42 protein-coding genes, 5 pseudogenes and 1 riboswitch (1 of these 48 running past the window's edge) are annotated in these 57,671 nt (G+C 46.1%); of the genes and pseudogenes, 21 read left to right on the top strand and 26 right to left on the bottom strand.

The features are described from left to right. Positions 1-2,167, bottom strand: partial view of a transglycosylase domain-containing protein gene (locus D908_RS07400; protein WP_005525207.1) — the 5' portion only. 890 nt of this gene lie to the left of the window's left edge; only the first 2,167 of its 3,057 coding nucleotides appear in the window; the start codon lies at positions 2,165-2,167; the stop codon falls past the left edge of the window. A gap of 381 nt (positions 2,168-2,548) precedes the next feature. Between D908_RS07400 and D908_RS07405 the strand changes: the two genes are divergently transcribed. The 4 genes from D908_RS07405 to D908_RS07420 all read left to right on the top strand — a co-directional run bounded on the left by D908_RS07405 (position 2,549) and on the right by D908_RS07420 (position 6,506). Beyond that, complete coding sequence (locus D908_RS07405; RefSeq protein ID WP_005525206.1) at positions 2,549-3,250, top strand: response regulator; 702 nt, start codon at positions 2,549-2,551, stop codon at positions 3,248-3,250. Between the two features lie 25 nt (positions 3,251-3,275). Next, on the top strand, positions 3,276-4,577 hold the full coding sequence (gene carS, locus D908_RS07410) for a histidine kinase CarS (RefSeq protein WP_005525204.1): 1,302 nt from the start codon (positions 3,276-3,278) through the stop codon (positions 4,575-4,577). A 155-nt stretch (positions 4,578-4,732) separates the two neighbouring features. After that, complete coding sequence (gene ompV, locus D908_RS07415; RefSeq protein WP_005525202.1) at positions 4,733-5,506, top strand: outer membrane protein OmpV; 774 nt, start codon at positions 4,733-4,735, stop codon at positions 5,504-5,506. Positions 5,507-5,585: 79 nt separating this feature from the next. Further along, a complete protein-coding gene (locus D908_RS07420) occupies positions 5,586-6,506 on the top strand; it encodes a VirK/YbjX family protein (RefSeq protein WP_005525200.1) in 921 nt (306 codons plus the stop codon). 29 nt (positions 6,507-6,535) lie between these two features. On the opposite strand, the gene D908_RS07425 is transcribed toward D908_RS07420, so the two are convergent. From D908_RS07425 to D908_RS07435, 3 genes are read right to left on the bottom strand one after another with little or no spacing between them, the layout of a single operon-like run. Continuing rightward, positions 6,536-7,012: a response regulator gene (locus tag D908_RS07425; RefSeq protein ID WP_005525198.1), complete on the bottom strand. Its 477-nt coding sequence runs from the start codon at positions 7,010-7,012 to the stop codon at positions 6,536-6,538. Continuing rightward, positions 6,981-8,330 carry an ATP-binding protein gene (locus D908_RS07430; protein ID WP_001086023.1) on the bottom strand — a complete coding sequence of 450 codons (1,350 nt, stop codon included), beginning with the start codon at positions 8,328-8,330 and terminating at the stop codon, positions 6,981-6,983. The genes D908_RS07425 and D908_RS07430 overlap by 32 nt, the downstream gene beginning before the upstream one ends. 8 nt (positions 8,331-8,338) lie before the next feature. Then, positions 8,339-9,751, bottom strand: a complete 1,413-nt coding sequence (locus D908_RS07435) for an SLC13 family permease (protein ID WP_005525195.1) — start codon at positions 9,749-9,751, stop codon at positions 8,339-8,341. A gap of 389 nt (positions 9,752-10,140) precedes the next feature. Between D908_RS07435 and D908_RS07440 the strand changes: the two genes are divergently transcribed. The 3 genes from D908_RS07440 (at position 10,141) to D908_RS07450 (ending at position 14,114) form a co-directional block, all read left to right on the top strand. After that, positions 10,141-11,772 (top strand): methyl-accepting chemotaxis protein, encoded by a 1,632-nt coding sequence (locus D908_RS07440; protein WP_005525193.1) that lies wholly within the window; start codon positions 10,141-10,143, stop codon positions 11,770-11,772. 70 nt (positions 11,773-11,842) lie between these two features. Then, positions 11,843-13,066, top strand: coding sequence for an alanine racemase (gene alr, locus D908_RS07445; protein WP_005525191.1), 1,224 nt, complete (start codon positions 11,843-11,845; stop codon positions 13,064-13,066). 169 nt (positions 13,067-13,235) lie between these two features. Continuing rightward, the gene (locus D908_RS07450) at positions 13,236-14,114 is read left to right on the top strand and encodes an EamA family transporter (RefSeq protein ID WP_001144062.1); all 879 of its coding nucleotides are present in this window, start codon (positions 13,236-13,238) and stop codon (positions 14,112-14,114) included. A gap of 76 nt (positions 14,115-14,190) precedes the next feature. Here the strand turns inward: D908_RS07450 and D908_RS07455 are convergent, their stop codons facing one another. From D908_RS07455 to D908_RS07485, 8 genes and pseudogenes are all read right to left on the bottom strand, one after another. Continuing rightward, on the bottom strand, positions 14,191-14,664 hold the full coding sequence (locus D908_RS07455; RefSeq protein WP_000121071.1) for a DUF2947 domain-containing protein: 474 nt from the start codon (positions 14,662-14,664) through the stop codon (positions 14,191-14,193). Between the two features lie 9 nt (positions 14,665-14,673). Continuing rightward, positions 14,674-15,265, bottom strand: a pseudogene (locus tag D908_RS0119565) (HD domain-containing protein). 2 nt (positions 15,266-15,267) lie between these two features. Next, positions 15,268-15,843: a ribosomal protein S5-alanine N-acetyltransferase gene (gene rimJ, locus D908_RS07460; protein ID WP_001013343.1), complete on the bottom strand. Its 576-nt coding sequence runs from the start codon at positions 15,841-15,843 to the stop codon at positions 15,268-15,270. After that, positions 15,843-17,384 (bottom strand): transcriptional regulator TyrR, encoded by a 1,542-nt coding sequence (gene tyrR / locus D908_RS07465; protein ID WP_001235502.1) that lies wholly within the window; start codon positions 17,382-17,384, stop codon positions 15,843-15,845. Before tyrR ends, rimJ begins: the two co-directional genes overlap by 1 nt. Positions 17,385-17,497: 113 nt before the next feature. Then, complete coding sequence (locus tag D908_RS07470; RefSeq protein ID WP_005525189.1) at positions 17,498-18,514, bottom strand: YcjF family protein; 1,017 nt, start codon at positions 18,512-18,514, stop codon at positions 17,498-17,500. Beyond that, a complete protein-coding gene (locus D908_RS07475) occupies positions 18,511-19,884 on the bottom strand; it encodes a YcjX family GTP-binding protein (protein ID WP_005525187.1) in 1,374 nt (457 codons plus the stop codon). The genes D908_RS07470 and D908_RS07475 overlap by 4 nt, the downstream gene beginning before the upstream one ends. A gap of 223 nt (positions 19,885-20,107) precedes the next feature. After that, positions 20,108-20,293, bottom strand: coding sequence for a hypothetical protein (locus D908_RS07480; protein ID WP_005525185.1), 186 nt, complete (start codon positions 20,291-20,293; stop codon positions 20,108-20,110). A gap of 117 nt (positions 20,294-20,410) precedes the next feature. Continuing rightward, the gene (locus tag D908_RS07485) at positions 20,411-21,928 is read right to left on the bottom strand and encodes a fumarate hydratase (protein WP_000216107.1); all 1,518 of its coding nucleotides are present in this window, start codon (positions 21,926-21,928) and stop codon (positions 20,411-20,413) included. A gap of 175 nt (positions 21,929-22,103) precedes the next feature. Here D908_RS07485 and pabB point away from each other — a divergent pair, with 175 nt between their 5' ends. From pabB to D908_RS07500, 4 genes and pseudogenes are all read left to right on the top strand, one after another. Further along, the gene (gene pabB, locus D908_RS07490) at positions 22,104-23,480 is read left to right on the top strand and encodes an aminodeoxychorismate synthase component 1 (protein ID WP_005525183.1); all 1,377 of its coding nucleotides are present in this window, start codon (positions 22,104-22,106) and stop codon (positions 23,478-23,480) included. 160 nt (positions 23,481-23,640) lie between these two features. Beyond that, positions 23,641-24,254 (top strand): annotated as a pseudogene (locus tag D908_RS0119560) (CoA pyrophosphatase). Positions 24,255-24,552: 298 nt separating this feature from the next. Then, positions 24,553-25,806 carry an aromatic amino acid transport family protein gene (locus D908_RS07495; protein ID WP_001098613.1) on the top strand — a complete coding sequence of 418 codons (1,254 nt, stop codon included), beginning with the start codon at positions 24,553-24,555 and terminating at the stop codon, positions 25,804-25,806. A 92-nt stretch (positions 25,807-25,898) separates the two neighbouring features. Beyond that, positions 25,899-27,260 carry an L-serine ammonia-lyase gene (locus D908_RS07500; protein WP_000626424.1) on the top strand — a complete coding sequence of 454 codons (1,362 nt, stop codon included), beginning with the start codon at positions 25,899-25,901 and terminating at the stop codon, positions 27,258-27,260. A 107-nt stretch (positions 27,261-27,367) separates the two neighbouring features. Here the strand turns inward: D908_RS07500 and queD are convergent, their stop codons facing one another. Beyond that, the gene (queD, locus tag D908_RS07505) at positions 27,368-27,730 is read right to left on the bottom strand and encodes a 6-carboxytetrahydropterin synthase QueD (RefSeq protein WP_000845980.1); all 363 of its coding nucleotides are present in this window, start codon (positions 27,728-27,730) and stop codon (positions 27,368-27,370) included. 232 nt (positions 27,731-27,962) lie between these two features. On the opposite strand from queD, the gene D908_RS07510 reads away from it, so the two are divergent. Together D908_RS07510 and asnS are read left to right on the top strand one after the other, a co-directional pair. After that, positions 27,963-29,594, top strand: coding sequence for a methyl-accepting chemotaxis protein (locus tag D908_RS07510; RefSeq protein ID WP_005525179.1), 1,632 nt, complete (start codon positions 27,963-27,965; stop codon positions 29,592-29,594). Positions 29,595-29,739: 145 nt separating this feature from the next. Continuing rightward, complete coding sequence (asnS, locus tag D908_RS07515; RefSeq protein ID WP_000220375.1) at positions 29,740-31,140, top strand: asparagine--tRNA ligase; 1,401 nt, start codon at positions 29,740-29,742, stop codon at positions 31,138-31,140. 62 nt (positions 31,141-31,202) lie between these two features. On the opposite strand, the gene thiD is transcribed toward asnS, so the two are convergent. Both thiD and D908_RS07525 read right to left on the bottom strand, forming a co-directional pair. Continuing rightward, a complete protein-coding gene (gene thiD, locus D908_RS07520) occupies positions 31,203-32,042 on the bottom strand; it encodes a bifunctional hydroxymethylpyrimidine kinase/phosphomethylpyrimidine kinase (RefSeq protein WP_005525177.1) in 840 nt (279 codons plus the stop codon). A gap of 60 nt (positions 32,043-32,102) precedes the next feature. Beyond that, a riboswitch (TPP riboswitch) is annotated at positions 32,103-32,225 on the bottom strand. 34 nt (positions 32,226-32,259) lie between these two features. Then, positions 32,260-32,877: a sugar O-acetyltransferase gene (locus D908_RS07525; protein WP_005525175.1), complete on the bottom strand. Its 618-nt coding sequence runs from the start codon at positions 32,875-32,877 to the stop codon at positions 32,260-32,262. Positions 32,878-33,164: 287 nt separating this feature from the next. Here D908_RS07525 and D908_RS07530 point away from each other — a divergent pair, with 287 nt between their 5' ends. From D908_RS07530 to D908_RS07545, 4 genes and pseudogenes are all read left to right on the top strand, one after another. Beyond that, complete coding sequence (locus tag D908_RS07530) at positions 33,165-34,616, top strand: HD domain-containing phosphohydrolase (RefSeq protein WP_032467634.1); 1,452 nt, start codon at positions 33,165-33,167, stop codon at positions 34,614-34,616. A 332-nt stretch (positions 34,617-34,948) separates the two neighbouring features. Further along, positions 34,949-36,139, top strand: a complete 1,191-nt coding sequence (locus D908_RS07535) for an amino acid aminotransferase (protein ID WP_000462152.1) — start codon at positions 34,949-34,951, stop codon at positions 36,137-36,139. Positions 36,140-36,341: 202 nt separating this feature from the next. After that, entirely contained in the window at positions 36,342-38,231 is a 1,890-nt protein-coding gene (locus tag D908_RS07540) for a CBS domain-containing protein (RefSeq protein WP_005525172.1), read from the top strand. A gap of 5 nt (positions 38,232-38,236) precedes the next feature. Continuing rightward, a pseudogene (locus D908_RS07545) lies at positions 38,237-38,939 on the top strand (3'-5' exonuclease). A gap of 65 nt (positions 38,940-39,004) precedes the next feature. Here D908_RS07545 and D908_RS07550 read toward each other — a convergent pair. Next, a complete protein-coding gene (locus D908_RS07550) occupies positions 39,005-40,888 on the bottom strand; it encodes a methyl-accepting chemotaxis protein (protein WP_005525168.1) in 1,884 nt (627 codons plus the stop codon). A 405-nt stretch (positions 40,889-41,293) separates the two neighbouring features. Here D908_RS07550 and D908_RS07555 point away from each other — a divergent pair, with 405 nt between their 5' ends. Further along, positions 41,294-42,931, top strand: coding sequence for a glucan biosynthesis protein G (locus tag D908_RS07555; protein ID WP_000621890.1), 1,638 nt, complete (start codon positions 41,294-41,296; stop codon positions 42,929-42,931). Positions 42,932-42,949: 18 nt separating this feature from the next. Further along, entirely contained in the window at positions 42,950-45,103 is a 2,154-nt protein-coding gene (gene mdoH, locus D908_RS07560) for a glucans biosynthesis glucosyltransferase MdoH (protein WP_005525167.1), read from the top strand. Positions 45,104-45,160: 57 nt separating this feature from the next. Here the strand turns inward: mdoH and D908_RS07565 are convergent, their stop codons facing one another. From D908_RS07565 to D908_RS07590, 6 genes are all read right to left on the bottom strand, one after another. Further along, positions 45,161-46,177 (bottom strand): LacI family DNA-binding transcriptional regulator, encoded by a 1,017-nt coding sequence (locus D908_RS07565; protein ID WP_000101060.1) that lies wholly within the window; start codon positions 46,175-46,177, stop codon positions 45,161-45,163. A gap of 125 nt (positions 46,178-46,302) precedes the next feature. After that, a complete protein-coding gene (chbG, locus tag D908_RS07570; RefSeq protein ID WP_005525166.1) occupies positions 46,303-47,061 on the bottom strand; it encodes a chitin disaccharide deacetylase in 759 nt (252 codons plus the stop codon). A 22-nt stretch (positions 47,062-47,083) separates the two neighbouring features. After that, positions 47,084-48,406, bottom strand: a complete 1,323-nt coding sequence (locus D908_RS07575; protein WP_005525165.1) for a 6-phospho-beta-glucosidase — start codon at positions 48,404-48,406, stop codon at positions 47,084-47,086. A gap of 10 nt (positions 48,407-48,416) precedes the next feature. Beyond that, positions 48,417-48,725: a PTS lactose/cellobiose transporter subunit IIA gene (locus tag D908_RS07580; RefSeq protein ID WP_000434490.1), complete on the bottom strand. Its 309-nt coding sequence runs from the start codon at positions 48,723-48,725 to the stop codon at positions 48,417-48,419. 51 nt (positions 48,726-48,776) lie between these two features. Further along, a complete protein-coding gene (locus D908_RS07585; RefSeq protein ID WP_032467633.1) occupies positions 48,777-50,108 on the bottom strand; it encodes a PTS sugar transporter subunit IIC in 1,332 nt (443 codons plus the stop codon). 93 nt (positions 50,109-50,201) lie between these two features. Beyond that, entirely contained in the window at positions 50,202-50,507 is a 306-nt protein-coding gene (locus tag D908_RS07590; RefSeq protein WP_005525156.1) for a PTS sugar transporter subunit IIB, read from the bottom strand. A 256-nt stretch (positions 50,508-50,763) separates the two neighbouring features. Here D908_RS07590 and cod point away from each other — a divergent pair, with 256 nt between their 5' ends. Further along, positions 50,764-52,047, top strand: a complete 1,284-nt coding sequence (gene cod, locus D908_RS07595) for a chitin oligosaccharide deacetylase (protein WP_000769197.1) — start codon at positions 50,764-50,766, stop codon at positions 52,045-52,047. A gap of 123 nt (positions 52,048-52,170) precedes the next feature. Here the strand turns inward: cod and D908_RS0119555 are convergent. Beyond that, a pseudogene (locus D908_RS0119555) lies at positions 52,171-53,776 on the bottom strand (BCCT family transporter). A 375-nt stretch (positions 53,777-54,151) separates the two neighbouring features. Between D908_RS0119555 and D908_RS07600 the strand changes: the two are divergent. Then, positions 54,152-54,628 carry a MarR family winged helix-turn-helix transcriptional regulator gene (locus D908_RS07600; protein ID WP_000410821.1) on the top strand — a complete coding sequence of 159 codons (477 nt, stop codon included), beginning with the start codon at positions 54,152-54,154 and terminating at the stop codon, positions 54,626-54,628. 2 nt (positions 54,629-54,630) lie between these two features. Here the strand turns inward: D908_RS07600 and D908_RS07605 are convergent, their stop codons facing one another. The 3 genes and pseudogenes from D908_RS07605 to D908_RS07615 form a co-directional block, all read right to left on the bottom strand. Next, positions 54,631-55,269 (bottom strand): response regulator transcription factor, encoded by a 639-nt coding sequence (locus tag D908_RS07605; protein WP_000360440.1) that lies wholly within the window; start codon positions 55,267-55,269, stop codon positions 54,631-54,633. After that, positions 55,262-56,617, bottom strand: a complete 1,356-nt coding sequence (locus tag D908_RS07610) for a cache domain-containing protein (protein ID WP_005525153.1) — start codon at positions 56,615-56,617, stop codon at positions 55,262-55,264. The genes D908_RS07605 and D908_RS07610 overlap by 8 nt, the downstream gene beginning before the upstream one ends. Positions 56,618-56,723: 106 nt before the next feature. Further along, positions 56,724-57,671: pseudogene (locus D908_RS07615) on the bottom strand (TRAP transporter large permease); the annotation flags it as partial.

Here is a 57,671-nt window from a genome sequence, read left to right as displayed (position 1 = left end):
TGAGTTTACTGCGAGTGGCGGCAGGCAGTTTGTCATCCATAAACACCATAAATTCACTGAGTGAGGCTTCTGGCAGCAAGTAGCGATGAACCGCAGCCAACCGATCTGAACTCGGCTTTAAACCTTCCAAGAGTGTGGCTAAGCGTTCATCCGTCGTTTTGTCTTTATATTTGCGCCAGAAACGAAGTAGGTAGGCTCTGCCCTCTTTATCTGCAAATTGGCGCAAATATTCTTTACGGCGTGGGTCGTGATCATCACGCAACAACTGCGCGCGATACCCTTCACTGTATAAGGTGTAACGCTCAATATCCTTCATGACTCGCACGAAAGGCAGGTTGATCGATTCACGCAACGCGTCACGTAAAGTCGGAACACGATCATCATCTTCTTTACGGAAGTTGTTAAAGGTGTGCAGACCACCACCGGTAAAGAAACGTTCGTTCGGATCCGCCGAATATTCTCTATCCAGTGCCGCTTCGAGCATGGTCGATAGATCGCGTTGCGGGCTAACCAGCAACCAGTTGATAGACCATTGACTCAACGCATCTTGTGCTTCCGCCGCATGCCTGCGTAATTCAGTAACTGAGAGATCGTGATATTTATCGTGCAGTTTTGCGATGATCTCTAGATAGTTGGTTAATACTCGCAGTTTCGCAGTCGAACCCAACTCTAATTTACTGCCCTCGTTAAGGTCGAACGGTTGGTTGGTGTTGTCAGTTTGTACACGAACTTTGAACCCTTCGTCCGTACGTTCAAAAAGCGTGAAGCTGTAACGTACGTCAGCGGTTTTTTCTGCGGCCAGTAAGCGATAACCAAGAATGCCCATTTCTGCGGCAAACTCAGGATTAGCCAATTTCTGCAAATAACGAGTCACTGAATTTTGCAGTTCAAAGTTGAGTGTGGTTGATGCACTGAGATCCATTCGATCCAAGTCATACAAACTCACGCCAAGTTGACGGCTCAAATGAGTGCGGGCGGCCAGCAGACCTTTATTGGTGTTCACGCGAGTCATGGCTGGCTGACGGACAAAGTCACGGAACTGCAAATTCGCGCTCAGTGCCGCATTCATCAGTGATTGTGAGATCATCTTCTCACGATAAAAGAGTCGGATATGGCTATCGGTCAATGTATTCAGGTCGTCACGTCCAACCATCGCTAGATAGTATGACGGACGGCGATGAGCAATCATCAGAGCAACAACCTGACGCAATGCTAAACCTTGCTCAGCCAGATCCGTTGAATGATTTAGTCGCGAATCAAGCAGTTGACTAACGCGATCTGGGTCTGCAGCAAACCACACCCACAGACCATCACCTAAGCCATGCACTTCGCCATAGCCTGGAGCCGCCGATAGAGGTACAGAGTTCAAATATGCCCAAACCACCAGCTTACGCGCTTCTAATGTATTTGGCCCCAATCGATAGGCACGCACACTAGCCGACACCATCTGGCGGATCTTCTCTTGTGGGCTATATGTCAGGCCATCTTCTGAGTGGCGATACTTTTCAACTTGAGTGGCTAACGTACTGCCCCCAGCAGATTGACCATCCAGATCCAAAGCTTTACCCACTTGGGTTAAAGCTGCTTTAAAAAAGCGTGGCCAGTCAACAGCAGGGTTAATCAGTGGATTCTTATCACTCAACAAATCACGGTTTTCAATAAACAACAGTGACTGAACGATTAAATCTGGGATCGCATTGAATTCAGGATAGTGATAACCGGGATAACGGAACTGATAAACAGACTCAGCGCGGCAATCCATAAGAGTTAACCCAGCTTGCACCTTCTCTGTGTACGGTACAAACAGACCCGATTGCGCATAACGGTAGAGTTCATCTGAAAAACGTACTTGCTGACGAATGGTAAACCCACGCTGCAATAAGCGTTCTTGAATACCGGGTAAGGCCACATAGCCTAAGCGTTGATCGAAAGGACCGTAACTGGGGAAAGTGATTTTATCACTCGCTCCCGGCTCAAGGTGATAGTTTAAACCCACAGCGTAGCGGCTGATTTCACGAGACTGTAGTGTTGAGGTTTCCATTTCATGAAACAATGCTGCGCCACCTGCTGCGCCAAGGATCAGCACGGTATAAAGCCAGAACCGGGATTTGGTTTTTGCGCGTCGACGTTTTTTTAATACGCGCCGAGGAATAGAATCAGATGCCACTTAATTGAATCCGTTTAATCACTGAGAGTGTAGCCACATAGCAACAAGAAGAACTCATCGTTAATCGATGAAAATTGTTTAGAAGTGTAAAGAAGTTACTGAGTTTAGCGAACAGCATTTTCTTATCTGATTAAAATCGTCCCCGATGTATTTTCAAGACCATCAGCACACTATGCATGCCGCACATCATTGCATAATGCCGATCGAGTGAACAGTCCCTAAGGAAAGAAAAATTCTCAACTGACCACTGTTACTGTGCTTCATTAGTTAACCATTCGATTTTCTGACAAAAACAAACAGAAATATTCGTTTTACTGATGTCCTTTTCAGTTAGTATTGGTCGCTTGTTCCTTGATAGATCGATAATAAATACGAGGTCCTATGTCTAACCAACCCAGTCTCTACATAATCGAAGACGATAGTAAACTTCGCGAAATGTTGGCCGAGTACATGACCAATCAAGGTTTCCAAGTGACTACCTTTGCTACTGGCGAAACCGCTCCCGAAGAAATTCTACTCAACCAACCTGATCTCGTGCTGTTGGATCTCATGCTGCCGGGTGAAAATGGCCTGACAATTTGTAGACAGATCCGCGCCCAATTTCTCGGTAAAATTTTAATGCTTACTGCCAGTGATGATGATTTTGACCACGTGGCTGCGCTTGAAATGGGTGCTGACGACTTCGTCAACAAACCCATTAAACCACGCGTTTTGTTGGCAAGAATCCGCATGCTCCTGCGCCGAGAAGAACGAGTAACAAGCGCCGAACCAATGCATTTATTGCAATTTGGTGGCCTGCAACTCAACCAGAGCCGGCGCAGCTGTGAATTAGAAGATGAAGTGATTAATTTGTCCGACAGCGAGTTCGATTTACTGTGGCTACTCGCCTCCTCTGCCGATCAAGTGGTATCCCGCGAGTTTTTGACAAAAGCTTTGCGTGGCATTGAGTACGACGGATTGGATCGTACGGTGGACAACAAAATCGTTACTCTGCGGAAAAAGTTGCGCGACGACTCAAGCACTCCCAAACGCATCATTACTGTACGCGGTAAGGGCTATTTATTTGTGCCTGACACTTGGTAAGCCCAAGTTGATTTAAAGGAAACCTATGCGCCGTATTTACATCGAGTCATTCGTCTCGCTGATCGTGCTGTTTTTTAGCGGTTTGGTCAGTTACAACTTTATTGTGTATGAGTTAGACACAGATTATGACTATGTGCTGGAAGATTATCAGGCGGAAGCACTACATACTTTGCTAACACAGATTGCTCATTTAGACGGTCAGCAAGCTGCGAATGAAGCACTGTATGACTATGCAAAGCATATTCACAAGACTCTCTCTCAACGACCATTTGCTGAACTACCGCAAGAAGTACAAGATCATTTCTCCAATGCGAATCAACATTCACCCATTTTTCACGATGATGACCGTAATTTATGGCTACGACTTGAAGCTAATAACAACATTTATTTGCTCCAGCCAGACGGTGAATCACTTGTTTATCAGGCGATAGATCGTGCTGATAACCTATTGTTGGTATTTATGCTGGGCAGTTTTGCCCTCTATTGTATGCTTTTGATTTGGTTTCTGAGTCGTCGCCTACGTGAATTAGAGAAAGTCACACACGATTTTGCAAACGGTAACTTGCAAGCCAGAGCCAGTACTAAAAGCAGCAAAAGTGTGGGCAAACTTAACCACAGTTTTAACTTGATGGCAGATAAAATCTCGCACCTCATCCTCAGTAATAAAGCGCTGACAAATGCGATTGCCCATGATTTACGTACCCCCATCTTTCGGATTCAGTGGCAAGCTGAAGTGTTGGCTGAAAGCCCTTTAAGTGACAAACAGCACCAACAAATTGCCAGTATTATTGAAGATACCGAAGAGATGGAGACCATGGTCGATGAGCTGTTGTACTACGCCAAACTTGAGCACCCGGAAAGTGAAATTCAGAGCCAGTGCTTAGATGGAAATGAGTGGTTGGCTCATTTCGTCAATGAACAAACCCACAAAAGCTCTTTGCAAATTCAATACATCCCTTCTTCAAAATCTTTGATGCTGGATGTTGATCCGCAACTGCTCACACGGGCACTGACTAACCTCATCCGTAATGCTGAGATATACGCGGGCGATCGCCTGATGATTGAAACCAATGTAACCGACAATCAGTTCTGTATTGCGGTGCATGACAACGGCCCAGGTATAGATGAGCAACATTGGCCACACATTTTTGATGCCTTCTACAGTACCGATTCCTCACGTAACAAAGCTCAATCAGGTTTTGGCTTGGGACTGGCGATTGTCAAACAGATCATGATTCGTCACCACGGTGAAGTAACACTTTCCAAAAGCCCGTTAGGCGGTGCTTGTTTTTCACTTTGGTTACCGCTGGCGCAAAATGCGGATTAGTTCCTCCAGTTTTAAATAGAGTTAGGTATTCTTTGCTTATTGCAAGTGTGCCTGACAAAAGTTAGACATTCCCATACAAACTATTGATATTGTCATCACAAACGATTTTGTACAGTGTTCATATCCAAACATAAGACATGAAACGGAATGACATCATGAACAAAATCGCACTTCTTATCACAACATCTTTAATCGCGGGTCACGCCTTTGCAGCACAGACTTATATCCGTAACGGCAATATCTATACCCACGAAGGGCAATGGGTAGTGGAAGCGGGTGGTTTTGGCAGTAGTGACCTACTGAAAGACCAAGACAAATCTTACGGTGCTCTGCTCAACTTTGGTTACCACGGTGAAGATTTCAACGCTGACTTGGCAGGCATTAACTACCGCTTCTTTGGTCAAACCGGAGATATCCTCAACCTAAGCACCTACTTGACTGGCAGCGGCTTGTCTTATGACCAAGATTCAGCGAAAAGCGTTAAAGGAATGGATAAGCGTAACGCCACCGTTGATCTGGGTGTGAACGCCGATATCGCTCTTGGTGACGGCACTGTCTCAACCTACTTCCAACACGACATTTTCAACGAGCATAAAGGCTATAAAACCGGGGTTAACTACTTCCATATCGTCGAAATGGGTAGTGTTGACTTCGTCCCTTTTGCTGGCGTTAGTTACCAAAACTCGGACTACAACAACTACTACTTCGGCGTGAAAGATAAAGAGGCTACTGCACAGCGTAAAGCCTATCGTGCGGGCGGCGATTTCTCCTACAACCTAGGTTACAAACTGGTCTACCCGATTAACGATCGTTGGGAAGTGACGCAAACCAGTACTTACACACGTTTAGGTTCTGACATCGCTCACTCACCCATTGTAGAAAGTGCTAACCAATGGTTAGTTGGCGCAACAGTCGCCTACCACTTCTAACTCACCTAAAGACAGGGGCTTAAGCTCCTGTCTGATTTACTTCGCTTGACTGCCCCCTCGATATCAAAACGGCTTTGATATGATTTCACGTATTAAATATTTAAAAACCTTATCAGCCCTCGCGGCTGAAATTTATCCCGATGTCCGCGGGGTAAAGAAACTCCGTTATAACGCTCGTTTCTGTTTGTGGGGAGCCTTGATGCCAAGCAACTTGTTACGCATTCAAAGCTTACTCTCTCAACCGTCTTTTCATACGGTTCGCCAACACTACCCACGCACATTGGAAAAACCGCTCAAACCTTATGTCTGTGTCAAATGGTCGGCACAAGAGCGAGCGCAACATCTAATCGAACATTTTTCTTTTCTAGAGAAACGACACGCTCAACTGTTACCCATTATTTATCGCCCGCAAGGCTGGTATCTCTGCAAACATGAACTCTTTTCAATACAACTGTGCCATGGTCCTGAACGCGAAGGTTCCTTAGCACTGGTTTTGATGAGCCATGATCACCAACCACTGTTTACCCTCGCGTTCAATATCAGTGGTGAAGCCGAGCCAGTCATTCACATCGGAGCGCTTCAAGGCCCAGGGCCTAATGTTGAACATCGTCAGGAGACGATTCGTCACCTAACTCACCAACTGCACGGTTTACGTCCTAAGGCTTTGATTATGGAAGTACTATTGATCTTGGCGCGTTATTGGGGAGTGGAAAAAGTTTATGGCGTAACCAATCATGGACATGTTTATCAAGCCCTGCGTTACATCGGCTCAAAACGTAATTCAGTACGTTTTCAATATGCTGAGTTATGGCAAGAAATGGGCGGTGAAGAGGTAAACCCTTATTGGCATATTTTACCTATATATCCACCTCGTAAGGATCCGCTCAGTTTGTCTAAAACCAAACGTCGCCTTTACACCAAACGTTATGCTTGGCTGACGGAGCTTGAACAATCAATCCAAGAGACTCTAAAGCCTTGGGATAGCGCCATTTGTCACTAGGCGTATCCCTGAACAACCCTTTCCTGACTTTAACCATGCAGTCGGGAAAGTACGATGGCATTATCGAGCTCGCTTTGCCACTCGGTGTAATCCAACCGACGATCAAACACATAGTGCGTTACCAAACTGCGAACAGAGTCGACTAGTGTTTTGGCATTCCATGGTTTTTCAAAATAATGATGAATCCCCGCAGTATTAATCGCATTAATGGTATCTGTGTGTGTGGCTTGACCTGTGAGCAGCACTTTTTTGGTGTTAACAAAGCGGGGATCGGCACTGATTTCACTCAGCAACTCAACACCACTTTTTCCCGGCATGACATGATCGGAGATTACCACGGCAATGAGCTCTCCCTGTGCATCAAGATCATCCATCAGATCCAAGGCTTCATCCGCAGATTCACAGTCTTCAATATTAATCCAACGGCTCAGCGGTTCTAAATCCTGTAACACGGCACTTAGTACTTCGCGTTGGTCATCCACGCAAATGATATTCAGCTTCTCCATGGTATCCCTCAACTGGTAATTTGATCCTAAAAATGGTTTTGTCCTGATCGCTTTTTACCGCAACCGTTCCGCCATAACCCGATACAATACGTTTAACAATGGCTAACCCCAGCCCAAGCCCGAATGAAAGACCCTCTTTCTTAGTAGTAAAGCTTGGCTGGAAAATTTTTCTGCGCGTAGCTTCGGTAATTTCCGGGCCATTATTCGCCACAGTGATGTAAAGCCTCTGACGGCGACAACGAGTGTGAATATCAATTGTCGGCTCCGCGGTTTGCACCATGGCATCACACGCGTTTTTGATTAAGTTGATCCACACCTGTACCCATTCCGTTTGCGAGCCTTGAATGATGGGTAAAGTGCCTGGCCTCATCCGCACAGAGACTCGACGCAAATCACTTTGCAATAAAGCCAACGCGCGGTTGATGGTACTGTTCAAATCCACTTCTTCATCCAAACAAATATCCGCACGGCCAAGCTGCTTGACCGATTTCACGATGCCGACAGAATGTTTTGCGGCCAACCTTAAATCATGCAAATCACGCCCCATCTGCCAGTAACGAATCGCCAAGTGGGGATTTCTAAGCCAATGGGCTGAAAGTTCATTGGCTGGCACTGCTCTTGCCAACTCTCGCGCAATGTTTTTCGGCAATTGATACTGCTTTTCAAACAAGGCTCCACGCTCGCGCGCTTCACTGGATGAGACTTTTTGCCCGAAGAGCAATCCAAAGTCGAAAAACTGACTCGCTTCTGGGTGTACTTCTTCCAGTAATTCCATAAACAGCGATTCGAGCCGTTCCGTTTTACTGCTCACCACCCCAATTGCATTATTCAATTCATGCGCAATTCCCGCCGCAAGCTGACCGAGCGTAGTCATTTGCTCGGCAGAATGGAGCCGTTCTAATGCACGTTCTTTTGCTACCGCTTCTTGAGTGGCGCGGCGTTGTCGCTGTGATAATTCAGCAACAATTACAGGCATAAACTGTGTACTGAGCGAGCCATACTGCTCAATATCATGCACAGGTGTATCGCGATCAATCCACGCCAGTTCCACTTCACTATCGGCAATCACCGTCGACGATGCCATCCAAGAACCAGAAAAAAAACTGTGTACACCAATAAACGCGCCCTGAGAGGCAGAAAATACCTTAATTCTGCGCTCACCTTTTTCGGCAAAAAAGCCCGAAACATGGCCACTGCGAAGGTAGTACAGCCGATCGTTATAACCGTTTTGTGCCAGCAAGATTGACCCTGCTGGCAACGTAATACAACGATCAGGATGGTTAAAATAGCGTTCAATTACTGCCGCTAACTTGGCCATAACGTTCCTTAATGCCCCACCATATTCAGGATCCACACCATAACAAAGCTCATCAGCACGCCAAGGATCCCTAATATCACACCCACTTTCGCCATTTGCTGACTTTGCACATTACCCGTTGCATGCGCTAACGCATTAGGTGGAGTACTGATAGGCAAAGACATACCTAACGAAGCAGCGAAGGTGACGACTAAAATCAGTGTCACTTCGCCACCTAACGGGGTCAGCGAAGTCATTGAAGCACCTAATGCCGCCATAATCGGCATCAGTAAGTTAGCGGTCGCGGTGTGCGACATAAAATTCGCCATTAACAAACAGAGAATCGCCGCCCCCAAAATCACCACATAAGGTGAATATTGATCAAACGGAATACTATGTACGACTAATTCCGCCAGCCCTGTTTTGTCTAACGCCAAACCTAAAGCAATACCGCCAGACACTAACCAAAGCACATCCCAAGAGATCATTTTTAAATCTTCTTTGCCAATAATCCCAGTCACTGAAAATACAGCGACAGGAATTAACGCAACGGAATAAGAGTTCATGCCATGCAGTGATCCCATCATCCACAATAAAATAGTTGCAGCAAAAGTGATGTAAACAATGATCGCTTTTGGTGTTTTCAAAAACTTACCTTTGATCGTCAATTCAATGGTCTTTTGTTCTGCTCGGTACATAAATTCAATTAATAACCAAGCGAGTGCCATTAAAATAACCACAAAAGGGATTCCGAACGCCATCCATTCTGCAAACGTAATTAAGTTATCCCCGACTAAATATTTCAGCGCGATAGCATTGGGCGGTGTGCCAATCGGCGTTCCTATTCCACCGATATTGGCAGCAACGGGAATACAGAGCGCAAAAGCCACTCGTCCGGGGTCTTTCGGGCCAAATACGGCAATCACGGGGGTCAAAATAGATAACATCATGGCTGTTGTTGCAGTATTCGACATAAACATTGAGAAAACTGCTGTAATCATCATCAAACCCAGCATGACGTATTTGGGGTTATTGCCAAATGGCTTAAGTAATACGCGGGCTAAGTTCACATCTAGGCGGTATTTGGTTGCGGCCATCGCAAGAAAAAAGCCACCTAAAAACAACATGATAATTGGGTTAGCAAAGGTCGCCATGATTTCGGTAGATTTGAGTAACGCACCAAACTCTGTCGTACCTTCACCCAATCTAAACAGAATGAAACCTTTATCCGACAGCATCAGCACTTCCAGCACAATGATCACAACCGAGGTTGAGTAAATGGGAATCGGCTCAAAAACCCATAACAATGCAGCCAAGAGAAAAATGGCGATAACCCGTTGCTGAATCACGGTCAACCCATCAAATGGAAATGCTGTCGTTGGCAGCATCAACACCAATAATGGGATCAACAACGGAATAATATATTTAAGATAAGGGCGCATCATGTTCACTCTTCCTGAGAATTGATTTTGTGTTTGGCGAGGAGAATGCACGCTATCAGAGCGGCAATAGGTATTATTGATGCGTAAAAAAGAAATGTTTGGTGTTAGATCAATGATTAAAGTTTATTAACTGAGTAATACACAAAAGTGAGTCACAGTTAACAAATAGTTCATTGTTCAATGAGCTAGCCAATATGAGTAGAAACAAAAATATAAATTTATCTGCGATTTCTGCAGCATTTGCTAACTTTATCTATAAGAGTCGTCAACTGACAATTGAAATGATAGTATGCCTCAGTTTTGAGACGTACTTAACTTTGTCGCAGATGCAGATAAGGATGTTGTGAGTCACGCGACTATGAATGAAATCAATCAAAGGTAAAACATTCATGTTTCTAAAAAATTTGTCGATAGGCAAAAAAATTGCAGTCTCTTTTTCGGTCATTGCAGTAATTAGCCTAGGATTCGCCATTTATCTCATTTCAGAACTGGACCGAATCCAATCTGAATTACTCAATTATACCGACGATACCCTACCGGCAATGGAAAACGTCGATGCAATAAAAGACAAAATGTCCTACTGGCGTCGAACCCAATTTGCCGTATTGCCTCTTAATGATGCCGCCCAAGTCAAACAGACCATTGAACGCAATAACCGTGTTCAAGCCGAGATCAATGACTCATTGATCGCTTACGGAAAAACCGTTTGGCCTGGGGAAGAAGAACAAACCTTCAAGCGCCTGATGAGCAATTGGAACTCCTACATCGCGGTCACAGACAAATTTAACCAAACCCTTTTGACCCAAGGAGCCGACCAAGCTTACCCCATTCTGGCGAACTCGCTATCGACTTTTGAAGCCCTAGAAAGTGATTTCACGTTGCTGATTGGTATTCTTCACCAAGCGATGGACAACAACAAAATTCAGATTTTAGATTCGGTTAAAACGCTCAATTCCACGTCTATCGCCAGCAACCTTGCCATCTTGGTTATCATGGTGATCATGACGCTCGTGTTAACCAGAATGATTTGTGGTCCTTTGATGATTGTTATGAAGCAATCAAATGCCATTGCCCGAGGCGACCTGTCACAAACTATGGATCGTAAATCGATCGGTAACGATGAACTTGGCACCCTCGCCGATGCTTCTGATCAGATGCAACAAAACTTGCGTCAGTTGATCGATGAAATCATCGCTGCTGTGACTCAGCTCAGCAGCGCCGTTGAAGAAATGACGCAAATTTCTAACCAATCTGCTGAAGGCATGAAAGAGCAGCAACACCAGATCACTCAAGTGGCTACCGCAATGACGCAAATGAAAGCGGCAGTTGCTGATGTGGCACGCAACACGGAAGATTCTGCAAGCCAAGCCATGGCTGCCAATAGCAAATCGCAAGAAGGTGCTCGTGAAACCGCCTCTATGGTGCGCTCAATCCAACAGGTTGCCAACATCATCGGCGAAGCGGGTGAAACGGTGAGTGAACTAGAACAGCAATCCACTCAAATTAACGTGGTTGTCGATGTGATCCGCGGCATTGCAGACCAAACAAACCTATTAGCACTTAACGCGGCCATTGAAGCGGCACGTGCCGGCGAATCTGGTCGTGGTTTTGCGGTGGTTGCCGATGAAGTAAGAACCTTGGCAGGTCGCACACAAGATTCCACGGGCGAAATCACCGTTATCATTGAAAAACTGCAAGCAATGGCGAAACAAGCCAAAGATGCAACGGAGCGTTCTCGCTCAAGTATTGATAAATGTGTTGAACAAGGCACTCACTCTCAGTCTTTAATGACCTCTATCGAAGAGTCGATTGCCAACATTGCCGATGTGGGCACTCAAATTGCCAGCGCCTGTAGCGAACAAGATTCCGTTGCCGATGAGCTGAGCCGCAATGTTGAAAATATTCACATGGCATCTCAAGAAGTAGCTCAAGGCTCACAGCAAACCGCACAAGCTTGTCACGAATTAAGTCAATTGGCCGTAACACTGCAAGAGACGTTACGCCGATTCAAGATTCATTAATCCCCAAACGCCCCCGATTTCGGGGGCGTTTTTCCTAAATACATCATTAATGATAACAACAGGAGATACTATGTATTTTAAAGCTACGCTGCTTTCTCTTTCTATCGCAGCCACCTTGCCTTCTTTCTCTCTCTCCGCTGCACCTTTGCAAATTGATACCGTTTTACCGGATGCTGCCCAAGTTCAACAGAACAACTCATGGTTGGAAATTAGCCTAGGCCAATTCCAAAGTAACATTGAGCAGTTCAAATCACACATGAACAGCGATACCAAAATCTGCGCCATCATGAAGGCTGACGCTTATGGCAACGGTATTCGTGGTTTAATGCCTACCATTATTGCGCAAGGTATTCCTTGTGTTGGCGTAGCAAGCAATGCAGAAGCACGCGCAGTGCGTGAAAGCGGCTTTAAAGGTGAACTGATCCGCGTTCGTTCAGCAAGCCTAGGTGAAATGTCAGCAGTTTTAGATCTGAACATCGAAGAGCTGATTGGTACTCACCAACAAGCAATGGAACTTGCAGAGTTGGCGAAAAAGAATGGTAAAACCGTCAAAGTTCACATGGCATTGAATGATGGTGGCATGGGTCGTAATGGTATCGACATGACCACTGAGGCGGGCAAAAAAGAAGCGGTATCAATCGCAACTCAACCTTCATTGAACATTGTCGGCATTATGACTCACTTCCCGAACTATGATGCGGATGAAGTGCGTACCAAATTGGCGAGCTTCAAACAACACTCGGCTTGGTTAATGGAACAAGCTAATTTGAAACGTGAAGACATTACGCTACACGTGGCTAACTCTTATACCGCATTGAACGTTCCAGAAGCGCAACTGGACATGGTGCGTCCGGGTGGTGTGCTGTACGGCGATCTGCCAACTAACCCTGAATATCCATCAATTGTCTCTTTCAAAACACGTGTTGCTTCGCTACACCAGCTACCGAAAGGTTCAACTGTAGGTTATGACAGTACCTTTACCACTAGCCGTGACAGTGTATTGGCTAACCTGCCTGTCGGTTATTCAGATGGTTACCCACGCAAAATGGGCAACAAAGCAGAAGTTCTGATCAACGGTCAACGTGCCAAAGTGGTTGGTGTAACTTCAATGAACACCACTATGGTTGATGTCACCGACATTAAAGGTGTGCTACCGGGTCAAGAAGTTGCTCTGTTTGGTCAACAGAAAAACCAAAGCATTGCGGTAAGTGAAATGGAAAATAATGCGGAACTGATTTTCCCTGAACTGTACACCGTATGGGGTAACAGCAACCCGCGTTTTTACGTTAAGTAATGCCACATCACCTAGCCCAAAGAAAATAAAGTTGCAGCCTACAACACTGCAATCTTATTCGGGAACGGCATAAGCACCTAAATTAAGGTGGACGCTTACGTCCACCTATCTCCTTCTCACTTTTTACGGCATAATCAAGCAGCATTTTCTGCTGCATATTTAGGTATTTATGCCCGTTATTAAATCTCCATTACTCATTGCTATTCTTAGCTTGCTTGCGGCTATGATCACCATTCAATCTGGTGCATCGATCGCTAAGCAGTTGTTTCCATTAGTTGGCCCCGGCGGCACAGTAGCACTGCGCATCAGTTTATCCGCAATCATCTTGGTGCTAATTTTTCGCCCATGGCGGGCACGTTTAAGCTGGCCTCAATGGCGTTCAATGATCATTTACGGAGCGAGCTTAGGCGGCATGCAGCTCAGTTTTTACTTCGCTATCGAACGTATTCCGCTAGGTATCGGTGTCGCCTTAGAATTTTCAGGCCCACTACTGCTGGCTTTACTCTCATCCAAGCGAAAGAAAGATTTGATCTGGGTAGCGTTAGCCATTCTCGGTATCTTGTTCTTATTGCCGGATATGAATAGTGTCGATGCGTTAGATCCGATTGGCGTCGCACTGGCATTAATTGCAGGTGGCTTCTGGGCAGGCTATATCTGGTTCGGGCAACGTGCGGGTAGCGTAGGCTCTGGCGGCATAACCGTTTCTATTGGTATGGTCGTGGCGGCGGTGATCTATTTCCCGATTGCGACTCAATTGGCCGAGGCATCAATTTTTAGTTGGTCGATTCTGCCTATGGCGCTGCTGGTTGCGGTAATGTCGAGCGCCCTGCCCTATAGCTTAGAAATGGCAGCATTAAGCCGACTTTCAACACAACATTTCAGTGTTTTGATGAGTCTAGAACCTGCGATTGCGGCAATGGCCGGACTGGCGATTTTGGGTGAAACCTTACAACTGACTCAGTGGCTAGCCATTTTCATGATCATCACCGCGTCAATGGGTTCTACCCTCTCTGCAGCCAAAGCACCAGCAAAAGTCACGCAAGAATAAACACCTTTGCTGTACTCAATGCCAAGCGCGCAACTGTGAATAAAAGAGAGTAAAAATCCGGCCTAAGCCGGATTTTTTATGGGCGCTGCCCGAATTTCACTTTACCTTCACTGCTAAACCAGAGCGCTTCTTTGCGTCTGCGGCCAAGCAGGAATGGGCCATCATCGTAAAACAGGAAGTTTTTCCAATGGCGTTTAAATACCGACCATTTGGTTTCCAGTACATTGTATTTCTCGTAACAGAAATAAACCGTCACATCATCCTGCCATGGCAGATGAGCAGCCAGTGCTTCCGGCAGTTCTGGGTCATCACTTTCCCACTCTGCCATCCAGCCCGTTTCACCTGACCAGCTATCCGCTTTACGTGGCCAGTCTTGTGAGCTCAAACGCTCGGCGTCTGGGCTCATGTCACTGATGTTCTCTTTCCAAAACTGCGCCGCACGCAGTGGCTCCATCGGCTTGATCTGTGCAAGATCGGCCTCAGGAACTGGCATTGACGCATGGGTAAAAATCCATTTTCTTTGGTATTGCTCCAAAGGCAAATAAGACATTGAGTTTCCTTAAACTTTCAACCAGCCGTTTTGGCTCGCTTGTTCAATAATATGTTTTGCATACTCCCAAAGGGTTTGGGAGCCATCTTCAATTTTGCGATTCACCGTCAGCGCTTGCTCACGAGTAACACCATGTTCTTGCCAACTTTGGCCTTGGTTATGATAGTTCAACAACATGGGAATGAGGCGATCCAACGCTTTCGCAAAACGGGCTTCGGCACTCTGTGCCGCTTCAAATTCTTGCCAAATCGCCAATAAGGCATCGCCTTGCTCTTTCGGCAACATACCAAACAATCTCAGCGCGGCTTGCCACTCTTTTTCTTCCTGCTCGGCTGAAGCCGCAGAATCGTACACGAAGGTATCGCCTGCATCAATTTCAACCACATCATGCAGCAAGAGCATAGTCAGCACTTTTTTTAATATCGACGGCTTCATTCGCGTACTCTTGCATCAAAATCGCCATTAGAGCGACATGCCAGCTATGTTCGGCGCTGTTTTCTAAACGTCCACCAGCGCTTTTCACTCGGGTTCGGCGCAACACGGATTTAAGGCGATCGAGTTCCATCAACAGAGCCATCTGTTGTGCTAAACGTTCTGACATGGTTATTCCTTCCAATTTGGATTGGTCAACGAGGTAAGATTATGATCTTCCCACTTACCGTTGATCAGCAGATAGTCCTTGGCATGACCTTCCAACACAAAGCCCACACGCTTGAGCACATTTTCACTGCGCTTATTGTGCGGCATGTACGAGGCCATAATGCGATGCAAATTGTGCTCAGCGAACATATGTTGGCAGGCCATACGTAAAGCACGGGTCATAATACCTTTGCCTTGTGCATCATACGCCAGCGAATAACCCACATTACAAGCATGAAATGGAAAGCGAATAATATTGCTGTACGAAATGGTTCCCAACATGGCATCAGTTTGCGCATCGATGATCAGCAAATAGTAACCGAGCTTCATTTTGTGCAGCTCATGCAGCTTGATCAGTCTTTGTAACCAACCAGCTTCAGTGAAAAATTCGGCTTCACGTTTCGGCTCCCACTCAATCAAGTGACTCTGATTATCGATAAAATACTGACTCAAACGTTCGGCATCGGCCACTTGTGCGCAACGCACTACTATTTCGCCATCGGTTTCATAGAAGTGACCATCGCTGTTAATTCCATTCATCAGCGCTTCCTTATTCCATAATCCCTCAACTTATTCGCAATCGACGTGTGAGAAACGTTAAGTCTTTTCGCCAACTTACGACTGGAAGGGAAGGATTGGAACAGGCGATCCAATACCTGTGATTCATACTCCTTCATGATGTCGTCGAGCGAGCCATCAAGGTTGATGTTAGGCGCTGAACTGACACTATCAACTTGCGGCAAGTGGAACGGCTCAATGCTTAAAACATCCCCATCAATTTCAGTTAAGGCGCGCAGCACCATATTGTCCAGTTGGCGCATGTTTCCCGGCCACTGATACTGACTCAATTTGTCCAAGACATCATCCATGACCTTAGGTTTGATCATGCCAAGCTTATTACAGTGTTTGGTGATGAATAGCTCGAGCAGCGGCTGCACATCGCTTGGGCGTTCACGCAGTGGTGGAATGCGTAAAGTCAGAACATTAAGACGATAAAACAGATCTTCACGGAAACGACGTGACTCAGCTAAATCCGCAAGGTTATAACGAGTCGAGGCGATCACACGCACATCCACATGAATTTCATGCTCTTCCCCTACTCGACGGAAGGTGCCATCTTGCAAAAAGCGCAGCAGCTTAATTTGCAGATGTGGACTCATTTCACCAATTTCATCAAGAAATACGGTGCCGCCATTGGCTTGCTCAAAAATACCTTTATGGCCTTGCTGATGATTAAAGGATCCCGGAGCATGACCAAATAACTCCGTTTCGGCCACATCATCCGGCATCGAAGCACAGCTCAGAACCAAAAATGGCGCAGAAGAACGATCCGAACGGTTATGGCACGCTTTGGCAAGCATCTCTTTGCCCGTACCCGTTTCCCCTTCAATCAGTAATGGCTGATCAAGCATGGCCAGTTTTTTCGCTTGGCTCATTAGACTCTTGTGACGATTCGAGACACCGACAAAATGCTCAAAGCCTAAGTTACTTTGTAGCGGGATCTGAGTTGTGCTGCTTAATCCAACAGTCGCAGCACGCAAAATCATCATCGCACTGGCTAAAGTCGATTGCTTGGAGTCACCAGAAATGTAGACCGGCATGATCTCCATAACGTAATCCAAGCCGTCCAACACCACTTCTTCACGTAGGCGTGATTTGCTGCCTTCAATCCAACGCGAGAAGTTGAATACCGGCATCAATGCCGATATTTGCTGACCAATCATGTTGGATTCTTCACGATTAAACAGTGCTGCTGCAGCGTGGTTAGCCATATCAACAGCGCCTTTGAGGTTGATGGCCAGTACGGCATCCGGCAGATTATTGAGCAGTGAGATCAACTCAGTGTTATGCCGTTCAATCGGCATAAACTGAATTTTCCGCACATCTTTTACCCCAGGAATGCGGCGAATTTCCGCCATCAATTCACTGAAGGTTTCAAAATCGATATCGGGGCAGTTGAGATAAATAATGCCGATCACATCGATTTCAATCCCTCGCAAATCGATGCTTTTAGAGGCGAGAATATCCAGTAACTCGCGGGTCAGACCGAGGCGGTCTTCACATAGGACTTCAAGACGCACTTTATTAGGATCCTGTTTGAAAGTGTCACGAAAAGTTGACAGTAGTTTCTACCAAGCCCAGATCGGCGTCAAGCGATCCGTTATAACGGATCGCTGTTTCCGAGAATGAATGGTTATTTCGCTAGCAAGGCCGCGACTTTACTGACCACTTGCTTGCGTACCGCACTCAGTTTGAGTTGGCGATCAGGATGCCATGGCAGTGGACGCAGCAAACCCACGGCTTTAATGCCCAAACGCGCGGTCAGAATCCCTACCCCAACACCTTGCCCTGCTCGAGCAGAAACACGTCCTGCTATATCCATCGAAAACAGATCAACGCTGGCATCCACGGCCAATTCGCTCGCTCCCGCTAGCGCCATGTTCAACAGCACCGCTTTAAACAGCTTCACGCGTGACCAGTAACCCAGTTCAACGCCATAAACTTTTGCCAGTTGATCCACCATGGAAAAGTTACGCCAAGCCACCAGCAACATATCAGCTATCGCTAGCGGGCTAATCGCCACTAATGCCGCGGCTTCTGTGGCATAACGGGTTACGATTTGGCTGGCTTGTTTATCTTGCTCCGCGACCACCAACGCATCGTATAAATCTATGATTTCTGCATCACTGTGACTGCTATTGAGCGCAGATTGCCAACGCTGGTAACCCTGTTTATCAACTTTACCTTCTTTGGCGATCTGCTGACAAAAGGCTTGGCCTTGTCCTACCGCGTCTTTCTCCATCAAGGCTTGAGCTTGCTCTTGCACACTAAAGTGTTGGCGTAAGCGGCGCAGTTTCCACAACTCTTTTCCGATGGCACCTAGGCCTAATGTCGCCAAAGCACTCACAAACCCCGCCCAACCTAGGCTGAGCCAGTCAGCGCTTTGAATGGCTTGAACTACGCTATCGACAGCCTGCCATGCCACCAAACCACTGAACGCAGCAAACAAGCCACCCGCGAACCATTTGCGCCCTTTACTAGGGCGAATAATGGTATCAATCTGTGCTTCCAGCTCTTCTGTCGGTTCTTCAACACTCATCGGCACAAACTTTTCTTGTGCGCTGAATTGCTGTTGAGCCGTGAAAGTCGGCGTTTCAATACTGCCTTGCAGCGGCTCATTAAAAATCTGTTTGGTTTTGAGATCGCTCATCGCAGTTTATCTCCAATCAGAATGTCGAGGGCTTTATCAACCCGAATGTGCTGACACGGCTCATCATTGGCGGTTGGCAACGGGCGAAACGCAGTGAAATCGAACGACTTTCGCTGCCAATACTCGGGTTCTGGCAATTTGCGCGGTACTTCACCGGGGAATAACGTGATCGACTCACCTTCCAGCGTCACACCTTGAATCGCCGCAACCTTATTGTCTCCCTGCATGATGTAGCCCGATTGCGTGGCACGTACAGAGGCCATGCTGATGCAGTTCATTTCAATATTTTCATACGCTGCATGTTGCCAAGCAGGATGAATCATCTGTTGCAACAAAGAAACCATGTTGACATGCTGATCTGGTGTCACGTGATCAGCTTTGGTTGCGGCAAACAAAACTTTATCGATTTTCGGCGCAAACAGACGACTGAGTAACCCGCTGCGACCATAACGGAAACTTTGCATGATCTGTTCAAGGGCGCTGCGCATATCCAGAAACGATTCGTGCCCCACATTGAGTGGCGATAGGCAGTCCACCAACACGATTTGGCGATCAAACGTCGCGAAATAGTGCTTATAAAAAGCTTTCACCACCTTGTTTTGATATTCCTGATAGCGCGCTTGCAGCAAAGCGTAATAGCTCTGTTTGCTCACAGAATCTTGCGGCGCATGACATGGGAAGAATTGCAGCACAGGCGCACCTTCCAGCTCTCCGGGCAACACAAATCGCCCCGGCTGCACCCAATGTAACCCATTGGCTTTACATTGATGCAGATAGTCGGTGTAGCGTGCAGCAATTTCCGCCAAGGTTTGCTCATTGGCTTCTTGGCTAATATCAAGCTGCTCAACGGCTTCACACCATTGCGCTGCGAGTTCTTTGCGCAAGCCATGCAGGGCATTGAATTGCTGTGCTGACCAGGTTGCGTAATCCATCTCCAAGAGCGGTAAATCGAGCAACCACTCTCCGGGATAGTCGATGATGTCGAGATACAGAGTCGCGCTGCTGGTTAATAATTTTTTGCTGCGTTTTTTCGGCTTGTATTTGATCGCCAAACGAATTTCGCTCACATCTCGCGTTGGAATTGGCCATTGTGCAGGACTGCTTTGCAGTTGCATCAGCGCTTCATCATAAGCAAAGCGTGGCACCATCATGTTGGTTTGTGGCACACGTTTAGCGCCGATAAAACGCTGTTCGCGCCCCGCAGCCAATAGCGGCAAATTCTGATGGGTGGAGGTGTGTAATAGCTGATTAACCAGCGAGGTGATGAAGGCGGTTTTGCCCGCTCGAGAAAGCCCCGTCACGGCCAAACGCACATGAGAATCCATACCGCGATGGATAAAATCGCTCATTTCTTGACGAATTCGCTGCATTCTTTACTCCAAATTAGGATTTAGCACAGCTTAATAAACTCAAGCTTAATGTGAGATGAATAGCCCTTCCGACTTGAAGCTGCAGCGGTATAAGCTGCAACTTCAAGTTGTCTGGGTAAATGCTCCCGCCATTTCCAGCGTAGGGATCTAGAGGAGTTTTTGTAGATAACTCACCTCTACCGTGTTTAAGGATCGTTCAGATTATAGAGGTGATGAGGAGAAATTAATCTTCTTCAATCAGTTTGTAGATCACAAACAGAGCGATTTCGAGCAACACAAACAGGACGCAGGTAATGGTGACGTATTTCTCATTGAAAATACTGATGCCATGCAGAATGAGGTCATAACCGACCACTGCACCAATCACCACCGCAATAATAATTTGTAGAATTTGAATAAAACGAGGCATGATAACTCCTGACGTATCGATAACGGGATGAATTGTAATATTAAAAAGGTGCAACTTGCGCTGCACCTTTGTCATTTTTTTGCCAAGTGTCTCGATTAAAGAACGGGATGAAACCCTTTACTTGGCGGCTTCAGCGATTTTTACTCGCCAAGTATCTGGGCCAATTTGGTGCGCATTCGCGCCAGTTGAATCCACGGCAACAGTGACTGGCATATCTTCAACCTCAAATTCGTAGATCGCTTCCATACCAAGGTCTTCAAACGCGACCACGCGAGCTTTCTTGATGGCTTTCGCCACTAAATAAGCGGCACCGCCAACCGCCATCAAATAAACGGCTTTGTGTTTCTTGATCGATTCCACGGTTGCTGGGCCACGCTCTGCTTTACCAATCATGCCCATGACGCCCACTTCTTCAAGCATCATGTCGGTAAACTTATCCATACGCGTTGAGGTTGTTGGGCCTGCTGGGCCAACCACTTCATCTCCCACCGCATCCACTGGGCCAACGTAGTAAATAAACTTGCCTTTCAAATCCACACCTTCAGGCAGTTTCTCGCCTTTTTGCAGCATGGTTTGAATGCGTTTATGTGCTGCGTCACGACCGGTTAGGATCTTTCCAGACAGCAGTACGGTTTCACCCGTTTTCCAAGTTTGGATTTCTTCACGGGTGATGTTATCAAGGTTCACACGGCGCGTATTCGCGCCCGCTTCCCAAGTGATTTGGGGCCAGTCTTCTAACTTAGGGGGTGTTAGCTGCGCAGGACCACTGCCATCAAGAGTGAAATGCACATGGCGCGTTGCCGCACAGTTCGGAATTAGGCACACAGGTTTTGACGCCGCGTGAGTTGGCGCAGATTTGATTTTTACATCCACCACAGTGGTCAAACCACCAAGGCCTTGTGCGCCGATACCAAGCTTATTCACACGGTTGAAAATATCTAGACGCAGCTCTTCTTCAGCGTTTTGTGGACCACGTTCGATCAGCTCATGAATATCAATGTGTTCCATCAAGGCTTCTTTCGCCAGCACCGCTGCTTTCTCGGCAGTACCGCCAATACCAATGCCGAGCATGCCCGGTGGGCACCAGCCCGCGCCCATAAGCGGCACGGTTTTCTCTACCCATTCCGCAATATCATCTGACGGGTTGAGCATCACCATCTTGGTTTTGTTTTCACTGCCGCCACCTTTGGCCGCAATTTGAATATCCACTTTATCGCCTGGCACCATGTTGATGTGTACCACAGCTGGGGTGTTGTCTTTGGTATTGATGCGTTTGCCCGCAGGGTCCATCAATACCGAGGCACGCAGTGGGTTATCTGGGTTGGTGTACGCTTGGCGCACGCCCTCATCCACCATCTGCTGCACTGTCATATCGGTAGAGTCCCATTGCACACCCATACCGATGTTCACGAAGCAAGTAACGATACCTGTGTCCTGACAAATTGGGCGGTGTCCTTCCGCTGACATGCGAGAGTTGATCAGGATCTGGGCTATCGAGTCTTTCGCCGCTTGGCTTTCTTCACGTTGGTAGGCTTTTTCTAGGGCTTTTACAAAGTCTAATGGGTGGTAGTAGGAGATGTACTGCAGCGCATCAGCAACACTGCTGATCACATCTTGCTTGCGTATTACCGTCATTGCTTGCCTCGTTATTGTTATGCTTCCGTGTACTGCGACTAGTGTGAACAACCGCTTCCAGAACAGAAGAAGACTCTCACTCTTTAAGTAGCAGCTTTGTATGAGATTTTTATGATACTCTTGGTTTCCCCGCGATGCTACGCAATGAACGGTTTCTCTGTCACAAATTACACAAATGAATAACAACCAAATTTTGTCAATTGAACACAAACAGTTAACTTATCACCCTGATATTGCTAAACAATTTTTCACGCACATTGAACAGCAACCTTGGGCGATGCTGCTGCGCTCCGCTTCTACCACTCATATGGATAGCCGCTTTGATATTCTGGTCGCCAATCCTTTAGCCACTTTAGTGACCTTTGGTGATGAAACGGAAATCAGCACTCAGAATAGCGTGACATTGTCACGAGAAGATCCCTTTACATTACTGGCACAAGCTCAGCAACACTACTTGCCAGAACGTTCTTGTGCACATGAATTGCCTTTTATCGGCGGTGCGCTTGGCTATTTCGCTTATGATTTGGGGCGACGTGTTGAAACCATTCCGACCTTAGCAGAACAGGACATTGCCATGCCAGATATGGCGGTGGGAATTTACCCTTGGGCGCTGGTCGTTGATCATCAAAAACAGACGGCGCAGTTAGTCGGTGAAGGCGTTGAGGATGCTTGGGCTTGGCTAAGCCAACAACAAGTGGCGAACCAAGCAGATACTTCAGATTTTGCGCTGACTTCACATTGGCGATCCAATATGAGTTATGCCGCCTACCAAGATAAATTTACCCGAGTACAGCAGTATTTGCGTTCCGGAGACTGTTATCAAATCAACCTCGCGCAGCGCTTTCAGGCTCATTACACCGGCAGTGAATGGCAAGCGTATTTGAAATTGGAAGCTGGCAACCAAGCGCCCTTCTCCGCCTTTTTGCGTCTACCGCAAGGCGCTATTTTAAGCGTCTCTCCAGAACGTTTTCTGCAAGTGGCAGATCGGGTGATTGAAACCAAACCGATCAAAGGCACTCGCCCCCGTAGTGCTGACAGCCAGCAAGATAAAGCGTTAATGCAAGATTTAGCTATGGCGGAAAAGGATCAAGCGGAAAACTTGATGATTGTTGACCTGCTGCGTAATGACATTGGTCGCGTGGCTACACCGGGCAGTGTTCATGTTCCTAAACTGTTTGATGTGGAGAGCTTTCCTGCTGTGCACCATCTGGTGAGCACGATTCGCGCAACTCTCGATGAACACTATGAACTGGCCGATCTGCTACGTGCTTGTTTCCCCGGCGGCTCCATTACTGGCGCGCCCAAAGTTCGGGCGATGGAAATTATTGAGGAGCTTGAGCCCCATCGACGTAGCGCTTATTGCGGCTCGATTGGTTATCTCAGTCGCCATGGAAAAATGGACACCAGCATCACCATTCGCACTCTCGTGGCTTATCAGCAACAGCTCTATGCTTGGGCGGGCGGCGGTTTAGTGGCGGATAGCGAGTGCGCCTCCGAATACCAAGAAACGCTCGATAAACTGAGCCGAATCCTCCCTACTTTGGAGAGTTAATCTTTCCCCATCCACTCATAATGGCAGCGAGTAAAACCTTCGCTGCCATTTTCACATTTTACATGTTCACAATCGGTCAAATGTGCTTCACTCAGCAGCATGATTCTTCAAAACACGCTATAACATGTGTTGTACGTTAATCACGGTATAGAGGCCATCTTTGCGAAATATCAGCCGTAACGAATTTATCCAGCAGTTTCAGCTCAATTTACCTGCAGCCTATCATCAGGAAAGCTTGCTGCGAGTCGCTCATTTAGCACCCGATTCACTGCGTAAAGCTTCAGTATTGATTGGTGTGGTTGAACGGCAACAAGGATTGCAGGTGATTTTGACAAAACGAGCAGCGCATTTAAGGCACCATCCTGGCAGATCAGTTTTCCCGGTGGCAAATATGAAGAAAGCGATCACTCGTTGCAGCAAACCGCCAAGCGTGAAGCGCGTGAAGAGATAGGCATCAGTGAAGAGAAGATCCACATTGTCGGCCAATTACCAGAGTTAGTCACTGTGAGCCAATTTGCGGTGACGCCTATTTTGGCGTTTGTGGAATCGGACTACCAAATTCAGCTCGATCACAACGAAGTCGATGAAGTTTTCGAAGTGCCGATCAGTTTTTTGCTCGATCGAAAAAAGCTCTACACAGGAACGTTTCAGCTAAAAAACCACCGCCATCGAGTGTTCGCCATCCCCTATAAACAACATTTTATATGGGGTATGACCGCACAAATCATCCAATCCCTCCAAAAACAATTTATTAATTACAATGAGTTAGTCTGATTTGGTTTTTTACTTATTTTTGTTAACAGCAATCTTGTAATTAGAAAATCTAATCCCAAATCAAAGCAAACGTTTGCCAGCTCATTCACTGAGAATTTTTCACCCGAAGATAACTTTATCTAATCCATAGCATTAACAATTCTCACATGTGGCACGCCAATTTCGTGATCGAAAATAGGTTTTTGATAGAAGTTTCAATAAGCGCGGCCAATCATGATTTAGATCTAGTTTTATTCTGTGAAAAATGTGCAAAAATGCGCTCCGACTTATTTCCTGTTCCCAAAATGAGTAAAAACATATGAATACTACAACAGCGGCTACTTCTACAGCACGTTCTGCTAGCAAGTGGACCTACAAAGATTTCACCTGGGCCCTGTCCCTTTTCGGTACTGCGGTCGGTGCAGGTGTACTATTTCTACCTATTAAAGCTGGTGCAGGTGGTTTCTGGCCATTAGTAATCCTTGCTTTAATTGCAGCGCCAATGACATGGTTTGCTCACAAGTCTTTGGCTCGTTTCGTTTTATCTGCCAAAAACCCAGACGCAGACATCACTGACACTGTAGAAGAGCACTTCGGAAAAACTGGCGCTAACCTTATTACGTTTGCTTACTTCTTCGCCATCTACCCTATCGTGCTAATTTACGGTGTAGGTATCACTAACACAGTGGATTCTTTCCTAGTAAACCAAGTGGGTATGGAATCCATTCCTCGCTGGTTGCTTTCTGGTGCACTGATTACTGCTATGACTGCGGGAGTTGTGTTTGGTAAAGAGCTGATGCTGAAAGCCACTTCTGCCATGGTTTACCCACTGGTGTTCATCCTGGTAGCTCTGTCTTTCTATCTGATCCCAGATTGGAACACTTCTATGATGGAAGTCGCACCTGACTGGTCTGCAATGCCTGCTATCGTATGGCTTGCCATTCCAATCATCGTGTTCTCTTTCAACCACAGCCCAATCATTTCTCAATTCTCTAAAGAGCAACGCCAACAGTTTGGTGACGATGCGGTGAAGAAAACCGACATGATCACTGGCGGCGCAGCAATGATGCTGATGGGTTTTGTTATGTTCTTCGTATTCTCTGTGGTTCTGTCACTGTCTCCTGAAGAACTGGCCATGGCGAAAGAACAAAACATCTCTGTTCTGTCTTACCTAGCCAACGAACACGCTTCACCAATCATCTCTTACTTAGGCCCAATCGTGGCATTTGCAGCGATCACTTCAAGCTACTTTGGTCACTTCCTAGGTGCTCATGAAGGTCTAGTTGGTCTGGTGAAATCTCGCAGCGATATGCAAATCAGCAAGATTGAAAAAATCTCTCTGGGCTTCATCGTAATCACCACTTGGATTGTTGCGATTGTTAACCCAAGTATCCTTGGCATGATAGAAACCATGGGTGCACCAATGATTGCCGCTATCCTGTTCCTGCTGCCTGTATTTGCAATGCACAAGGTACCTGCGATGGCGAAGTTCAAGACTTCAGCACCTGTACAGATTTTTACAGTTATTTGTGGCTTGGCTGCCATTAGTTCTGTAATCTACGGCGCTCTTTAATCTCTACCTCTGCGTATGAGCTTAAAACACAAAACATAACTATACCAAAAGCCTCCCTAACCCTAGGGGGGCTTAGTTTTGAGGCATTCAAAATGATTAGTGTATTTGACATCTATAAAATCGGTGTTGGTCCTTCGAGCTCACACACGGTTGGACCGATGAAAGCGGGTAAAGAGTTTATTGATGAACTTCGCTCAATGGGAAAATTGCGCGACATCACTAAAATCACCGTGGACGTTTATGGATCGCTATCACTGACAGGGAAAGGTCACCACACGGATATCGCTATCATCATGGGTCTGGCAGGCAATACGCCAGAGAAAGTGGATATCGATTCCATCCCGAGCTTTATCGCTCGCGTAGAAGAAACAGAACGTCTTCCTGTTGGTATGCACTGTCATACCGTCTCTTTCCCTCGTGAAGGTGGGATGAATTTCCACCGCACTAATCTGCCTTTGCATGAAAACGGCATGCAGATTCACGCATGGATTAATGACGAGAAAATCTTCAGCAAAACTTACTACTCTATCGGTGGTGGTTTCATCGTTGATGAAGAGCACTTCGGTAAAGAGAGTGAATCTCTCATTCAAGTTCCTTATGTTTTCCGCTCTGCTGAAGAGTTGCTGAACCAGTGTAAAGAGAGTGGCCTCTCTATCAGCACGCTGGTAATGGCGAACGAAAAAGCCATGCATTCAGACGAAGAAGTGCGCACCTATTTCGCCAACATCTGGCGCACTATGCGCGAGTGTATGGAACGCGGTATGAACACCGAAGGTATCCTGCCAGGGCCTTTGCGTGTACCACGCCGTGCTGCAGCACTGCGTCAACAACTGCTGACTTCAGAAAAAACCACCAACGATCCAATGGCGGTAGTTGACTGGGTTAACATGTATGCGTTTGCGGTTAACGAAGAGAACGCAGCTGGTGGCCGTGTAGTCACTGCACCAACCAACGGTGCGTGCGGCATTATCCCTGCGGTACTCGCCTACTACGACAAATTCATCCAAACCGTGACTGAGAAAGACTACATCCGCTACTTCGCTGCTTCTGGCGCAATTGGTGGTTTGTACAAGCGTAATGCGTCTATCTCTGGTGCGGAAGTAGGCTGTCAAGGCGAAGTCGGTGTGGCTTGTTCTATGGCAGCTGCGGGCCTAGCTGAGCTTTTAGGCGGTAGCCCAGAGCAAGTATGTATGGCGGCTGAAATCGCAATGGAACACAACCTTGGTTTGACTTGTGACCCAGTTGCAGGACAAGTACAGGTTCCATGTATCGAGCGTAACGGTATTGCAGCGGTGAAAGCGATCAACTCAACCCGTATGGCGCTGCGTCGTTCTTCTGCCCCACGTGTTTCACTGGATAAAGTGATTGAAACCATGCTGGAAACTGGCAAGGACATGAATGCTAAGTACCGTGAAACTTCACAAGGTGGCTTGGCAATCAAAGTGATCTGCTAATCGCTGCACTTTTTACTGCTACAGAAACGCCCGGATATCCGGGCGTTTTTTTATTCTCATGACGATCAGACAAGCTTTATCTGCAAAGCGAGTTTGATGGTTCTTCGTTATTCGCCGCGATAAATACAACCCGCCGTACAGGTTTCTTTAATCTCGACTTTGCTCAGCAGCGGTAAGCTTGGCTTGAGCTGTTGCCAAATCCATTTTGCCAACACTTCACTGGTCGGGTTCTCTAACCCTTCAATATCGTTCAGGTAATAGTGATCGAGACGATCATAAATTGGTTTAAAGGCAGCTTTAATTTCAGCAAAATCCACTACCCAACCTGTATAAGGATCAACCTCACCTTCAACATACAGGCGAACTAAGAAAGAGTGTCCATGTAAGCGACCACACTTATGACCTGCTGGTACATGCGGCAGGTGGTGAGCAGCCTCAAACATAAACTCTTTGTATAATTCTGTTTTCATCATCATTCTCGGGGCATAAAAAGAGGCGTCATACTATGAAATCTCGTAGTGTGATACAAGCTCATTTCCCTCTTCGCTCAAAGGAGAATGTCATCTTTCCTGATGTTCAATTTCCCCTCTGACATAACCATACTTTGGGTATGGTCACAGTAACCAGATTAATACTTTTGTGGTACGAAAAGTTAACGCTATATTTACATAAATCAGGGTTACTTATAATTACAAAACTATCATGAGCTCATCCATTCTTAATAAATTGCTGCTGACATTAATCACTGTTTTTGCCTTGGTATTGGCTGGTTCAACGACTTATCAATATTGGCAACAACGCGATCTTATCCACTCCGTTTTGAGCGAACAGCTCCACGATAAAGCCAGTAACTACTTCGATAGCCTAAATATGATGATGCTGACTGGCACTATGGCGCAAAAAGAGACGCTACGCCAAAAAGCCTTAGCCCAAGACGGAATTGAACAAGTACGTGTAATTCGTGCGGAAACCGTGAATAAACTCTATGGCCCGGGGATGCCGGAACAAAAACCACAAGACGAGATTGATCAACGTGCCCTCTCCGGTGAAACAGTGATTGAGCCTTACTCAAGCGATTGGGGTAAAGGGATTGTGGTCGCCCTGCCAATGAAATCGAGTGAAAACTATCGTGGTACTAACTGTGTGGCCTGCCATATGACTCCGGAAGGGGAAGTGCTCGGTGTCATCCGCCTTGAGTTTAACCTTAACCATTTAACGCAAATGGTGAACCATCGGACTCTAATTGGCGTTGGCATTATGTCGGTAATTGCCTTGTTCGGCTTTATGGTCACTCTGTTTTTCATGCGCCGAATTATTGTTCTACCACTTCAAAAAACGTCCACTTTTATGTGTGATGTCAGTAAAAGTAAAGATCTCTCTCATCGTCTGGCAACCAACAAAAAAGACGAGTTAGGTCAGCTCGCTGTCTCCATTAACTCTTTAATGGACACTGTCTCAGACAGCTTGCAGCAAGTACAAGAAACCTCTCATTCACTTGCCGACTCGGCGAAAAAACTCACAGATGTGGCTCAAATCACCGATCAAGCCGCCAATAACCAGCAAAAAGAAACCGCTGAAGTGCAGATCAACATTACCGATATGCAAAACAAGCAACAGCAAGTGGAATTTGCCACCGAAGAAGCGTCGAAACTGGTTAATCACACCACCACAGTTGTTCAGCAAAGTGCCCAACAAGCGCATGTCGCCAGTGAGGACATTAAAAATCTGGTGGGCGATATTGAATCAGTCAAACAGCGCATTGTTGATTTAAACAATCAGACCACTCAAGTCTCCTCAATTCTTGGTGTCATCAAAGGTATTGCCGAGCAGACTAACCTGCTGGCTTTAAACGCCGCCATTGAAGCTGCACGAGCTGGCGAGCAAGGCCGCGGCTTTGCCGTCGTTGCTGATGAAGTACGCCATTTGGCATCGCGCACTGCTGAGGCGACAGGCAATATCGAAAACATCATTGCGGGCTTCCAACGAGATAGCCAAGCTTCCCTAACTTCTGTAGATACCGTGTGCTCTCAAGCTCATCAACGTTCCTCTGAGATTGAAGAACTTTCAAAAGTGATGACGCATGTGGTCAGTGAGATGCAACAAGTACTCAATCATGCGATGGGAATTCAAGAGCAAACCAAACGTACGACTGAAGTCAGCCATGAGATCCAAAGTAAAGTCGATGTGATCACTCATCATGCTGATGACACTTCGCATTCAGCGAGCGAAACGCGTGAAATCAGTGTCGATCTTGAACATTTATCGCAACAATTGGAGTCATTGCTCAACCAATTTACCTTGATTGAGAAGAATTCTGCGCGGAAACCACATTAAAGGTTGAAGCTGACAAATTGACAGGTAATATGTTCCGTTGAATCTGTAAAACTCTCTACAACCCAATGTTTCGTCTATTTTTTGCGCAACGATTGCTGCAAATGACATTGGGATGTCTTTTATCTCAACGGAGACTGTAATAAACATGACTTACGCGCCTGTAAATGACGTACTAAGCGGCAAGCTCGCAGTAGACAGTGAAGTCACTGTTCGCGGCTGGGTTCGCACACGTCGTGATTCCAAAGCTGGAATTTCGTTTCTTGCCATCTATGACGGCTCTTGTTTCAACCCGATTCAGGCCGTGGTTCCTAATAATCTGAATAATTACGACAATGAAGTCCTGAAGCTAACGACAGGCTGTTCAGTTGAAGTAACTGGTACGATTGTTGAGTCTCCAGCGTCTGGTCAAGCTTTTGAACTGGCTGCGACTGCGGTAAAAGTGGTTGGTTGGGTTGAAGATGCCGACACTTACCCAATGGCGAAAACTCGTCATTCTATTGAATATCTGCGTGAAGTTGCTCACCTGCGTCCACGTACCAACGTGATCGGTGCAGTTGCACGTGTACGTAACTGCTTGGCTCAAGCCATTCACCGCTTCTACCATGAGCAAGGTTACTTCTGGGTTTCTGCTCCACTGATCACCGCTTCTGATGCAGAGGGTGCGGGTGAGATGTTCCGCGTATCAACGCTGGATATGGAAAACCTGCCACGCACTGACGCAGGCAAAGTGGATTACAACCAAGACTTCTTTGGTAAAGAAACTTTCCTAACTGTATCTGGCCAGTTGAACGGTGAAGCGTACGCTTGCGCATTGAGCAAAGTGTACACTTTCGGCCCTACTTTCCGTGCTGAAAACTCGAACACCAGCCGTCACTTGGCGGAATTCTGGATGGTTGAACCTGAAGTTGCGTTTGCTGATCTGAACACAGTGGCAAAACTGGCTGAAGACATGCTGAAGTATGTGTTCAAAGCCGTACTGGCAGAGCGTCGTGACGATCTTGAGTTCTTTAACGACCGTATCAACAACGAAGTGATCGCCCGCCTTGAGAAGTTTGTAGATTCAGACTTCGCACAAGTGGATTACACCGATGCGATCGAAATTCTGAAAAACTGTGGCAAAACGTTTGAGTTCCCAGTTGAGTGGGGTATCGACTTAGCTTCTGAGCACGAGCGTTTCCTCGCTGAGGAACACTTCAAAGCACCAGTAATCGTGAAGAACTATCCAAAAGACATCAAAGCCTTCTACATGCGTATGAACGAAGATGGCAAAACCGTTGCGGCGATGGACGTATTAGCTCCGGGCATTGGTGAAATCATCGGTGGTTCACAACGTGAAGAGCGTTTGGATGTTCTGGATGCACGTATGCGTGAATTCGGTATCGATCCTGAGCACATGGATTGGTATCGCGATCTGCGCCGTTACGGCACAGTTCCACACGCAGGCTTCGGTCTAGGCTTCGAGCGTCTCGTGTCTTACGTAACTGGTATGGGTAACGTACGTGACGTTATTCCGTTCCCACGTACTCCACGTAGCGCGAACTTCTAATTCAACGCCGTTGAATGCAAAAACCGTCTCCTACGAGACGGTTTTTTTATATCTGGAGCTCACTATACTTCGCTTTTATCCATTTGAAGCTGATAAAAATGGTGTACTGGCCCATAACCTTGACCAATTTTCAGTTGATCAGCATGCAAGATCGCCTGATGAATATATTGCTTAGCTTTCTCGACAGCATCTTTCAACGCATGACCTTGAGCGAGATAGGATGCAATCGCCGATGAAAGTGAACACCCCGTGCCATGCGTATTCTTAGTGGCAATCCGTGGCGCGCGGAAATGGTGGATATTATCAACCTCGATAAGCAGATCATCACTGTCCATTTGCTGATGATTATGCCCCCCTTTGAGCAAGACGGCTTGGGTGTCTAACTGACGTAGTGTAGCAATGCCCTGCTGTGGATTTTGTTGCCATTCCTGCTCTGTCATTCCAACTAAAACCGCCGCCTCCGGTAAATTAGGCGTGATTATGCTAGCAAGCGGTAACAGCTCATTTTTTAGGGTGACAACGGCATCTTCCGCGAGTAAATGATGCCCACTGGTCGAGATCATCACCGGATCGAGCACAATCCATTTAGGTTGATATTGACGCAATTTCTTGGCAACCAGAGCGATGATTTGGGCATCCGCCAACATACCAATTTTTACCACCAATACAGGAATATCACAGAAAATCGCATCCAATTGCTGTTCAAGTATTTCTAAAGGCAGAGGATAAACCGCGGAAACGCCCAGTGTATTTTGCGCGGTAATTGCGGTGATGGCAGAACAAGCATAACTGCCGGTTGCAGATATGGCTTTGATATCGGCTTGAATCCCCGCTCCGCCGCCACTGTCTGAACCAGCAATGGTTAGCACTATAGGGGTAGGATTTGAAGAGATTAGTGGCATAAAGGCTCCTGTGAAAAACAGGAACTGATCCCAAACCGCAGATGAATGGCGAAACAATACGAGCTGTTGAGGATAGTTCCCTACGTCAGTCCTAACTGAATCAGGTTCAACGGGTCTCGCTACGCGATCTCAGCCTTCGATTCGCACTCTTTCATGCGCTCTCAGGCTCCCCGACTACGAGCGGCATCTTAACAGCATTTAATGCGGTGGACAGCGATTATTTCTCACTTTCAATAAAATCGAGATCACGCCACATTTCATCTAATTCCGCTTCAGACGGCATTTCACTGTGCTCAATTTGGCGAATCACTCGGCATGGGTTCCCCACGGCAACGCAATCCGGCGGTATATCTCTTGTTACCACGCTTCCTGCACCAATCACACTACGAGCGCCAATGGTGACACCATCAAGCACAATAGCACCAGCGCCAAGCCACACGTTATCTTCAATAACAATCGGATTACCAGCCGCAATCGGTAACACACGCTGCGCGAGATCCAGTGGATGCCCGACGGTACTGATCACAACATTTGGCCCCATCTGCACATATTCACCAATCGTCACCGGGGCAATATCCAAAATAGTGACGTTAGTGTTTAAGAAACCGCCACACTTGAAATGAATGTTATGGCCTAAATCACAGAAAAACGGAGGCACAATCGTCACACCGTTCGCCGCACCCAATATCGAATTTAATATCGCTTGCCGTTCAGCATGCTGGGCTGGACGTGTATGGTTGAAGTCATACAGTTTCTCTTTGACCTCCGTTTGATAGGTTATCAAATCTCGGTTTATGGGTAACTGAACTGAAAAATCCTTTAAATCACGACTCATATACTTCCTTATATTCTTTTTACCTCCTGACCATAAGCACTCAGATCGAATAGGAAAACCTCGTTGCATAAAGGTTGAGAGTCAAATAACACAATACATTAGGCCATTCGAATTTAAGACTGATACGACCACACGGAAAATCGCCTCTCTATGATGGTCATTGTTTGTCGATGTCGATAAAATCCGCGCCTTCCATTCAAAATGATAATAAATCGCACTTGCTTTAATTAAGCAGCTTATACTTGAGTTGCCGTTACTTATTGACCATTTTGGTAATACTGCTTGCTATGAATAATCCACAATACAATATCAAACTCACTTTCGGGCTGTACGCTCTCGCGGGTATCCTATTCGCCTTGTATACGAGCCGAGTCTGCCCTTTTCTTGCCACTCTAACCACTCGTGAAATTGCCACCCACGTTAGCGTGGTATTTTTCCTCGCATGGCTGATCCGTCATACATTGCTTCGCCATCACTCATGGGCAAAGAAACAACAATTCACTCAATTAGATACCTGCCTGCTGTTCTGTATCAGCATCCCTTTCGCAGCTTATTACAACTTTCATTACCAATTCACACTCGATAGCAATTTGAAAGTGTTGTTTGGCATGACCTTATTTGGCTTTTTTACTGGGGCTTTACTGCAATTAAGCGCCAAATTACGCACATTACGCCAAACACCACAGGCCATGACGGTAGCGCTCTTTTCCCTTGAGCGACGTTCTTTAGTGAATCAGTTGATTGGTCTGATTTTTATTTTGGTTTGCACCTTAACCATAGTGCTCAGTATGGTGGCATTGAAAGATATTTACTGGTTAGAGAATCATCCAACCCACTTACTCGACGGCAGCGGAAAAATCAGCATTCTGAAGGAGTTTATCTTCCTTTCTCTGGTGCTTGGTGGCTATGTTACCGCTATTTTGGTGTTGTGGAGCCGTGTGATAAAAGAGATCCTCGCTCACCAAGAACACTCTTTACAGGCTGTCACGGAAGGTAACCTCCAAGTTCGCGTACCCATTTATTCTAACGATGAGTTGGGTAACGTAGCCATGCTGACCAATCAGATGTTAGACAGCTTAGAAACCACGCAAAATGAAGTAAAAACGACGCGAGATGTCGCGATTGTCAGCCTTTCAGCCCTTGCTGAATCACGAGACAATGAAACAGGCGCTCATATCCTTCGTACCCAGGAATACGTCAAGGCGCTCGCTGAACACATGGCGCAGTACCAGAAACATAAAGCCTTGTTAACTCCCAACTATATTGAATTGCTGTATAAATCAGCGCCGTTGCATGATGTAGGTAAAGTCGGAATTCCAGATTCAGTTCTGCTTAAGCCAGGAAAACTCACCGATGACGAATTCGCGATAATGAAGGATCACCCACACATTGGCGCACAAGCTTTAGCGATTGCCGAAAAACATTTAGGCACCAGTTCATTCTTAGCAATTGCCAAAGAAATCGCCCTAACCCATCACGAAAAGTGGAACGGCACGGGGTATCCCGCACAATTACAGGGTGAAAATATCCCGCTTTCTGGTCGTTTGATGGCATTGGCCGATGTTTACGACGCATTAATTTCCGCGCGTGTCTACAAACCTGCTTTTAGCCATGAGAAAGCCAAATCGATTATTGTCGAAGGTTCGGGAAATCATTTTGATCCGGAGGTGGTTGATGCTTTTCTTGCTGTTGAAGAGAAGTTCATCACTATTGCGGCGCATTTTAAAGATTCAGAATAAGGCTCATTTGTAGGCAATCTTCGCGGGTTCTAATTCAAAATAAGGTTTATTGGAAATTTAGTACGTAATAATCAAAAAATTCGCTGAATTTGATAAATGACAATGAGCACTATAAAGCGCCATATTAAGAAAAAGCCCAGCCCTAAGCTGAAAAGCTTAGGGCTTTTACATAATAAAATGACCTGCTATTCCCAATTCCTCAGCCAAGTAAAAATTTTTCGATATTTTCTTTCAGGTACTGTTGTCACAGGAATTCGAGGAAGGTATAAATACGGTAAATTTTGATGAGTTCAATCATCCCTTTCCACCCTAACTTGACATGGATGTGCATTATGTTCGAAAAAGTCGTTGCCGCCCCAGCAGACCCAATTCTTGGTTTAACTGAAGAGTTCAAAAAAGACCCTCGTACCGACAAAATTAACCTCGGTGTGGGTATTTATAAGAATGAAGCAGGCGAAACCCCTGTTCTCGCTACCGTAAAGAAAGCAGAGGCAGCACTGCTTGAATCAGAGAAAACCAAATCTTATCTGACTATTGAAGGGACTGCAGAGTACGGTTTAGCCGTGCAAAAACTGCTGTTCGGCGAAAATTCAAACATAGTGACCCAAAAACTGGCAAAAACCGCACAAGCTCCAGGTGGTACAGGTGCTCTGCGTGTTGCTGGCGAATTTATTAAGCGTCAATTGGGTGATGTAAAAGTGTGGATCAGCAACCCAACTTGGGCTAACCACCACGGTGTGTTCAATGCAGCGGGTTTAGAAACCACACAATACGCATACTATGATGCCGAAGCTAAAGACAAAAACTTTGCTGCTATGCTGGCTGATTTAGAGCAAGCAGCGAAAGGCGATGTGGTACTGCTACACGGGTGCTGTCACAACCCAACAGGCATCGATCCAACAGAACAAGAATGGGAAGTACTGGCAAAGTTAGTTGCCGATAAAGGTCTTCTGCCTCTGTTTGACTTTGCTTACCAAGGTTTTGCAACTGGTGTGGAAGAAGATGCAGCAGGTCTGCGTACTTTTGCGAAATACAATTCAGAAATTCTCGTCGCAAGCTCGTTCTCAAAGAACTTTGGTCTGTACAACGAACGTGTGGGTGCTTTCACTCTGGTTGCATCTTCAGCAGCGACTGCTGAAACTGCATTTTCACAAGTGAAAGCGATTATTCGTTCAATCTACTCAAACCCTCCAGCTCACGGCGCCGCTGTTGTCACTTACATTCTGAACAACCCAGCTTTGCGTGCTGAGTGGGAAGCAGAAGTTGCAGAGATGCGTGAACGTATTCAAGAAATGCGTGTGCTGTTCGTAAACACGTTGAAAGAAGTCGGTGTAGACGCTGATTTCAGCTTCATTGAACGCCAAAACGGCATGTTCTCTTTCTCTGGTCTGAGCAAAGAGCAAGTTGCCCGTTTGAAATCAGAGCTAGGCATTTACATTGTTGGGTCAGGTCGTATCAGTGTTGCTGGCATGACGAAATCTAACATGCTGCCACTTTGCAAAGGCATTGCTGCGGTAATGTAATTTCGCAACAAAAACACTTTCTTAAAACCGGCTTAAACAGCCGGTTTTTTTGTTTAACTTTTATCTCCAACTTCACTTTACCCGGTTCTTCCCCTGTGTGTACGTCCTTAGATTAGGCCTAAAGCAGAAAATTGATGTAGTATGGTTGGCCCACACCGCCAAAAACATCGCTAAACAGATGTTTGTAACGAGAGGAGCCTTCATGGACGCCGAGTTAATCGAGATTCAACATTTTCTGCAGCAGCATCCCCCATTTGATGCCCTACCTTCTGAGCTGTTGCCTGAAATCACTCAACAGATTGAGATTGCCTATTTTCGTAAAGGCACGCCGATCATTAACCACAAGCAAGCCATCAATGACTTGTATCTGATTCGCAGCGGAGCGGTCGAAGTCTACCGCCGTCATGGTGAACTGTATAATCGGTTGACTGAAGGCAGTCTATTTGGACAAATGGGTTTACTGACTCGTAACCAAGTTTCTTTCGCGGTAACAGCAATTGAAGATACGCTGCTGTACTGCATTCCAGAAGCCATTTTTCACCGCCTCCATGAAGAGTTTGATAGCTTCGCCGACTTCGTTGAAGTCGAACAATCGGCACGTTTGCGCCAAACGGTTAAAAAGCAAAAAGAACAAAATGACCTGATCACCAGTAAAGTGAAGCAGTTGTTAACTCGCCCGGCTCCAACTATAGACAAACACGCTTCCATCCAACAGGCCGCGCTGCGAATGGCTGATGAGAATCTCTCTGCTCTTCTTATTTTGGATAATCAGATCCTGCATGATGAAGAAGATGACTCAACGCCAGTGGTCGGCATTATTACCGAGCGCGATTTATGCCGCCGAGTTTTAGCGCAAGGCATTGATATCACACAGGCTGTAAGCCAAGTGATGACCTATGAGGTAATTTCACTTGATCACAATGCATACGTCTATGAAGCCATGCTTGCTATGCTGCGCAATAATGTTCATCACCTTCCGGTGCTGAGAGAAAAGCAGCCGATTGGCATCATAGATATGACGGATATCGTGCGCCATGAATCGCAAAACTCTTTGCTCTTAGTCAGCCGTATCTATCAGCAGACCAGCATCGATGAATTGGCGCAACTTGCGAGTGAAGTGAAAGCGAGTTTTGTACGGCTCGTGAATGAAGATGCCAACTCCCACATGATTGGCACCGCGATGTCGACGATTGGGCGCGCCTTTACTCAGCGCATTATTGAATTAGTCGAGGCCGAGTTGGGTGAGGCCCCCATTCCATACTGCTTCGTGGCTTTTGGCTCAATGGGGCGCGATGAGCAGCTCATTGTTACCGATCAGGATAATGCACTGATTTTGGATGATCGTTACGATGTACAGCAACATCGCGCTTATTTCATGCAATTTGCCGATTTGGTTTGTAATGGGTTAGACCGCTGTGGTTACCCGCTTTGCGATGGCGAGATCATGGCCAGTAATCCCAAATGGCGCATGACTCGCAAAGAATGGGAGAACTGTTTTGCGGATTGGATTGATAACCCCAATCCACAAGCCTTGCTCAATGCTTCTATCTTTTTCGATCTTGATGGAGTTTACGGGCGAACCAAGTGGGCAGAACAGCTTTCAAGCTTCATCGTACGTCGCGCAAGACGAAATCAGCGCTTCTTAGCTTGCTTAGCGCGCAACGCTCTCAATCGCACCCCGCCACTGGGTTTTTTCAAAAGCTTCGTGATGGAAAAAGATGGGCGTCACAACAACTCGATCAATTTAAAACGCCGAGGCACCGCGCCATTGGCTGATTTGATCCGTGTTCATGCGCTCGCTGCAGGTTCACGAGCTAAAAATTCATTTGAACGTTTGGATGATGTGATTGATGCCGGTTTGCTTCCGCAAGGAAAAGGCAAAGATCTGCGTGACGCTCTCGAATTTATCGCCATGGTGCGTATTCGCCATCAAGCCATAGATGTGGAGCAAGAAAGAGAGGCAGATAACAGCATCGAGCCAGAAAATCTCTCCGATTTTGAACGACGCAACTTAAAGGATGCGTTCCAGATCCTCAGTAACGGGCAGAATTACCTCAAATACCGTTATCAGGCTAATCAACACTTTAAGTGAGCACTATGTTTCATTCCGCAATTTATTGGCCTGCGCGATTTTCGCATTTGGCTCAGCAAGCTCAACAACCTGTGTTGCAGAACTTTTATGCTCAACCGGTGATTGATGGCTCGACGCCAATTTGCGAGTGTCCTTTAGTTGCGCTTGATTTTGAAACAACAGGACTGAATGCACAGCAAGATGCGATCCTCAGTATTGGCTTAGTTCCATTTAACACCCAACGTATCGCCCTAAATCAGGCTCAATATTGGTTGGTACAACCCACTAAACCACTGGAAGAAGGATCCGTTGTGATTCACGGTATCACGCACAGTGAACTGAGGCATGCTCAAGAACCTGAAGTGGTAATTAGTGAACTCTTCGATGCATTACGTGGAAAAATTGTTGTTGCCCATTTTCGCCATATTGAACGTGAATTTCTGCGCCAAACGACACTGAATCTTTGGGATGAAGCCGTAGAGTTTCCCATCATTGATACTTTAGAAATTGAGCATTATGTGCAAAATGCTCAACGTTCTCTCTGGCAACGCTTGTTGCGCCGGCCTTTGAATTCAGTTCGGCTTGGTCAATCACGTTTACGCTATGGCCTTCCTGCTTATTCACCACATCATGCACTGACGGATGCCATTGCCACCGCTGAGCTTTTTCAAGCGCAATGTGCACACCATTTGCGACCGGAGACCCCCCATACAATCACTTTGGCTGTAACTCGTTGTGAAGACGAAAAGAAAAAGGAGCGCAATGCGCTCCTTATCCTTTCTTAAATACTCAACTCAGAGTTTGAAACGTCGGATTTCTTGCTCCAACTCATGAGAAAGCTCAGAAAGTTCAGCCGCTTGCTCAGCCGCCGAGTGAGCTTCTTGCGCCAAATCATTCGAGACATCGCGAATACCCACGGTATTGCGCGTAATCTCAGAAGTGACTGAAGCTTGCTCTTCCGCAGCAGACGCAATTTGAGTCGCCATATCACTGATGCGCTCAACCGTTTTATGGATATGCTCTAAGCTAACCGAAGCTGCATTAGCATCATCCACGCTGGTGTCCGCCAAGCGGCGGCTGTCATCCATGATGCCAACAGCTTTACCCGTAGTGGCTTGCAATGTCTCAATCATTTGCTGGATTTCTTTGGTTGAAGCGTGAGTTCGTTGGCTAAGTACGCGCACTTCATCCGCAACTACAGCAAAACCACGTCCTTGTTCACCAGCACGCGCCGCTTCAATCGCCGCGTTCAGAGCCAACAAGTTGGTCTGTTCGGCAATGTTTTGAATGGTCGAAAGAATAGTGCTGATTTGGTGACCGTGCGCTTCCAGCTCCTGAATGACTTCAGTGGCAACTTGCACTTCTTCAGCCAGAGACTGAATGGAGCGCTGTGTCTGGGCAACTTGACCGCTACCATGCACACAAGCGGTTACCGCTTCACCGGAGTTTTGCGCCGTATGATCGGCGTTACCTGCAATCTCCTGAGTCGCAGCCGCCATCTCATTGATTGCAGTAGCCACCATATTGATTTCATCTTGTTGCAGACGAATTCGACTGCTGCGCTCTTCTGCTTGCGTTGCCGTCACTTTCGCCTGTTGTGATAAAGCCGTGGATACTTGGCTCAGTTTCAACACCATGGTGTGCATATTGCTGACAAAAGTATTGAAGTTGCTGGCTAATTGACCCACTTCGTCATCACTGCGCGGCTCAAGACGCTGGGTAAGATCAGCATCACCAGAGGCAATTTCTTCCAACGCTTTAGACACACGGCCTAAATCGCGGAACAAGAAGCTGACCAACCAAGAAACAATCACCACTACCACCAAAGTGATCAGCAGAGCGGTAATCATCAGTCCTGTAATCAATTCAGAATGAGCGGCGTACTCAACATTGCTATCCATTTGGATCGCAAAATACCAAGGAGTATCGGGCACTGCGGCAAAGAAGAAGTATTTTTTGATGCCATTCAGATTAAGGGCAATCAGTTCGCCTTGGTTCGCCACACGTTCAATTGTGCGAATATCTAGAGCAGAAGAGAGTGTAGTCACTGGTTTCAGTAGTAGAGATTTATCTGGGTGCGCTAAGAGAGAGCCATCCTGACCATCAATCAGCATGGTTTGTGCCCCTTTTCCTGCGTCCATGCTGATCACGTCGTCGATAAGCTGATCAATTAAAACATCCGCACCAACAACGCCACTCATACGTCCTTGCAGACGAACAGGTTCAGCAATAGTCACTAATAATGCGCCAGTAATCGCATCACTGTATGCCGTAGTAATGATCTGCTTACCCGCACTTGCCGCATCTTTATACCAAGGGCGTGTACGTGGATCATAATCGGCGCGGTTACGTTCAGGATGAGAACGATACATAGCACCTTCAGTTGTGCCATAAAAAATATCATCAAAGCCACCAGCATTGCGCGCTTGTTGTAAATAAGGCACTACGTCTTGAGCTTCAATATGGGAATTAAAGGCTGTGCTAATTGATTTACGAATTGAAATCCAGTCAGAAATACCTTTGGCAGCTGTCGAAGAGATCGCGTCAGCGCGAGTATAAACAGCATTGCTGGTTTGCTGTTGCAATTGACTGGCAGAAAGCCAAGTCAATGCCGTCGCCATCACCACCACTGCCGATAAACTTGCGCCAATCAGTTTGTGTTTTAGTGTTAGTTTCATTTTTCAAACAAGAGGTTGGAACAAAAGGACGGCGATAGTAAACACTATTTATTTCTTGCGCACTCATTTTGTCATTTTTTCTCACAAGCTGTCACAGACCTTATTTGGCAATGTGTGATATAAGATTGTTTACAAACAGACTATTGACTGCTGCCAAAATTTTAACACTGGATATAGCGTGATTTCCCTTCCAAAATCACATATAACTAAAGGATATAAGCTTATGAATAGAAAATATCTGATAAAGACAGTTAACAACAACATATGTTGTGCATTTTTTTACAGTTCTGCTATCTTTCGCGCTGAATGAGACCTGTAATTTCCTGCGATACCGTCCGGTAAGCAAAATTACAGCCAACTCTTAAGCTATCTTCGTATTTCACTTTGTTATCGGTTCATTTTTATATGATTCGTGTGTCAAACGCCGTGCAACGTCACGCGCAAAAACTGATTGTCCTTTTCTCCCTGTTGTTTGGGGCTTCGTTACTTATGTCTGATAATGGATTTGCTACAGGCATTAAGAATACAGAAACCTCTCCATCAGTGAATTCTGAACCTGCAAAGCCAGCCAAAACTGGCGATGCAAATAATGTGGTTCGTTTTGCCAAAACCGGTGCGTTTGATAATGACACCGTTGTTCGCCTTGCTCGCCAATTAGCGAAAAAGCCTTATGTTGCCTTAAAAGATCCCCTACCGGAGAGTTTGGCAAATATCAGTTATGATGAGTACCGCGATATTCGTTTTAAACCCGATAGCGCAGTGTGGAAAGCGGATGGTTTACCTTACCAGATGCAATTATTCCATCGTGGTTTCTTCTTCCAAGACTTAATTGAGATTGCCCTTGTAGAAGGCAATAAATCTACCCACTTGAGCTATGACCCAAGTATGTTCAGTGCGGGTGAAGTTCTTCAACAAAAACTGCCGACCGAAGATATTGGTTACAGTGGTTTACGTGTTCACTACCCACTGAATAACGCCTCTTATTTTGATGAACTATTTGTGTTCCAAGGCGCAAGTTATTTCCGCGCACTGGGTAAAGGCAACGCTTATGGTCTTTCCGCTCGTGGTTTGGCAATCAAAACCGCCGATCCAACAGGTGAAGAGTTCCCTATTTTCCGTGCATTTTGGGTTGAAAAGCCAAACTACGATACTAACTTGATCGTGGTTCATGCTCTGCTAGACAGTCCAAGCGTATCTGGTGCTTATCGCTTCTCAATCCGTCCGGGACAAAATACTCGTATGGATGTTGAAGCCGTGCTCTTCCCTCGCGTTGAGATCAGCAAAGTAGGTCTAGCTCCAGCAACCAGTATGTACATGCACTCTCCAAATGGTCGCCAACAGACAGACGATTTCCGCCCTTCTGTACACGACTCAGATGGTTTGCTGATGATCAACGGTCGCGGTGAGCGTTTGTGGCGCCCTCTCGCTAACCCTCGTACTCTACAAGTCAGTGCCTTTATGGATAACTCTCCACAAGGTTTTGGCTTAATGCAGCGTGAACGTGACTATGCAAATTACCAAGATCTGGAAGCGCATTACGAAAAACGTCCAAGCCTGTGGGTTGAACCTGTAGGTAACTGGGGTGCAGGTGCAGTGGTATTAACAGAGATCCCAACGCAGTCGGAAATTCACGACAACATTGTGGCCTTCTGGAAACCAGCACAGCCATTGGCTGCAGGTAGTGAATATCGCTTCTCTTACCACCTAAGCTGGGGTGCTCAACCAGAAGAGAATCCCGAGGCAATCGTTGTGAGTCGCACCGCAAGTGGTCGTGCTGACATTGCTAAACCGACGCCAAAACGTCTGTTTGTGATTGACTACCAAGTTCAAGGTGACAAGCCTGCGCAAATGCCAGAGCCAAAAGTACGCACCAACGCCGGCGTGATCAGTAATGTGGTACTGCGTGATAACCCAGCGACCAACGGTTACCGCCTGTCATTTGAATTTGATCCTGGAGAAGTTGAGCTTGCAGAGTTACGTGCTGAACTCACTCTGCAAGAAGCGCGTCCAGTTGAAACTTGGTTGTATCGTTGGACCCTGTAGCAAATACTCGGATTTTTTATGACAAACCCTATGGTTGAACAAGGCGCCTCCCAGTTACTGGGAGGCGCTGCCATGCCACCAGAACAACACGGTGACATGCCAGAGCAAAACCTGAAACAACTCAGTGAAGGTTTTCCCCGCGCTGCCATTCAGGCGGATGGTGTAAAATCCAACCCGCTGCGCCGTGTGTTCGTTGTTGGCTTCGCTTTACTCATCTCTGCTTTCGCAATCAATGAAATGCGCGGTGTATTTTTAGTCGGTGGTTTGACCCCCATTGAATACGCCGTATTAGTACTGTTTGCGATCAACTTCTGTTGGATTGCACTAGCCTTCTCTAGCTCTATCGCCGGCTTCTTTGTTTTAGCAAGCAACAGAAAAGCACCAGTAATAGAACAGCCTCTGACAACTCGCACCGCGATTCTAATGCCAACATACAACGAAGCGCCGGATCGGGTTTTTGCGGCTGTTGAAACCATGGCATTAGCTTTAGCGAAAACCGAGCATGGTCATGCGTTCGATTGGTTTATTTTGAGTGATACAACAGATCCAGAAGTTGCACTAGCCGAAGAGCAAGCCTTTTGGTTGTTACGCCAACAAACTGCTGGCAACACTAACGTTTACTATCGACGTCGCCGTAAAAACATTGCGCGCAAAGCTGGCAACATCGCCGACTTCTGCCGCCGTTGGGGCTCAGCCTACGAACACTTACTGGTTCTAGATGCAGACAGTGTGATGCAACCAAGCACTATGATTTCGCTTGCTCAACGTATGCAAAATGATCCAGATGCAGGCTTAATCCAAACTATCCCAGCGTTGATCAATGGCACTACCCTTATGGCTCGAGTGCAGCAATTTGCTGCACGAATTTATGGGCCTATCGTCGGGACGGGGTTGGCTTGGTGGGTTCAAAAAGAAGGTAACTTTTGGGGCCACAATGCGATCATTCGTACTGAAGCCTTTATGAGTGCAGCCGGCCTACCCCATTTGTCCGGTCGACCTCCGTTTGGCGGTCATATTCTAAGCCACGATTTCGTGGAAGCGGCATTGATCCGAAGAGCTGGATGGAGCGTGACTATTGCCGCTGATTTGAGTGGTTCATTTGAAGAGTGCCCTCCATCAATCATCGATTTAGCTGTACGCGATCGTCGTTGGTGCCAAGGTAACCTGCAACACAGTCGCATTATCGGCACCAAAGGTCTGCACTGGATCAGTCGTTTACACCTGACGACTGGCATTATGTCTTACCTTTCTTCACCATTTTGGCTACTACTGATCCTGTCTGGTTTGTTACTGGCACTGCAAGCGCACTATATTCGTCCTGAGTATTTTACCGAACAGTTTTCACTGTTCCCGACTTGGCCAGTGATGGACTCCGCCCGAGCCTTGCAACTGTTTTACATCACCATGGGTATTCTGTTCAGTCCGAAAATTTTCGGCTTACTGTTATTGATGTTCAATGGTGAAATGTGTCGTACTTTGGGTGGGCGTTTTAGAGTCATACTCAGTGCCATTACTGAAATCATACTCTCGGCTTTGGTTGCTCCAATCATGATGCTGATCCATTGTGGTGCGGTAGTTTCTATTCTGTTTGGCCGCGATAGTGGTTGGGCTCCACAACGTCGTGATGATGGTAGTTTGCCAATTAAAGATTTGCTGTATCGACATCGTTGGCACATGACTGCGGGCGTATTGCTTGGCTATGCAGCCATGCTCGATTCATGGACACTGCTCGCATGGATGTCGCCGGCTTTAATTGGTTTATGGCTCTCAGTCCCTCTTTCGGGGATCACGGCTTCACACTCGATCGGTGCTTGGTTTAAGAAGATGCGAATTCTTGCGACACCAGAAGAAGTGGAAACACCTGCTATCGTGCTTGCCGCGCAGGCTCGTCGGGAAGAGTATGTGGCTGATCTTCAAGAGGTGTGGAATGCCCGTATGGTTCTTGCCGACCATAACTTGATTGCTCTGCATATTGCCATGATGGATAAACTTCCCTCTCGTCAGCTTGGAACCGCAATTGAACCTTTGGATGCGGTTGCTCGTATCAAGGTACAAGAGGCTGAGAGTCAGGAAAGCTTACTCGCATTATTGACTAAAGTTGAACTGAGTTACGTACTAGGAAATCCTCTGCTGATCCAGCAGGTAGCAAAACTTCCTCCTAGCGCTACATAACGGCTAACAACATGCCGCTTATCTCTGCTGATAAGCGGCATGTTTCTTTAATCCGTACTACTTATTTTCACTTAAGACTAAGATCGGTCGATCAGCTTTACGCTTTTTTAAGACTGGGGTAAACCGCTGCAAACTTTCTGTCTGCTGCTGTTTTACCATAGTGATTAAAGACTGTACCGCAGCTCGCGCCATTTCACTGATTGGGAAGTGAACCGCGGTTACGGTTGGGTATAGACTCTCGCATAAATCAACACTATCAAAGCTCACCAATGAGATCTGCTCTGGCACTGAGATACGCTGTTCATGCAAATATTGTAATGCACCTGTGGTCATTTCCTCACTACAAGAGAAAACTGCGGTGATATCTGGGTGTCGATTCAACAGCTCCTGCATCGCAAAATACCCACTTTGTCGGCCATAATTGCCTTCTTCACAAAATGAATCATCGAGCTTAATCCCGGCCTCAAGTAACGCGTCTAGATAACCTTGTTTACGTAAACGGCCATTGTGTCTATGCAGAGGTCCTGTAATACAAGCAATATGACTATGTCCCTGCTGTATAAGATGGTTCACCACAAGTTGGCTCGCAGCACGATGATCGAAAGTGATGCAGCGATCCTCCAATCCCTCAACATAACGATCTAAAAGAACAAATGGTGTAGGTTGTTGGGCCAAGGTTCGTAAATCATCATCAGACAGATATCGACTGTGTAATACATAGCCGTCACAGCGCAGATCGTGAAAACGCTGAATCGCTTCTCTTTCACCTTGTGCAGAGTGATGCCCTTGAGCCGTAATCAGGAATTTATGGTGCATATCCAGTTCCGTTTGCACTTGCTCCATCATCTTGCCAAAGAATCCGCCCGTGTAGAAAGTGACTAAAAGCCCCACCATGTTCGATGAAGATGTCGCGAGGGATCGCGCAATCGCACTCGGTCGATAATTAAGCTGTAGCATCGCTTGCTCAACTTTAAGCCGAGTTTCCTCTTTAAACTTCCCTTCCCCATTAATGATTCTGGATACGGTAGAACGGTTTACACCTGCAAGTTCTGCTACATCTTTAATTCTTGCCATGTTCGTGCCCTTAGGAAGTCGCGGGATCTAGAAAAATAAAAATCTGCCAACATCTCTGAGAAGCAATCATTAAGCATCGATATTGAGAATATCGACATTGAGAGCATCGATGTTGACAGATTTCATCATACACAGGACTGAATCGGAGCAAAAACCAATGCAGAGTAATCCGTGACTTCGATATCATGTGCCGCCAACATCTGTATCAATTGTGAGCTGGTTAGGATACGAAGTTCTTCCTCACGTTGCTTTGTATAGCCACTGCATTTTTCCAATAAAGGATCGACATAAGCGGGATGGCACATCACTTCAACCACATCATAACGTGCTTTAAGCTCGAGCAAATGATTAAGCAATGGCTGAAGCCCTAACCGTTTGTCATAGAAAAAGTCGGTAAAATGATAACGACACCCAAACTCCTCCTCGCCCGCTAAGCCTACATCACGCAATGGTACATGGTATTTTTGGGCAACATCGTAAATGATGGATTCAAACTGTGGATGTGAATGAGCATGGTGATGGCTATCAAGATGACTTAGGGGAAGCCCCAATTTGAGGAAATGCTCAACTTGGGCAATAGCTTCATTATAGATCGCCATTGGTTGATAATCTTTACGCTTCCAGAAGTCACTATAAGTCGTGAATACACCCTTTTCATCCGTCAAGTTTCTTTCGCCTGTTAAAGGGCGACCAGCAGTGAACCTCAGATGAAGGCCAACTTTTAATTCAGGCAGTTGGCGTGCCAGTTCGACAGCATGCTGCTCTGCAGGCATACCCACCATCAGAGTGGTTGATTTCACCACCCCGTCGCGATGCGCTTTGGCGATACCTTCGTTCACCCCAGGCGTTAAACCAAAATCATCGGCATTAAAAATAACCTTCATCTAGAGACTCACCTTTTAAAAATTACAATGTCGTCAGTTTAAACTGAGGTAAATACGCCGCGTTTTCACGCAGAATACCATCTAGAATGGCTTTTGCTCGGCCAATATCTGGTATCAATGGGTTGTTAGTCAGAGCCATTAAACCTAGGTGATAGTCGCCGTGCACAGCTGCTTCAATTGCAAGCTGTTCATAAGCTTTTACTTGATGTAACAGGCCACTGATTTTGGGCGAAAGCTCTCCGACAGCAATAGGTTTAGCCCCCCAACTTCCTACAACCGCACTACACTCGATCACTGCGTCATTCGGTAATGAGCTGATCGCCCCATTATTCAAAACGTTGACGACATGAATACCATTACGATTGTTGTAAATGGCGTCTACCAAGTTTAGTGATGCATCTGAGTAATAAGCACCACCTCGGGCTTCCAACTCTTGGGGTTTATGATCAAGATTCGGGTCTTGGTAGAGTTTGAACAGCGCTTTCTCGGTCTCCATAACCTGCTCGGCACGCGTCCCTTTCTCTTTGGCACTTTGTTTCTCTTCTGCCAGCATCGCATCCGTTTGATAAAAATAACGGTGGTAAGGACAAGGAATTGCGCCAAGTGCTTTTAAGAACTCTGGATCCCACGGCTCTTCCCAAATATTTTTCATGCTGAAGTTCGCACCATCACCTACTTTTTCCAGTACGGTTTGGGTAATATTTTCACCTTCTAGCCATGCTTTATGTACCCAAACTAAGTGGTTAAGCCCAGCAAATTCAAGCTGTAGTGCTTGGGGATCACAGTCCATCATTTCAGCGATCATCATTCGCATCGAAACAGGAACATTACAGAGCCCTATGCTTTTGACTTTAGAGTATTTACTTACCGCTTCCGTCACTAAACCCGCAGGATTAGTAAAGTTCAGCATCCAGGCATTCGGTGCAAGCTCTTCAATATCACGGCAGATATCCAAGATAACTGGAATCGTTCTTAACGCTTTAGCAAAACCACCAGGCCCTGTGGTTTCTTGCCCAATAACGTCATATTTCAGTGGAATTCGCTCATCGCTGGCTCTTGCAGCAAGCCCTCCGACTCGGAACTGAGTCATCACAAAATCTGCACCTGCAATTGCTTCTCGGCGATCGAAACCCGCTTTGATCTCGATATCTGCGCCCACTTTATCAACCATGCGCTGTGCTAAGTCACGAATGATCTGCAGTTTTTCCGAACCGGCTTCGATATCGACAAAGTGCAGTTGCTTCACGGGTAAAAAGTCTAATCTTTTCAGAACACCTTCAACCAGTTCAGGGGTATAACTGCTGCCGCCACCAATAATCGCCAGTTTTAATGCATGTTTAGCCATAGCTGTTCCCTCATCCTGCAAATTGTTTATGCATAGCTACCATTTCGGTCGCCAATTCATGGGCCAGAATCGTTGTCATTAAATGATCCTGCGCATGAACCATAACCAAAGTCATCGGTACTTTTCCTTCACCTTGATCTTCTTCGATCAACTTAGTTTGCACCAAGTGCGCTTTATTCAAGCATGCTCTGCCTTGGCGTAACTTTTCTTCCGCTTGTGCAAAATCACGCGCTCGCGATAAACGTAATGCTTCGAAACATAGGCTTCTCGCTTCGCCCGCATTACAAATGATTTCCATCACGACCAGTTCTTGTTCCATTTTTCTCTCCCGAAGAATCGGCTGCCAATCATTGGCAGCCTTCTCTTACTGTTATGCAGTAACGCCTTGGCCACTTAGCTTTGTCGCTTTAGGCTGGCTTTCTGTTGGTTGCTCTTGTTCAAGCACTTGTTTTTCAAACATTTTAAAGAAAGGTAGATAAATCAGCAGATCTAAGATGAGCAAACCTATCACCAATAAAACAGGCGTGAATGTCCAACCACTGCCCCATGAGGCACCAATAATGGCTGGTGTTGTCCAAGGTGTTGTTGCCACGCCCATGCCAACGAAGCCTAAATGAACAGCAAAGTACGCAATCGTGGCATTGATGATGGGAGCAAAAACAAATGGTAGAAACAGGATAGGGTTCATCACTATCGGGCTACCAAAAATCACAGGTTCGTTGATTTGGAAAAATCCGGGCACTGCACTCATACGACCGATACTTTTCAAATGGGCAGAACGGCTGAATGACATAAGGATCACTAAAGCCAGCGTTGCACCTGAGCCACCGATGAAGATGTAAAAGTCCCAGAATGGTTGGGTAAAGATATTGGGCACAGGCTCACCAGCTACAAACGCATCAATATTGACGCTGATGTTGGTTAGGAAGATGGGAGACAGTAAACCAACAACAATGGCAGCACCGTGAATCCCCGCAAACCAAAGTAACTGACACACCAAGAGTGCGCCAATGATGGCTGGCAAAGTGTTTGATGCACTGATCAACGGTTTGAACATCGCCATTACAGCATCGGGAATCAACATACCGTACTCAGCTTGAACAAATAGGCTGAGTGGGTAAAGCGTCACAAAGATGGCGAGTACTGGTAATAACACTTCAAATGAACGAGCAATCGCCGGTGGCACCTGCTCAGGCATACGAATGGTGATGTTGCACTTTTTCATAAAACGGTACAGTTCTACCGCAAAGAAGGCACACATAACCGCCGTGAAAATCCCTGTGCCACCCATATGAGCCATCGATAAGCTGCCTTCTTTTGCTGGAGCTGCGACCAGCAAAAAGCTCATCAACGACAACACTGACGTAGTGATGCCATCCATTTTGTAGGCTTTGGCCAAACTATATGCCACACCGAGAGAAACGAATATCGTCATGATCCCCATCGACATACTAAATGGCATCATAATCACATCGAAATGAGTGGTAGCGAAATCTAGCCACAAGCGGCCAAATGCGTTCGTGGTATCTTCAGCAAAGGGGGGAAATGCAAAAATTAGGATAAAACTACCAACAATAATAAATGGCATCGCGACAATAAAACCATCACGCATCGCTCTCACATGGGGCTGATTTCCCACTTTTGCAGCAATAGGGGCTATATGTTTTTCAACGATCCCGATTATCGCATCATAAAGCTTCATAGAACTCACCTTATATTTTAGATAATACTTACCCTAACCCATCATTTAATTTACATGGGTCAGAGCAAACTCAATTTTTAAAGACGAATTAATTTAATTAATTAAATCGAGGGCTTGTTGCAGAACTTCTTCACCTTTCATCATGCCATAGGCCTGAGGAGAGATTGCAGCAATGTTTTTGCCGTACTCATCGGCTATTTTACTCAGCTCATCGAGTTGAAAACGCACCTGAGGGCCCAGCAAACACACATCATACTCTTTGATTGCATCTCCAAACTCACTGACTGACATGGCTTCGATCTTACAATCAACACCTTTTATTTCAGCAACTTGCTGCATTTTCTTCACTAACATACTGGTAGACATACCCGCACTACAACACAGTAAAATCTTTTTCATGCTCTTCATATCTCTTGTTCAAAAATCGGCCTAAAAACTGTATCAAAATAAAATCAGATAAAAAAGCGCAACCGGTTGCGTTATTCGTGAACAAAATCCCATTTCAGACAGTTATCGCTATTTTTATGGGTAAGATTCTGGATAGGATAATGAGAGAGACAAATAACCATCATTATTTGATTGGTTATTTTCACAAATATAAACACTAACAACGTCACATCAAAAAATATTTATTTAAAAATAATGGAATATAAAGATGAAATTAAAAAATTTGGCTTTATTAACTGCTATGACTCTAGCTATCTCTAGCCCATCACTTGCTAGCAGTGCCCCTAAAGGCACGATTTATCTGACTTTTGATGATGGTCCGATCAATGCTTCTATCGAAGTTATTAAGGTTCTTAATCAAGGTGGCGTTAAGGGTACGTTTTATTTTAACGCGTGGCACCTAGATGGTATTGGTGATGAAAACGAAGATCGTGCTTTAGAAGCATTAAAGCTGGCACTAGACACTGGGCATATTGTTGGCAACCACAGCTATGACCATATGATTCATAACTGTGTTGAAGAGTTTGGCCCAACCAGTGGTGCAGAATGTAATGCAACAGGTAACCACCAAATAAACTCCTATCAAGACCCAGTTCATGATGCGGCTAGCTTTGAGCAAAATCTGATTGTTTTAGAGAAATATCTACCAACAATCCGCAGCTATCCTAACTATAAAGGTGATGAATTAGCACGATTGCCGTATACCAATGGTTGGCGTGTGACAAAGCAATTTCAAGCCGATGGTCTATGTGCGACATCAGACCATTTGAAACCATGGGAACCAGGGTATGTTTGTGATCCAGCTAACCCATCGAACAGCGTAAAGGCATCGATTGAAGTGCAAAACATCCTTGCGAACCAAGGCTATCAAACCCATGGTTGGGATGTGGACTGGGCTCCTGAAAACTGGGGAATTCCCATGCCAGCAAATAGCTTAACAGAAGCAGTGCCCTTTTTAAGCTATGTCGATAAAGCGCTAAATAGCTGCTCACCAACCACAATTGAGCCCGTAAACTCAAAAGCACAAGAGTTCCCCTGCGGTACACCACTTCACGCGGATAAAGTGATTGTTCTAACACATGAATTTTTATTTGAAGATGGTAAACGTGGCATGGGTGCAACTCAGAACTTGCCTAAACTCGCTGAATTCATCCGTATCGCGAAAGAAGCAGGATATGTCTTTGATACTATGGATAATTACACACCACTTTGGACGGTCGGAAAAGTGTACCAATCAGGAGACTATGTATTACACCAAGGCGTTGTTTACAAAGCCGTAATTGCACATAGCGCGCAAGAAGACTGGGCTCCATCTCCGACTTCAAATTTGTGGACGAATGCCGATCCAGCAACAAACTGGACACTCAATGTTGCCTATGAACAAGGTGACGTGGTCAATTATAAAGGTAAACGCTATTTGGTTAGTGTCCCACATGTTTCTCAGCAAAACTGGGCACCAGACTCTCAGAACACCTTATTCACAGCTTTATAAAAAGCTGCTCCTATCTATCGTAAGATAGCTTGCGCGGAGAATTCTCCGCGCTTTTTTTTGAAGGGAATTGGCGTGAACCAAGTGGCTTTGAGCAGGTTTCTTTCTCTAACTCTCCGCTACCGATTAACGATCTTTAAGTAGATTCGTTTTCGGTAAGAACTCAGGTTCTGTTTTTAACCCTTTCCACAAGCTGACACACATTAGCAGCAAGATGACAGTAAATGGCAACGCCGTTGAAATAACACCCGCTTGCAGTGCTTGTACTGCTTCTGTACCACCAATCCATAACAAGGCAACTGCCACCGCTCCTTCCAGCACAGCCCAAAATACGCGCTGCAATACTGGAGAATCCAATTTACCGCCTGAAGTAATACTGTCGATCACTAGTGAACCGGAATCCGATGAGGTGATGAAAAACACCAGTACCAACACAACCGCAATGACCGAGAGCACTTTACCGTAAACCAGTGAATCGAACATTTGGAACATCGCGAGCGAAACATCGGTTAAACCATTTTGTCCCAATACACCAATATTGTTGATCACTTCATCGACCGCAAGGCCACCAAATACTGACATCCACACCAGAGTCACCAATGTTGGGATCAGTAATACCGCAACAATGAATTCACGGATTGTGCGTCCTTTAGAAACACGAGCGATGAACATGCCGACAAAAGGTGACCATGAGATCCACCACGCCCAGTAAAAGACTGTCCAACCTTGAAACCACACTTCATCTTCACGACCATGAGGATTACTCAGTGGAATGAGGTTTTGTAGGTAAGCCAATAAGGTGGTCGGAATCGAAGTAAAAGTTACGCTATAGCCAATCACTGCAACTAATAACAGCAGTAAAAATGCCACGAATCATATTGATGTTAGAGATCACTTTCACGCCACCATCAATACCACGCACCACAGACAGTGTTGCTAGACCAGTGACAATACAAATCACCGCAATTTGTAACCCAATGCCCGATTCAAAGCCAAATACATGGTGGATCCCTGAAGCCGCTTGCTGAGCACCAAGCCCCAGTGATGTTGCCAAACCAAACAGAGTTGCCAATACCGCGAGAATATCCACGACATGCCCAGCCCAGCCCCAAGCACGATCACCAAGTAGTGGATAAAAGACCGAGCGCATTGAGAGTGGCAATCCTTTGTTGTAACAGAAAAAAGCCAGAGAAAGCGCAACGATGCCATAGATGGCCCACGGGTGAAGTCCCCAGTGGAACATGGTTGCCCCCATCGCAAGCTGAGCGGCTTCCGGTGTATTGGCTTCTACACCTAGCGGAGTTTCATACCATCCTGTGTAGTAAGCAACAGGCTCAGCTACACTCCAAAACATCAGTCCGATACCCATTCCGGCTGCAAACAGCATGGCCAGCCAAGATAAAAAGGAGTGGTCAGCCTTAGCCGTTTGCCCACCCAAACGGATTTTGCCAAACGGAGAAATCACTAGGCCAATGCAAAAGAGTAGGAACAGGTTACCAGACCAGATAAACAGCCAGTCAAAGCTCGCAATAATGCCCTGCTTGAGCGCGTTTAACCCAACTTTTGCCTCGTGGGCATCCACCAGCACAGTCAGTAATAAAAATGCGGCGATCAAACCCGCACTTATCCCGAAGACGGGATTGTGAACATCAAAGCCCCATTTCTGTACATTATCTTGGCCTACGGTGTAATCCGTATTATCGATACTGTACTTATCAATTTCTTTCGTCATGTATCCTCTCTGAGTCATTTAAATCGAACTCAATAACAACGACAACAAAGTATTTTTAAACAAAAACACCATGATTTACTTCGTACTCATTGTTAATTCCATTCATGAAAAACACGATTATTTTACATGGATCACAGAAAAAATCCAGTTTAACGCTCTTTCCCGTTACTCATTAGCCTAATAAACACCCAACAGCCTATAAATCTGCAGATTTAATAAATAACATTTAATTTGCACTCAAAGCATTTAAAAGAAATAAAAAATATCAAAATAAACACTATGAAACCGAGAGTTACACATAGCTCAATACTTTTAAAACAAAGGGAAGTAAGGTATGGTTCGTGGCTGATTCAGCACAAATTTGGTGGGCCCGCTGTGGAAAAGCACGAAGAAGTATTAGTCGCACTCCGTCAGATCATCCGAGCTATTGATCTGCACTCCAAAAAACTCAATAAAGATGCCGGGCTTACTGGACCACAATTGATCTTAATGCGTTCAATCCATGACTTAGGTGAAGTGACTATTCGAGAGCTTGCCGTGCATACCAATATGAGCCAAGGCACAGCGACCACTATTTTGGACAGATTGGAACGCAATGGGTATGTGCAACGCGTGCGTAGTAACAGCGATAAACGTAAAGTTCACGCTCACTTAACCGACGAAGGACGTAAGCTGCTAGCCCAAGCACCCCAGCCTTTACAAGAAAATTTTGTTGAACAGTTTCATCAATTACAAGATTGGGAACAGAGCTTGCTCCTTTCTTCCGTACAACGTATTTCGGCCATGATGAATGCGCAGGATATGGATGCCGCCCCCATGCTCACTATTGGCAGCATCACCCAACCTGAATAGCCTCACTCAAGCAAGCCGTGTTGTAGCGCGTACTGAGCCAGCTCTGCGGTAGAGTGAATGTCTAACTTATGCTTGATGTTTTGCCTGTGAGTTTCAACCGTTCGATAGCTGATGTTAAGCAAAGTGGCGATTTTTTTACTGCTACACCCTTGCGCGACCATACGCAAAATCGCTTCTTCACGGCGGCTGAGCGGATTAGGTTTAGTCGCCGTGGGTAAGATCTCTTGGCTAAATAGAGTAGAAGTGGTCGATTCACAAAAGTAAGTCGCACCTTGGTTAACAGTTTTGATCGCCTGCACCATTTTTAGCGCTGAGATCTCTTTGAGCATGTAACCCATCGCACCCGCCTGCATCACTTGCATGATGTATTCGCGGTTATCATGCATGGTTAGCATCAACACTTTGGTGTTGGGTACTTCTTCTTTGATTAAGCGTGTCGCTTCAATACCATTCATGATCGGCATGCTGACATCCATCAGCACCACATCAGGTTGATGCAGCTTAACCAACTCTAGCGCTTCCAAGCCATTGCTCGCGGTTGCAACCACTTCAATTTCAGGCTCTTGCTCTAAGCGGGCAATAAAACCATCCAATACTACCTGATGGTCATCCACCATCACGACTCTGATTGGTTTATCCATAAACGCTTCCATCCAACTTCAATAAAACAGTAATTTCAGTGCCCAACTGTGGCTCGCTACTTAATTCAAATTCACCACCAATAAATTCCACACGTTCGCGCATATTCCGCAGGCCAATGCCGCGTTTTTGCAGTGCTTCTTTACTGGTAAAACCTACACCATCATCGCGCACCATGAGTTGCAACATGTCACCCATTTGCTGCAATAACACAGTGACTTTTCGTGCTTTAGCATGCTTTTCGATGTTATTGAGCGATTCTTGCACAACACGATACAAGGTCGTTGCCACTTCCGATTTTAGCTTACCCGGCTGGGTGTCAAACAACATCTCAATTTCCATTTGTGAGTGCAGCTTAAAATCTTCCAGCAAGGTGGTTAACGCGGCTTGCAATCCCAAATCATCCAACGCACTGGGACGTAAATGGTGCGAAATTCGTCGTACTTCGTTAATTGCCGTCATTAGAGAAAGTTGGGATTTTTCTACATGCATCAGTTGCTTCGGATCCTTCAATTGGCCTCCCAACAACTCAAGATGGCATTTGCTGGAAACGAGAAGTTGATTAATCCCATCATGCAGTTCACGCGCGAGATGTTTCTTCTCATCCTCTTGAAAAAGCACCGTTTTATGCACCAAATCTTTCAAGTTTTTATCTGCTAAGCGGTGCTCATGCAGGTTAATCGCTAAGGTGAGGACAATGATCACGGCCACTGTGATGATCACAATCACCACCACAGAGAAGAAGGTGGTATCGATGTTGGCATTGATCGCCGCTTGCATCTTTTCCACTTCATGGCTGACATCTTCAATGTATAAGCCAGTACCAATCATCCATTGCCAATCGCCAAGCCAAGCAGAGTAACTGAGTTTAGGGACGGTTTCTCCCGTGGACGGTTTGCGCCATAAATACTGGTGATAACCACCACCGGATTGGGCTTGGAACAGTAAAGCTTGAATTAGATAATCGCCGCGCTCATCTTGCAACTCCCACAAGTTTTGCCCAATCAACTCAGGTTGAGTAGGATGGACTAAATTGGTGCCTTGCGCATCGTAAGCAAAAAAATAACCATCAGAACCATAGCGGATATTGGTTAAAACCGCTTTAACCTGCTTTTTGGCTTCCGCTTCCGTTAGATTTGGATTGTTGGCAATTAATTTCACCGCATCGAACGCCACATCAACACTGTCTTTTAATGAGGTTTCGCGCTCTTCAATTAACTTAGCGCGGAAAATCTCAACTTCACGCTGCCCTAAGGTTTTGGCTTGATGAATCGAGATCCAACTGATACTTGCTGTCGCAAGCAATAAAGGCAGTAAAGCTAGCAAAATCAATTTGGCTTTGAGAGGCATTCCTTTTCCTCATACAAAAACTGCTTTTCGACCCTTCGAAAAGCAGTTTCACTTTAACAACTTGTGCTGAGCGATTGAATTTTGACACGCTCAGTCTTGAGTCGGATCACATTCCATAGAAGCCTGGGAACACCATAATCGAAACCAAGACCAAGATTTGAATGAGGATAAAAGGCACGACACCGCGATAAATATCCATAGTCGTAACCGATTTAGGCGCAACCCCTTTGAGATAGAACAAGCTAAACCCAAACGGTGGCGTTAAAAACGACGTTTGCAGGTTCATCGCAATCAAGATTGCAAACCACGTCATATCCACATCGAGCAACACCGCCACTGGAGCCAGAATCGGAACTATGATGAAACAGATCTCCACGAAATCGATGAAGAAGCCAAGAACCAAAATCACCAGCATAGTGACAATCAGGAAGCCCCATTTATCACCCGGCAGGTTCATCATCCACTCTTCGACTAACTCATCACCACCCGTGTAGGTAAACGCCATTGAGAATGCGGTTGCTCCTAGCAAAATCGCAAACACCATAGCCGTCACTTTCACGGTCTCTTTTGATGCGTCATACACCATTTTCCAGCTGAATTGACCATAAGCCAGCGCCAGTAAAATCGCACCAGCGCCACCTAAAGCGGCAGATTCAGTTGGTGTTGCCACACCTGCGAAAATAGAACCCAATACCACGATAATCAGTGCCAAAGGTGGAATAACCGCTTTCAGCGCTTTAATCACTTCTTGGCGACGAGATAACTCTGCATCCGGCTCAATCGGCATCGCTGCTTTCGGATGAAGCTTGGCGTAAATCAGGATGTAGATGATATAAGCAGCAACCAGCATCAAACCCGGCCAAAGAGCCGCTTGGAACAGATCGCCAACCGGCACACCAAGTACATCACCCAATAGAATCAATACGATTGAAGGAGGAATGATTTGCCCTAAAGTTCCTGACGCGCAAATTGTGCCGCACGCTAACCCTTTGTCGTAATTGTACTTGAGCATAACAGGCAAGAGATAAGCCCCATCGCCACCACAGAAGCCCCC

The organism is Vibrio mimicus CAIM 602, assembly GCF_000338875.1.
GTDB lineage: Bacteria > Pseudomonadota > Gammaproteobacteria > Enterobacterales > Vibrionaceae > Vibrio > Vibrio mimicus.
Note: the sequence above shows the minus strand (reverse complement) of the source record. Positions and strands in the feature narration are given on the sequence as shown.

Bases quoted from the DNA above. Each gene is read 5' to 3' on its own strand.
- D908_RS07405 (WP_005525206.1), top strand. From the start codon at position 2,549: ATGTCTAACCAACCCAGTCTCTACATAATCGAAGACGATAGTAAACTT.
- carS (WP_005525204.1), top strand. From the start codon at position 3,276: ATGCGCCGTATTTACATCGAGTCATTCGTCTCGCTGATCGTGCTGTTT.
- ompV (WP_005525202.1), top strand. From the start codon at position 4,733: ATGAACAAAATCGCACTTCTTATCACAACATCTTTAATCGCGGGTCAC.
- D908_RS07420 (WP_005525200.1), top strand. From the start codon at position 5,586: ATGATTTCACGTATTAAATATTTAAAAACCTTATCAGCCCTCGCGGCT.
- D908_RS07425 (WP_005525198.1), bottom strand. From the start codon at position 7,012: ATGGAGAAGCTGAATATCATTTGCGTGGATGACCAACGCGAAGTACTA.
- D908_RS07430 (WP_001086023.1), bottom strand. From the start codon at position 8,330: ATGGCCAAGTTAGCGGCAGTAATTGAACGCTATTTTAACCATCCTGAT.
- D908_RS07435 (WP_005525195.1), bottom strand. From the start codon at position 9,751: ATGCGCCCTTATCTTAAATATATTATTCCGTTGTTGATCCCATTATTG.
- D908_RS07440 (WP_005525193.1), top strand. From the start codon at position 10,141: ATGTTTCTAAAAAATTTGTCGATAGGCAAAAAAATTGCAGTCTCTTTT.
- alr (WP_005525191.1), top strand. From the start codon at position 11,843: ATGTATTTTAAAGCTACGCTGCTTTCTCTTTCTATCGCAGCCACCTTG.
- D908_RS07450 (WP_001144062.1), top strand. From the start codon at position 13,236: ATGCCCGTTATTAAATCTCCATTACTCATTGCTATTCTTAGCTTGCTT.
- D908_RS07455 (WP_000121071.1), bottom strand. From the start codon at position 14,664: ATGTCTTATTTGCCTTTGGAGCAATACCAAAGAAAATGGATTTTTACC.
- rimJ (WP_001013343.1), bottom strand. From the start codon at position 15,843: ATGAATGGAATTAACAGCGATGGTCACTTCTATGAAACCGATGGCGAA.
- D908_RS07470 (WP_005525189.1), bottom strand. From the start codon at position 18,514: ATGAGCGATCTCAAAACCAAACAGATTTTTAATGAGCCGCTGCAAGGC.
- D908_RS07475 (WP_005525187.1), bottom strand. From the start codon at position 19,884: ATGCAGCGAATTCGTCAAGAAATGAGCGATTTTATCCATCGCGGTATG.
- D908_RS07480 (WP_005525185.1), bottom strand. From the start codon at position 20,293: ATGCCTCGTTTTATTCAAATTCTACAAATTATTATTGCGGTGGTGATT.
- D908_RS07485 (WP_000216107.1), bottom strand. From the start codon at position 21,928: ATGACGGTAATACGCAAGCAAGATGTGATCAGCAGTGTTGCTGATGCG.
- pabB (WP_005525183.1), top strand. From the start codon at position 22,104: ATGAATAACAACCAAATTTTGTCAATTGAACACAAACAGTTAACTTAT.
- D908_RS07495 (WP_001098613.1), top strand. From the start codon at position 24,553: ATGAATACTACAACAGCGGCTACTTCTACAGCACGTTCTGCTAGCAAG.
- D908_RS07500 (WP_000626424.1), top strand. From the start codon at position 25,899: ATGATTAGTGTATTTGACATCTATAAAATCGGTGTTGGTCCTTCGAGC.
- queD (WP_000845980.1), bottom strand. From the start codon at position 27,730: ATGAAAACAGAATTATACAAAGAGTTTATGTTTGAGGCTGCTCACCAC.
- D908_RS07510 (WP_005525179.1), top strand. From the start codon at position 27,963: ATGAGCTCATCCATTCTTAATAAATTGCTGCTGACATTAATCACTGTT.
- asnS (WP_000220375.1), top strand. From the start codon at position 29,740: ATGACTTACGCGCCTGTAAATGACGTACTAAGCGGCAAGCTCGCAGTA.
- thiD (WP_005525177.1), bottom strand. From the start codon at position 32,042: ATGCCACTAATCTCTTCAAATCCTACCCCTATAGTGCTAACCATTGCT.
- D908_RS07525 (WP_005525175.1), bottom strand. From the start codon at position 32,877: ATGAGTCGTGATTTAAAGGATTTTTCAGTTCAGTTACCCATAAACCGA.
- D908_RS07530 (WP_032467634.1), top strand. From the start codon at position 33,165: ATGAATAATCCACAATACAATATCAAACTCACTTTCGGGCTGTACGCT.
- D908_RS07535 (WP_000462152.1), top strand. From the start codon at position 34,949: ATGTTCGAAAAAGTCGTTGCCGCCCCAGCAGACCCAATTCTTGGTTTA.
- D908_RS07540 (WP_005525172.1), top strand. From the start codon at position 36,342: ATGGACGCCGAGTTAATCGAGATTCAACATTTTCTGCAGCAGCATCCC.
- D908_RS07550 (WP_005525168.1), bottom strand. From the start codon at position 40,888: ATGAAACTAACACTAAAACACAAACTGATTGGCGCAAGTTTATCGGCA.
- D908_RS07555 (WP_000621890.1), top strand. From the start codon at position 41,294: ATGATTCGTGTGTCAAACGCCGTGCAACGTCACGCGCAAAAACTGATT.
- mdoH (WP_005525167.1), top strand. From the start codon at position 42,950: ATGACAAACCCTATGGTTGAACAAGGCGCCTCCCAGTTACTGGGAGGC.
- D908_RS07565 (WP_000101060.1), bottom strand. From the start codon at position 46,177: ATGGCAAGAATTAAAGATGTAGCAGAACTTGCAGGTGTAAACCGTTCT.
- chbG (WP_005525166.1), bottom strand. From the start codon at position 47,061: ATGAAGGTTATTTTTAATGCCGATGATTTTGGTTTAACGCCTGGGGTG.
- D908_RS07575 (WP_005525165.1), bottom strand. From the start codon at position 48,406: ATGGCTAAACATGCATTAAAACTGGCGATTATTGGTGGCGGCAGCAGT.
- D908_RS07580 (WP_000434490.1), bottom strand. From the start codon at position 48,725: ATGGAACAAGAACTGGTCGTGATGGAAATCATTTGTAATGCGGGCGAA.
- D908_RS07585 (WP_032467633.1), bottom strand. From the start codon at position 50,108: ATGAAGCTTTATGATGCGATAATCGGGATCGTTGAAAAACATATAGCC.
- D908_RS07590 (WP_005525156.1), bottom strand. From the start codon at position 50,507: ATGAAAAAGATTTTACTGTGTTGTAGTGCGGGTATGTCTACCAGTATG.
- cod (WP_000769197.1), top strand. From the start codon at position 50,764: ATGAAATTAAAAAATTTGGCTTTATTAACTGCTATGACTCTAGCTATC.
- D908_RS07605 (WP_000360440.1), bottom strand. From the start codon at position 55,269: ATGGATAAACCAATCAGAGTCGTGATGGTGGATGACCATCAGGTAGTA.
- D908_RS07610 (WP_005525153.1), bottom strand. From the start codon at position 56,617: ATGCCTCTCAAAGCCAAATTGATTTTGCTAGCTTTACTGCCTTTATTG.